Source organism: Nitrospira sp., assembly GCA_015709715.1.
Classification (GTDB): Bacteria; Nitrospirota; Nitrospiria; order Nitrospirales; family Nitrospiraceae; genus Nitrospira_A.
In genome coordinates, this window is the sequence record CP054184.1 from 2290075 (window position 1) to 2347745 (window position 57671).

The 57671-nt window shown below is 61.6% G+C and carries 56 protein-coding genes (2 of these 56 only partly in view); 27 read left to right on the forward strand and 29 right to left on the reverse strand.

The features are described from left to right. From HRU82_10975 to smpB, 7 genes are all read right to left on the reverse strand, one after another. Positions 1-1757: the 5' portion of a multidrug efflux RND transporter permease subunit gene (locus HRU82_10975; GenBank protein ID QOJ35429.1), read on the reverse strand. It extends 1468 nt beyond the left edge of the window; only the first 1757 of its 3225 coding nucleotides appear in the window; the start codon lies at positions 1755-1757; the stop codon falls past the left edge of the window. Then, positions 1754-2926 carry an efflux RND transporter periplasmic adaptor subunit gene (locus HRU82_10980; GenBank protein QOJ37182.1) on the reverse strand — a complete coding sequence of 391 codons (1173 nt, stop codon included), beginning with the start codon at positions 2924-2926 and terminating at the stop codon, positions 1754-1756. The genes HRU82_10975 and HRU82_10980 overlap by 4 nt, the downstream gene beginning before the upstream one ends. A 194-nt stretch (positions 2927-3120) precedes the next feature. Then, a complete protein-coding gene (locus HRU82_10985; GenBank protein QOJ35430.1) occupies positions 3121-4227 on the reverse strand; it encodes an NAD(P)H-dependent oxidoreductase in 1107 nt (368 codons plus the stop codon). A 30-nt stretch (positions 4228-4257) separates the two neighbouring features. After that, on the reverse strand, positions 4258-4701 hold the full coding sequence (locus HRU82_10990) for a VOC family protein (protein QOJ35431.1): 444 nt from the start codon (positions 4699-4701) through the stop codon (positions 4258-4260). 12 nt (positions 4702-4713) lie between these two features. Further along, a complete protein-coding gene (locus HRU82_10995; GenBank protein QOJ35432.1) occupies positions 4714-5355 on the reverse strand; it encodes a DsbA family oxidoreductase in 642 nt (213 codons plus the stop codon). Then, complete coding sequence (locus HRU82_11000) at positions 5352-6248, reverse strand: pirin family protein (GenBank protein ID QOJ35433.1); 897 nt, start codon at positions 6246-6248, stop codon at positions 5352-5354. The genes HRU82_10995 and HRU82_11000 overlap by 4 nt, the downstream gene beginning before the upstream one ends. Before the next feature lie 273 nt (positions 6249-6521). Further along, a complete protein-coding gene (gene smpB / locus HRU82_11005; protein ID QOJ35434.1) occupies positions 6522-7007 on the reverse strand; it encodes an SsrA-binding protein SmpB in 486 nt (161 codons plus the stop codon). 53 nt (positions 7008-7060) lie between these two features. On the opposite strand from smpB, the gene HRU82_11010 reads away from it, so the two are divergent. After that, positions 7061-7564, forward strand: a complete 504-nt coding sequence (locus HRU82_11010; protein QOJ35435.1) for a DUF721 domain-containing protein — start codon at positions 7061-7063, stop codon at positions 7562-7564. Here HRU82_11010 and HRU82_11015 read toward each other — a convergent pair. From HRU82_11015 to HRU82_11055, 9 genes are all read right to left on the reverse strand, one after another. Beyond that, entirely contained in the window at positions 7509-8114 is a 606-nt protein-coding gene (locus tag HRU82_11015; GenBank protein ID QOJ35436.1) for a hypothetical protein, read from the reverse strand. The genes HRU82_11010 and HRU82_11015 overlap by 56 nt on opposite strands. Before the next feature lie 49 nt (positions 8115-8163). Beyond that, on the reverse strand, positions 8164-10623 hold the full coding sequence (gyrA, locus tag HRU82_11020; GenBank protein QOJ35437.1) for a DNA gyrase subunit A: 2460 nt from the start codon (positions 10621-10623) through the stop codon (positions 8164-8166). 10 nt (positions 10624-10633) lie between these two features. Next, on the reverse strand, positions 10634-13108 hold the full coding sequence (gyrB, locus tag HRU82_11025; GenBank protein QOJ35438.1) for a DNA topoisomerase (ATP-hydrolyzing) subunit B: 2475 nt from the start codon (positions 13106-13108) through the stop codon (positions 10634-10636). A 7-nt stretch (positions 13109-13115) separates the two neighbouring features. Next, positions 13116-14246, reverse strand: coding sequence for a DNA polymerase III subunit beta (gene dnaN / locus HRU82_11030; GenBank protein QOJ35439.1), 1131 nt, complete (start codon positions 14244-14246; stop codon positions 13116-13118). A 20-nt stretch (positions 14247-14266) separates the two neighbouring features. Continuing rightward, positions 14267-15598, reverse strand: a complete 1332-nt coding sequence (dnaA, locus tag HRU82_11035) for a chromosomal replication initiator protein DnaA (GenBank protein QOJ35440.1) — start codon at positions 15596-15598, stop codon at positions 14267-14269. Positions 15599-15957: 359 nt separating this feature from the next. Next, positions 15958-16218: a hypothetical protein gene (locus HRU82_11040; GenBank protein QOJ35441.1), complete on the reverse strand. Its 261-nt coding sequence runs from the start codon at positions 16216-16218 to the stop codon at positions 15958-15960. 19 nt (positions 16219-16237) lie between these two features. Next, positions 16238-16582 carry a hypothetical protein gene (locus HRU82_11045; protein ID QOJ35442.1) on the reverse strand — a complete coding sequence of 115 codons (345 nt, stop codon included), beginning with the start codon at positions 16580-16582 and terminating at the stop codon, positions 16238-16240. Positions 16583-16609: 27 nt separating this feature from the next. Next, positions 16610-16930 carry a DsrE family protein gene (locus HRU82_11050; GenBank protein ID QOJ35443.1) on the reverse strand — a complete coding sequence of 107 codons (321 nt, stop codon included), beginning with the start codon at positions 16928-16930 and terminating at the stop codon, positions 16610-16612. 120 nt (positions 16931-17050) lie between these two features. Further along, a complete protein-coding gene (locus tag HRU82_11055; GenBank protein ID QOJ35444.1) occupies positions 17051-18307 on the reverse strand; it encodes a histidine--tRNA ligase in 1257 nt (418 codons plus the stop codon). A gap of 167 nt (positions 18308-18474) precedes the next feature. On the opposite strand from HRU82_11055, the gene HRU82_11060 reads away from it, so the two are divergent. From HRU82_11060 to HRU82_11075, 4 genes are all read left to right on the forward strand, one after another. Then, complete coding sequence (locus HRU82_11060; protein QOJ35445.1) at positions 18475-19956, forward strand: FAD-dependent thymidylate synthase; 1482 nt, start codon at positions 18475-18477, stop codon at positions 19954-19956. 17 nt (positions 19957-19973) lie between these two features. After that, positions 19974-21011, forward strand: coding sequence for a tetratricopeptide repeat protein (locus HRU82_11065; GenBank protein ID QOJ35446.1), 1038 nt, complete (start codon positions 19974-19976; stop codon positions 21009-21011). A gap of 87 nt (positions 21012-21098) precedes the next feature. Next, a complete protein-coding gene (locus HRU82_11070) occupies positions 21099-21497 on the forward strand; it encodes a restriction endonuclease (GenBank protein ID QOJ37183.1) in 399 nt (132 codons plus the stop codon). Between the two features lie 369 nt (positions 21498-21866). Further along, positions 21867-22268 carry a type II toxin-antitoxin system VapC family toxin gene (locus HRU82_11075; GenBank protein QOJ35447.1) on the forward strand — a complete coding sequence of 134 codons (402 nt, stop codon included), beginning with the start codon at positions 21867-21869 and terminating at the stop codon, positions 22266-22268. A gap of 118 nt (positions 22269-22386) precedes the next feature. Here HRU82_11075 and HRU82_11080 read toward each other — a convergent pair whose 3' ends face one another. From HRU82_11080 to HRU82_11100, 5 genes are all read right to left on the reverse strand, one after another. Next, a complete protein-coding gene (locus tag HRU82_11080; protein QOJ35448.1) occupies positions 22387-22656 on the reverse strand; it encodes a hypothetical protein in 270 nt (89 codons plus the stop codon). 88 nt (positions 22657-22744) lie between these two features. Next, a complete protein-coding gene (locus HRU82_11085; protein ID QOJ35449.1) occupies positions 22745-23086 on the reverse strand; it encodes a P-II family nitrogen regulator in 342 nt (113 codons plus the stop codon). 51 nt (positions 23087-23137) lie between these two features. Further along, positions 23138-26398, reverse strand: a complete 3261-nt coding sequence (locus tag HRU82_11090) for a DUF2309 domain-containing protein (GenBank protein QOJ35450.1) — start codon at positions 26396-26398, stop codon at positions 23138-23140. Then, positions 26386-27690 carry a hypothetical protein gene (locus HRU82_11095; GenBank protein QOJ35451.1) on the reverse strand — a complete coding sequence of 435 codons (1305 nt, stop codon included), beginning with the start codon at positions 27688-27690 and terminating at the stop codon, positions 26386-26388. The genes HRU82_11090 and HRU82_11095 overlap by 13 nt, the downstream gene beginning before the upstream one ends. After that, positions 27687-29381 (reverse strand): NADH-quinone oxidoreductase subunit L, encoded by a 1695-nt coding sequence (locus HRU82_11100; GenBank protein ID QOJ35452.1) that lies wholly within the window; start codon positions 29379-29381, stop codon positions 27687-27689. The genes HRU82_11095 and HRU82_11100 overlap by 4 nt, the downstream gene beginning before the upstream one ends. Before the next feature lie 340 nt (positions 29382-29721). Here HRU82_11100 and HRU82_11105 point away from each other — a divergent pair, with 340 nt between their 5' ends. Further along, on the forward strand, positions 29722-30090 hold the full coding sequence (locus tag HRU82_11105) for a DUF2294 domain-containing protein (GenBank protein ID QOJ35453.1): 369 nt from the start codon (positions 29722-29724) through the stop codon (positions 30088-30090). Next, positions 30087-31562 carry a YdiU family protein gene (locus HRU82_11110; GenBank protein ID QOJ35454.1) on the forward strand — a complete coding sequence of 492 codons (1476 nt, stop codon included), beginning with the start codon at positions 30087-30089 and terminating at the stop codon, positions 31560-31562. The genes HRU82_11105 and HRU82_11110 overlap by 4 nt, the downstream gene beginning before the upstream one ends. A 180-nt stretch (positions 31563-31742) precedes the next feature. Here the strand turns inward: HRU82_11110 and HRU82_11115 are convergent, their stop codons facing one another. After that, entirely contained in the window at positions 31743-32801 is a 1059-nt protein-coding gene (locus HRU82_11115) for an IS630 family transposase (protein QOJ35455.1), read from the reverse strand. A gap of 92 nt (positions 32802-32893) precedes the next feature. Between HRU82_11115 and HRU82_11120 the strand changes: the two genes are divergently transcribed. The 4 genes from HRU82_11120 to HRU82_11135 all read left to right on the forward strand — a co-directional run bounded on the left by HRU82_11120 (position 32894) and on the right by HRU82_11135 (position 38519). Then, positions 32894-36094, forward strand: a complete 3201-nt coding sequence (locus HRU82_11120; GenBank protein ID QOJ35456.1) for a hypothetical protein — start codon at positions 32894-32896, stop codon at positions 36092-36094. A gap of 29 nt (positions 36095-36123) precedes the next feature. Continuing rightward, on the forward strand, positions 36124-36843 hold the full coding sequence (locus tag HRU82_11125) for an esterase (protein QOJ35457.1): 720 nt from the start codon (positions 36124-36126) through the stop codon (positions 36841-36843). Positions 36844-36847: 4 nt separating this feature from the next. Then, positions 36848-37594, forward strand: coding sequence for an alpha/beta fold hydrolase (locus tag HRU82_11130; GenBank protein QOJ35458.1), 747 nt, complete (start codon positions 36848-36850; stop codon positions 37592-37594). Positions 37595-37712: 118 nt separating this feature from the next. Continuing rightward, complete coding sequence (locus HRU82_11135; GenBank protein ID QOJ35459.1) at positions 37713-38519, forward strand: DUF2470 domain-containing protein; 807 nt, start codon at positions 37713-37715, stop codon at positions 38517-38519. On the opposite strand, the gene HRU82_11140 is transcribed toward HRU82_11135, so the two are convergent. The 3 genes from HRU82_11140 to HRU82_11150 all read right to left on the reverse strand — a co-directional run bounded on the left by HRU82_11140 (position 38520) and on the right by HRU82_11150 (position 40186). Next, entirely contained in the window at positions 38520-38906 is a 387-nt protein-coding gene (locus tag HRU82_11140) for a type II toxin-antitoxin system VapC family toxin (protein QOJ35460.1), read from the reverse strand. Continuing rightward, positions 38903-39148, reverse strand: a complete 246-nt coding sequence (locus tag HRU82_11145; GenBank protein ID QOJ37184.1) for a type II toxin-antitoxin system Phd/YefM family antitoxin — start codon at positions 39146-39148, stop codon at positions 38903-38905. The genes HRU82_11140 and HRU82_11145 overlap by 4 nt, the downstream gene beginning before the upstream one ends. A gap of 381 nt (positions 39149-39529) precedes the next feature. Next, complete coding sequence (locus tag HRU82_11150) at positions 39530-40186, reverse strand: lipid-binding SYLF domain-containing protein (GenBank protein ID QOJ37185.1); 657 nt, start codon at positions 40184-40186, stop codon at positions 39530-39532. Positions 40187-40342: 156 nt separating this feature from the next. Between HRU82_11150 and ettA the strand changes: the two genes are divergently transcribed. From ettA to HRU82_11170, 4 genes are all read left to right on the forward strand, one after another. Further along, complete coding sequence (gene ettA / locus HRU82_11155; protein ID QOJ35461.1) at positions 40343-42025, forward strand: energy-dependent translational throttle protein EttA; 1683 nt, start codon at positions 40343-40345, stop codon at positions 42023-42025. Positions 42026-42149: 124 nt separating this feature from the next. Beyond that, a complete protein-coding gene (locus HRU82_11160; protein ID QOJ35462.1) occupies positions 42150-43406 on the forward strand; it encodes a patatin-like phospholipase family protein in 1257 nt (418 codons plus the stop codon). Further along, on the forward strand, positions 43403-44077 hold the full coding sequence (locus HRU82_11165; GenBank protein ID QOJ35463.1) for an NAD(P)H-binding protein: 675 nt from the start codon (positions 43403-43405) through the stop codon (positions 44075-44077). The genes HRU82_11160 and HRU82_11165 overlap by 4 nt, the downstream gene beginning before the upstream one ends. Beyond that, positions 44074-44952: an SDR family oxidoreductase gene (locus tag HRU82_11170; GenBank protein ID QOJ35464.1), complete on the forward strand. Its 879-nt coding sequence runs from the start codon at positions 44074-44076 to the stop codon at positions 44950-44952. Before HRU82_11165 ends, HRU82_11170 begins: the two co-directional genes overlap by 4 nt. A gap of 19 nt (positions 44953-44971) precedes the next feature. On the opposite strand, the gene HRU82_11175 is transcribed toward HRU82_11170, so the two are convergent. Further along, positions 44972-45331 (reverse strand): c-type cytochrome, encoded by a 360-nt coding sequence (locus HRU82_11175; GenBank protein QOJ35465.1) that lies wholly within the window; start codon positions 45329-45331, stop codon positions 44972-44974. A gap of 138 nt (positions 45332-45469) precedes the next feature. On the opposite strand from HRU82_11175, the gene HRU82_11180 reads away from it, so the two are divergent. Next, on the forward strand, positions 45470-46264 hold the full coding sequence (locus tag HRU82_11180) for a DUF1295 domain-containing protein (GenBank protein QOJ35466.1): 795 nt from the start codon (positions 45470-45472) through the stop codon (positions 46262-46264). A 7-nt stretch (positions 46265-46271) separates the two neighbouring features. Here the strand turns inward: HRU82_11180 and HRU82_11185 are convergent, their stop codons facing one another. Further along, positions 46272-46496 (reverse strand): hypothetical protein, encoded by a 225-nt coding sequence (locus tag HRU82_11185; protein ID QOJ37186.1) that lies wholly within the window; start codon positions 46494-46496, stop codon positions 46272-46274. A 2-nt stretch (positions 46497-46498) separates the two neighbouring features. Continuing rightward, a complete protein-coding gene (locus HRU82_11190; protein QOJ35467.1) occupies positions 46499-46822 on the reverse strand; it encodes a transcriptional regulator in 324 nt (107 codons plus the stop codon). Between the two features lie 114 nt (positions 46823-46936). On the opposite strand from HRU82_11190, the gene HRU82_11195 reads away from it, so the two are divergent. The 11 genes from HRU82_11195 (at position 46937) to HRU82_11245 (ending at position 57529) form a co-directional block, all read left to right on the forward strand. After that, positions 46937-48394 carry a TldD/PmbA family protein gene (locus HRU82_11195; protein ID QOJ35468.1) on the forward strand — a complete coding sequence of 486 codons (1458 nt, stop codon included), beginning with the start codon at positions 46937-46939 and terminating at the stop codon, positions 48392-48394. Between the two features lie 71 nt (positions 48395-48465). Beyond that, on the forward strand, positions 48466-49737 hold the full coding sequence (locus tag HRU82_11200; protein QOJ35469.1) for a TldD/PmbA family protein: 1272 nt from the start codon (positions 48466-48468) through the stop codon (positions 49735-49737). Positions 49738-49826: 89 nt separating this feature from the next. Further along, entirely contained in the window at positions 49827-50528 is a 702-nt protein-coding gene (locus tag HRU82_11205) for a hypothetical protein (protein ID QOJ35470.1), read from the forward strand. A gap of 246 nt (positions 50529-50774) precedes the next feature. After that, on the forward strand, positions 50775-52394 hold the full coding sequence (locus HRU82_11210; protein ID QOJ35471.1) for a hypothetical protein: 1620 nt from the start codon (positions 50775-50777) through the stop codon (positions 52392-52394). A gap of 49 nt (positions 52395-52443) precedes the next feature. Beyond that, positions 52444-53250, forward strand: a complete 807-nt coding sequence (locus HRU82_11215; protein ID QOJ35472.1) for a methyltransferase domain-containing protein — start codon at positions 52444-52446, stop codon at positions 53248-53250. A 10-nt stretch (positions 53251-53260) separates the two neighbouring features. Next, positions 53261-53794: an LOG family protein gene (locus HRU82_11220; protein QOJ35473.1), complete on the forward strand. Its 534-nt coding sequence runs from the start codon at positions 53261-53263 to the stop codon at positions 53792-53794. Positions 53795-53842: 48 nt separating this feature from the next. Next, positions 53843-54466, forward strand: coding sequence for a peptide-methionine (S)-S-oxide reductase MsrA (msrA, locus tag HRU82_11225; GenBank protein QOJ35474.1), 624 nt, complete (start codon positions 53843-53845; stop codon positions 54464-54466). A gap of 167 nt (positions 54467-54633) precedes the next feature. Next, positions 54634-55023 carry a hypothetical protein gene (locus HRU82_11230; GenBank protein ID QOJ35475.1) on the forward strand — a complete coding sequence of 130 codons (390 nt, stop codon included), beginning with the start codon at positions 54634-54636 and terminating at the stop codon, positions 55021-55023. Positions 55024-55054: 31 nt separating this feature from the next. Then, positions 55055-55600, forward strand: coding sequence for a lytic transglycosylase domain-containing protein (locus tag HRU82_11235; protein QOJ35476.1), 546 nt, complete (start codon positions 55055-55057; stop codon positions 55598-55600). 97 nt (positions 55601-55697) lie between these two features. After that, a complete protein-coding gene (locus HRU82_11240) occupies positions 55698-56855 on the forward strand; it encodes a pyridoxal phosphate-dependent aminotransferase (protein QOJ35477.1) in 1158 nt (385 codons plus the stop codon). 182 nt (positions 56856-57037) lie between these two features. Continuing rightward, positions 57038-57529, forward strand: a complete 492-nt coding sequence (locus HRU82_11245; GenBank protein ID QOJ35478.1) for a hypothetical protein — start codon at positions 57038-57040, stop codon at positions 57527-57529. Positions 57530-57534: 5 nt separating this feature from the next. Here HRU82_11245 and HRU82_11250 read toward each other — a convergent pair whose 3' ends face one another. After that, positions 57535-57671, reverse strand: the end of a protein-coding gene (locus tag HRU82_11250; GenBank protein QOJ35479.1) for an NAD(P)-dependent oxidoreductase. 733 nt of this gene lie beyond the right edge of the window; 137 of the gene's 870 nt are visible here — the last part of the coding sequence; its start codon lies off the right edge, out of view; the stop codon is at positions 57535-57537.

The following is a 57671-nucleotide window of genomic DNA, read 5'->3' on the forward strand; positions in this document are numbered from 1 at the left end:
ACTGCATCGGTCCGTTTTTTGGATGCGCCGTCAGGAAGTTGGACCACCGTAATGAAGTACCCCTGGTCTTCCTCCGGCAAGAAAGCCGTGGGAATGGTCCGGAGCAGATGAGCCGCAACCCCGATCACCACCCCGAAGACGGCCAGCGAGAGCAGGCTGTGCCTGAGCGTGAGCCCCACCACCTTTCCGTAGCGCAGTTGAACCCAATCGAAGGCCCGGTTGAAGAATTCGAAGAAACCACGATGCTGACCGTGGCTCGGCTTGAGCACCAACGCGCAGAGGGCCGGACTGAGCGTCAGGGCGACGAATCCGGAGATTGTCACGGATACCGCGATCGTAATGGCGAATTGTTTGTACAATTGACCGGTGATGCCGCCGAGGAATCCCACCGGCACGAACACGGCGCACAACACCAGCACAATCGCGATCACCGGTCCTGTCACTTCGCCCATGGCTTTCTTCGCCGCCTCTTTCGGCAAGAGCCCGCCGGCCATGTGGCGCTCCACGTTCTCAACGACCACGATGGCGTCGTCCACGACGATACCGATGGCCAACACCAATCCGAATAGGGTCAGGGTGTTGATCGAAAATCCGAGCGCCTCCATGCCAGCGAACGTGCCGATGAGCGACACCGGCACCGCCACGGCCGGGATCAAGGTCGCGCGCCAGCTTTGGAGAAAGAGGTACACCACCAACAGCACCAGAATCATGGCATCCCGCAATGTCGCGACGACTTCCTTGATGGAAACCTCGACGAACCGCGTGGTGTCGTAAGGGATATCGTAGGTGACGCCGGGCGGGAAGACTTTGGCCAGGCTGGTCATTTCCTGGCGCATCCGCTTTACCGTGTCGAGGGCGTTGGCGCCGGGAGAAAGAAACGTGATGAGCAAGGCGGTCGGTTTGTGGTTGTACCGACCTTCGAGGACATAGGATTGGGCCCCGAGTTCGATCCGCGCCACGTCTTTGAGGCGAACCATCGATCCGTTCGGCATGGCTCGCACGATCATGTCCTCGAATTCTCGGACCTCCGACATTCGCCCCTCCGTGATGAGCGGCAGCGTCAATTCGGTTCCCTGCGGCGTCGGCTCCCGACCGATCGTCCCGGCGGGAAAGTCTCGATTTTGCTCTCGCACCACCGTGGCGATGTCCGTCGGCGTCAGGCCTAACTGAGCCATGTGCACCGGGTTCAGGATCACCCGCATACTGTAGTTCTGCTGTCCGAAGACCATCGCATCGCCCACACCAGGCAGCCGCTTGATATTATCGATGATGCGCAGGATGGCGAAGTTGGAAAGGAAGAAGGCGTCGTGCTGCGGATCGGTGGACTGCAGCACCATGACGGCGAGCAGATCCGGAGACATTTTCTTGACCGTAATCCCTTGCCGGATGACTTCCGGCGGCAGTTGCGGCTCCGCCAGCTTCTGCCGGTTCTGTGTCTGAACTTGCGCGATATCGATGTTGGTGCCGATTTCGAAGGTGAGCCGGATGGTCAGGTGACCATCGTTGGTGCTCGTCGAATCGAAGTAGAGCAGATTATCGATGCCGGGAAGCTGCAATTCGATCGGACGCGCCACAGATTCCCCGACCACCTCCGCACTGGCTCCGGGATAGTCGGCTTCGATTTGCACCATGGGGGGCGTGATCGGAGGAAACTGTGCGATGGGCAGGGCCTGCATCGCCACTAACCCGACCACGACGATGATGATCGACAGCACCGAGGCGAAGATCGGCCGATCGATAAAGAAGGTCGGGCTCATTTGGTTTCCTCGGAGGAAGCGGGGATCGGCGACGCCACAGTCACAGGCTTGACTTGCCCACCCGGCATCGCTCGTTGGAACCCGTCGACCACGACCCGCTCGCCCGCCCGCAATCCCTCTTCAATGATCCATTCATCGCCTTGCCACAAAGTCGCCTTGACGTCACGGAGTTCCACCTTGTCGCCCTCGCCGATCACGTAGACGACCGAGCCCTTGGGTCCCTGTTGGACGGCTCGCTGCGGTACCAGAATGGCGTGTGGTTTGGAGACCCCGCGAAACTTGACCGTGACGAATTGGCCCGGCATCAGCACGCGATCGACGTTGGGGAAGACCACACGCGCCCGTCGCGATCCGGTCTCGGCGCGCAGGCCGACATCGGCAAAGTCCAAGACACCTTCGTGCGGATAGGTCGTTCCGTCCACGAAGGTGATGACGCCGGTCAGTTTGTAGATTCCCGGATGCGCGATGCGCTTGGTGATGATGTCCCGTCGGCGCTTGAGCAAGAAACTCTCCGGAGCGCTGACGATGACGTACATCGGATCCATCTGATGGATGACGGTCAGCAGGTCCGTCTGGGCCGTGATCAGGCGCCCTTCGTAGTAGCGGGTCCGTTCGATCAATCCATCGATGGGCGCGACGATGAGGGTATTATCGAGATCGAACTTCGCCTTGACCACGTCCCCTCTTGCCGCCCCCAATGCTGCCTTGGCCGCGAGTTCTTCAGCCACCGCGTCGTCCATGTCCTTTTGACTGACCGCCTGTTCTGCCAAGAGCGGCTTCACCCGGGCGAGATCTTGACGGGCTTGGACGAGCCTGGCTTCGGCTTGGGACGCTCTGGCCTTGGCACTGACGTAGGCCGCCTGAAAAGGCACCGGATCGATGCGATAGAGGGGATCTCCTTTATGGACATCGCGTCCCTCAAGGAAGAGCCGCTCCTTCATGATCCCCGTCACCTGCGAACGGATCTCGACGATACGGGACGCTTCCGCCTGCCCGATGAATTCCGGTTCGTCTGTGACGGTTTGGTGGGTCACTTCAACGACCTGAACATCCGGCACGGGTGGGGGGGGAGAAGGTCCTGCCTCTTGTTTGCAACCGAAGAGACCGGCACCTGCCATCAGGAACATACAGGTCATCCAAAATTTTATAGTGGAGGAGCACGCAGGCATCACGGTGTTGACATCCCCCCTGCCACCCGCTTTGGACGAACTTCGATTGGCGGCTCCACCTTACAATTGAAGGGTGATCCAGTACAACCCTCGGCCCGACCAATCGGCTTGCGACCACTTAGATGGTTTCAATCGGCGACTGCGTCGGCAGGATACTTGTCGGATGGCTGAGGCGACGGTCCGACCTGTGGTCGCTACCCCGTCGGTTCACTGTCGAGCTGATAGGCTTTGCGGCCGCCGCGAACGAGGGCTTGAGGGGCCAACTGTCCGCCGATCATCAGCCGAGCCATCTCGGTCGCCCGTTCGACCAGCGCCTGCGCCCCTTCGCGCAATTCGCGACTCTGCTGCACTTCGCTGTTGTTCCGCTCCATGTCCTCCGCGCTCCAGCCGCGGGAATGGGCGATAAATGGAAACTGCGGAAACTGACACCCGACTTCGGCAAAGAATGTCATCAGTTGTCCCGCCACGCCCTGCACGTTGTCCTGCCCGCCCATGATGATGAAGGCCGCGACCTTGTTCTTGAGCAAATGGCGGTTGGCGATGGTCTCCTGATTCTGGATGCAGTTCATCCGCTCCACCATCTTGTAGTACAGGCTGCTGGCGCCGCCCCACCGGATGGGCGTGGAGACCAGGATCACGTCGGCCCAATGGACGACGGCTTCGTACACTCGGTCCATCTGGTCGGTGGGGTCCATCAGTGTGATCGAGCAGGGCCAGGTGCAGGCCTCAGCCGCCTTGGAATAAAACCCTTCGCAGGGCCGGAAGGACAGATCGCGCAGCTTGATGAGCCGGCTGTCGAGACCCAGCTGTTCGCGCGCATGAGCCAACGCCACCTCCAGTAACGCATCCGAGGCGCTGTAACGCGGCTCGCCAGGAGTCATCGCCGTGGTGGCCAGGCCGAGCACGCGCACGGGGCCGTCCTGCCGAACGATCGGTCGAGCCAGGGGATGGGGGGTGTGCGGCGCTTTTCGACGCGCGGTAGCCGGGGTCAGGTCTACGTACAACCGGCCGTTCTCCTCCTTGAGGGCATAGGTCGCAACCTGATCCTGTTCGTGGCCGGGCTCGCCCTGGCCGGTATGCCGGTGAAATTTCCAATAGTGCCAGGGGCAGACGACGTAGTCGCCGTCGAGCCGCCCCTCGCCCAACGGCCCGCCGATGTGGTTGCAGACTCCCGAGATCGCCGCAAACCGCCCGTCTTTGTAGCTGAGCGCCACCTTCGTGTGGCCGAACTGCAAGGGCTGGAGCGAGTGTTGCCGAAGCTCCTCGATCGGGCCGATCTCTGTCCATCTCCTCTCGGGCATCGACTGGCTCCTTCGTAACGGTGGATCGGCTCAACCGGCTTTCTTGCGTGATCGCACGCGGGGCGGCTTCCCAAAGGTGATTCCGGCCTTCTGCACCTCTTGGTAGGGGAGGAGCCACACGAGCGACTCATCGCTCAGGTCGCCCACTTGAATCCGGTTGCCCCAGGGGTCGTGGAAATCGCAGCGAAACCCGGGGCGCAGGAGGAGTTTATATTTCTTCGTTAGCTTGCGACGGACCTCCTCAAGCTGGTCGGCGTCGCGGACCATCAGGCCGAAATGTTTCGTCCGATCCGGCTGCAGGCGCTCGACCTCGAAGATCGCCATGAATTGATGCTCCCCCAGTTTGCACCAGGCGGCGCCTTCTCCACCCTGCAACATCTGGAGACCGAAGACGTCCGCATAAAACGCGACGGCCTTCTTGGCATCCGTCACTTCGATGGCAATGTGATTGCAGCCATAGACCTGCACGGCCATCTCTCACCCTCCTTAGGCGGCGAAGTGGGTAATCGCCGCCACAAACGTCTCGACCGGTTGCGCGCCCGACAACGCGGGCTTCCCATTGACCAAAAAATAGGGCACCCCGCGGATGCCCAGCCGGCGGCCGCGTTCCTCTTCGTCCCGAACCGCCTCCGCGCCGTCGTCGCTCTCTAAGAACGTCCGCACGCGATCACCGTCCAGGCCCGCCCGCCGGGCCAGCGTGACCAACGTCTCGGGCTGCCCCACGTTCATCCCTTCCGTGAAGCAGCCGTGAAACAGTTCCTCGACCACGTCATTCTGGTACCCTTCTCGATCGGCGAAGCAAATCAGCCGGTGCGCATCGAAGGTGTTGGGCGTTCGCTCCATTCGCCCAAAGGCGAAGTCGATGCCCACGGTCCGCCCGACCGTCGCCAGCCGTTCCTGTATGGCCGTCACTTCCCGCGCGCTCCCGAACTTCGCTTCAAGGTAGACGCGGCGATCCATCCCGGCCTTCGGCATGGTCGGGTTGAGTTGGAACGGGCGCCAGACGACGCGGGCATCGTTCTGCCTGCCGAGCGCCTCCAGCGCCTGTTCCAGCCGCCGCTTCCCGACGTAGCACCAGGGGCAGACCACATCGGAATACACCTCGATCGTCAGGGGCTGGTCGGTCATGCCAGATGCCCCATCTTGCCGGCCTGGTAATCCTGCACCGCCTGGACGATCTCATCGCGGGTGTTCATCACGAAGGGACCGTACCGCGCGATCGGCTCGTTGATCGGCGCTCCGGCCATGATCAGCACCGTCCCGTCGCCGCCCACCGCCTGCAATCGGACCCGGTCGCCGTTGTGCCCCAACAGGGCGAGTTCCGCCTCGCCGACTGTGGCCGTCCCATTGACCGTCACCTCGCCGCCTAGCACGAAGACCGCCGCCTGGTGACCGCTGGGGATGGCCACCTCCGTCTCCCGACCGGCCTTGAGCCGGACATCGTACAACTCGACGGGAGTGAAGGTCTTGGCCGACCCTCTTACTGTTCCGACCTGCCCCGCAATCACCCGCGCGACTCCGCCGTCTTTCGGCAACGGCACGGCCGGGATCTCGCCGTCCACGATCGTCTGGTACCGCGGGGGCGACATCTTGTCCTTGGCCGGCAGGTTCACCCACAATTGGACGGCCTGGAGGGTGCCTCCTTCCTTGGCCCAGGCGCGCTCATGCAATTCCTCATGCACGACGCCGGAGGCCGCCGTCATCCATTGAACATCACCAGGGCCAATCACCCCGGCATTCCCGCCGGAATCCCGATGGGCCAGGCGCCCCTGATAGACGATCGTGACCGTCTCAAACCCCCGATGTGGATGCTCGCCGACCCCACGAGGATGGTCGGTCGGCGGGAAGTAGGTCGGGCCCGCATAGTCCAGCATCAAAAATGGGCTGAGCGCCTGATCCAAATCATTACTAGGGAAGAGGTTCCGCACGGGGAACCCATCACCGACCATGTGGGCTGACCCCGGCCGGAAGACCTCGGCGACCTCTCGGACACCAGTAGTTTCGAGCGATGTCTTCGTCATCGGCGGCCTCCTTTCTTGGTTTCTCGTCATGCCTGGGTCGCGAGCAGCCCCACACCTACTCCGGCGGCCATGCCACCTGATTGGGACTGTAACCCTCCGGCCCAGCCAGTTCCACCACTTCTTGCCCTGTCCTCTGACACCTCACGCCGGCACCCCAGTATAATAGTTCTAGCTAGAACAAAGTCAAGGGGCGAATGTGGAGAGGCACTCGTGACCAGAAGAGTTCGGCGTGACAGGAGACGCGTATGCGCCAGAAACGAGGAGGGAGTTGCGTTACTCGGCCTTTCGGCCCTTGATCGCCCGTTCCACTTCGCGGCCTGCTTCTCTGGCCTTGATGGACTCCCGGCGATCGTACTGCTTTTTGCCCTTCGCCAGCGCGAGTTCCACCTTGGCGTGGCCGCGCTTGGAAAAATAGATCCGTAGGGGCACCAGCGTCAGCCCCTTCAGCTGTGTCTTGCCGATCAGCTTACCGATCTCTTTCCGATGCAGGAGCAGTTTCCGCTTCCTGAGGGGATCGTGGTTCATGACATTGCCGTGGGAGTAGGGGCTGATGTGGCAGTGGTGGAGATAAACCTCGCCGTCGTCCACCGAGGCGTAACTGTCCTGCAGATTGACCCGGCCCTCGCGTAACGACTTCACTTCGGTACCGCGCAAAATGACGCCGGCTTCGAATTTTTCTTCGATGAAGTAGTCGTGGTAGGCCTTCCGGTTCGTGGCCACCACCTTGTACTGATCGTCTTTATCGTGCGTCTTGGTCATAGTCCGTCGGCGACGACTGGTCCGGCCGCCCCGCACTTTGTTATCATGCACCCATGCGTGGACAGAGCCGTTTCGACTCCTTCAGCAGCATCCTGGCCGGCGTCGCCCACCGGCTGGGGCTGGAGAGCAAACTATTCGAGGCGCGGCTTCGCCGGGAATGGCCCCAGATCGTCGGAGCCTCGCTGGCGGACCACACCAGGCCCGACCAGATCCGGTTCAAAAAACTCTACGTCTTCGTACGCAGCTCCGTTTGGCTGCAGCAACTCAGCTTTCTCAAGCCGGTCTTGCTGCAACGGGTGAACGCCTTGGCCGAACAGCCGTTGGTGACGGAGATCGTGTTGCGGATCGGGGACTTCTCCGCGATCCAACCACCCGCTCCACAACCGACCGAGGCAGAATCGCGGGCTACGCCGACCGATCCGCGCCTCCTGGAGGAAGCTGCCGGCCATGCCCAGAGCATTCATGACGAGGCGCTCCGCCGACACCTCACCGAGGTGATGGTCAAGGCCTTGAGCCGGCCTGACTCTCCGCCGACCCGGCCACGGCCGGCCCCTTGAAGAGTTGGCGGGAATAGGCGGCAGTGGCGGCGCTGTCCTTGCCCTGCGGCACCGGCCCCATGCGCCCCTCTTCTTCCCGGCCCTCCAATCGATAGAATCCGCGCACCGAACTCTCGAACCCCTTCCGCACCGTGGCATCGTCGCCCGCCACATACTTGTGCAACATGTCCGGCTCGGTCCAGCCTTCATCCGTAAACACGTAGATCGCGATCCGTTGGTAGCGCCCCTGCGGATCATCCGGCGTGGTCGGTCGAATCTTCATGGGACCGAAGTTGCGCGTCTCGCGGCCGACTTTCCGGAAGCGTTCGATGAGCGTCTCGATCTCCGTATCGCTGGTCCAAGGCGGTACGTGCACGGCGACGATCGTCTCTTCCTGCGAGCCGATGCTGTAGGGGGGGATCGACCGATCAGGCCGGCTGAGAAACATGCCGCCCCAGATCAACGCGAACGAACCGAACAGCACGCCCAGCGCCATCTTGACGACGGTGTCCAGCGGCCGTTTGGCGGGAGGTGAAGTCGGCGCTCCGGCCGGCGGCGTCGGGTGGTTCATAGCCATGGTGAGGAGAGCCGGGGGAATACCGGTATGGCTCGTGCGGCGCTTACTCGCCCTCTTCGGGCGCTCCTTCTTCGCGTTCGACCAACCGCGCCACTGCCACAACGCGGTCGTCGTCGCCGTCCAGGTCGAGGAGCCGTACCCCCTGGGTATTGCGGCCGATTTCCCGGATGTCGTCGACCTTGCACCGCAGGACCTTGCCCTGCGCGGCCATCAGCATGATCTCATCCTCGTCCCGGACCTGGAGGAAGCCCACCGCAAGCCCGTTGCGTTCGGTCGTCTTCACACTGATGATGCCCTTCCCCCCGCGGCCCTGGACGCGATATTCGTTCACGGGCGTCCGCTTGCCGTACCCGCCTTCCGTCACGGTCAGGATCGCCGTGGTCGAATCGGGAGTGATCGTCTCCATACCGATGACTTCGTCGCCGGCTTCCAGCGTGATGCCCCGGACGCCGTGCGCCGTGCGCCCCATGGGGCGCACATCCTCTTCCTTGAATCGAATCGTAATGCCTCGTTTCGTGCCGAGCAAGATCTCCCGTTGGCCGTCGGTGATTTCCACCGCGATCAGCTTATCGCCCGCATCCAGCGTGATCGCGATGATGCCACCCTGGCGGGGATTGCCGTAGGCCGACAATTCGGTTTTCTTCACGACCCCCAACTTGGTGGCCATGACGATATAGCGGTCGGCGGGGAAATCCTTGACCGGCAAGGTCGCCGTGACCTTTTCGTCTTTCGAAAGGGCCAGCAGGTTGACCAGGGCCTTGCCCTTGGCCGCGCGGCTGGCTTCGGGAATTTCGTGCACTTTCAGCCAATAGACCTTACCCGCATCCGTGAAGAACAGGAGCGAGTCATGGGTGGAGGCCGTGAAGAGCGTCTCGACGAAATCTTCCTCCTTGATGCCCATCGCGATCTTGCCCTTGCCGCCGCGCCGCTGCGCTCGATAGAGGGTGACGGCATTGCGCTTGATGTAGCCGGCGTGGGAAATCGTGACGACGACTTCTTCTTCGGCAATCAGATCTTCCACCGTCAGCTCGGCTTCTTCCTTCACGATCTGGGTGCGCCGCTGGTCCTGATACTTCTCCTTGATCTCGCCCAACTCGTCGCGGATGATCTGGCGCACAAGCGCCTCGCTGCCCAACACGGAGCGCAAGTACTCGATCTGCTTCAACACCTCGCGATATTCCTCGATGAGCTTGTCGCGCTCGAGTTGAGTCAGGCGCTGCAGCCGCATGTCGAGAATGGCGTTGGCCTGGATTTCCGACAGTTGGAACTGCTGCATCAAGCCGGTGCGCGCCACATCCGGCGAGGGCGAGCGGCGGATCAACGCGATGACCGCGTCGAGATTGTCCAGGGCGATCTTGAGGCCTTCCAGAATATGGGCGCGTTCTTCCGCCTTGCGCAACTCATAGGCGGTGCGGCGGACGACGACTTCACGCCGATGCTCGATGAACGCGCTCAGGATCCGCTTGAGGTTCAACACCTCCGGCCGATTGTTCACCAACGCCAGCATGTTCACGCCGAACGTGGTCTGCAACTGACTGTGCTTGTAGAGGTTGTTCAGGACCACGAGCGGGATTTCGTTCCGCTTGAGTTCGATGACGATCCGCACGCCTTCACGGTCCGATTCGTCCCGAATGTCGGAGATGCCCGTCACGCGATCCTGTTGCGCCAACTCGGCGATCTTCTCGATGAGCTTGGCCTTGTTCACCTGGTACGGAATCTCGGTGACGATGAGGCGCTCGCGATCGGTCCGTTCATCCGTCTCGATGGCGACCTTCGCGCGGATCGTCAAGAGGCCGCGTCCCGTCTCGTAGGCGTCCTTGATCCCGGCGGTGCCATAGATGAAGCCGGCGGTCGGAAAATCCGGGCCGGGGATCTTCTTCATCAGCTGCGCGATCGTAACCTCCGGATGCTCCAGCAAGAGCAGGAGTCCCTCGATCACCTCGCCCAGGTTGTGCGTGGGAATGTTCGTGGCGTACCCGACCGCAATGCCGCCCGCGCCGTTGATCAGGAGGTTCGGCACCTTGGAGGGGAGCACCAGCGGCTCGACCCTGGACTCGTCATAGTTCGGACCGAAATCGACCGTCTCCTTGTCGATGTCCGCCAACAACTCCTCGGCCAGCTTGGTCAGCCGGGCCTCGGTGTACCGCATGGCCGCCGCCGCGTCGCCGTCCATGGAGCCATAGTTGCCCTGGCCGTCCACCAGCATGTAGCGCATGTTGAAGTCCTGCGCCATGCGGACGAGGGTGTCGTAGATCGCGCTGTCGCCATGGGGATGGTAGTTACCCATGATCTCGCCGACGATCTTGGCCGACTTGCGATAGGGCCGGTTGGCGGCGAGTCCCATCTCGTTCATGCCGTGCAGAATGCGCCGATGCACCGGCTTGAGCCCGTCGCGCACGTCCGGCAACGCGCGCCCGACGATCACGCTCATGGCGTAGTCGAGATACGACGAGCGCATCTCGTCTTCGATCGCAATCTGTCCTAAGCGTTCATCCGGCGGCATCGATCCTCCACTACACGTCCAAATTCCGGACTTCCAGCGCGTGCTGTTGAATGAAATTGCGCCGGGGTTCCACTTCGTCGCCCATCAAAATCGTGAAGATCTCGTCGACCCCCGTCATGTCTTCCAGCTTGACGCGGAGCAGGGTCCGTTTCTCCGGGTCCATGGTGGTTTCCCACAACTGGTCGGGGTTCATTTCGCCGAGGCCTTTGTAGCGCTGGATGTTCAGTCCCTGTTTGCCCTCTTCCAAAATCGTCTGCACCAGCTCGGCCGTGCCGAACTTTTGCTGCTCCGTTCCCTTCACCCTGATCCGGTAGGGCGGCTTGCCCAAGCCGATCGCCGAAGGCGCTTGTTTCTGCAATTCACGGAAGTCGGCGGATCCGACCAACTCATGGGTGATCTCCAGTTGATGAGTCATCCCGCCCGCCGCCACCTTGCAGACCAGTTTGCGTGACTGATGTTCTTCGTCTTCCAGGATGTCGATCGTCGGTTCGCCCTTCGGATAGAGCTGGGCGAGGGCGGCCTTCACGTTGGCCACGATCGGTCGGAGCACCGCTTCATCCTTCAACGCCTCCCTCGTCAAGGCCGGCTCATCCACGAAGAGGCGCAGCATGGTGGCTTCGTGCGTCCGCTTGTTGACCTTGTGCAGCAGGCTTTCGAACGCGATCAATTTCTTCAGGATCGGCAAGAGGCGGCGACCAGTGACGAAGTCCTGCCCGCTCTCGGCATAGACGTCCACTTCCTCCACGGCCAAGTCCGCGAGGTAGTCGTTCATCGCGGGCTCGTCCTTGAGGTATCGCTCGGTCTTGCCCTTCTTGACCTTGAAGAGGGGAGGCTGGGCGATATAGATGTAGCCCCGCTCCAGCAGTTCCGGCATCTGGCGGAAGAAGAAGGTCAGCAGCAACGTCCGGATGTGGCTGCCGTCCACGTCCGCGTCCGTCATGAGCACGATCTTGTGGTATCTCGTCCGCGCGATGTCGAAGGCTTCCTTGTCGGGCTTGTCTGAGTCTTCCTTCTTGCGGCCGATCCCCGTGCCGAGCGCCATGATGAGCGTCCGAATTTCATCGCTCGTCAGCATCTTGTCGAAGCGCGCCTTCTCGACGTTGAGGATCTTGCCCTTCAACGGCAGGATGGCTTGGAATTTCCGGTCGCGGCCCTGCTTGGCGGAGCCGCCGGCCGAATCGCCCTCGACGATGAACAATTCGCTCAGGGCCGGGTCCTTCTCCGAGCAGTCCGCGAGTTTCCCCGGGAGGCTGCCGCCGTCCAAGGCGCTTTTGCGCCGTATGAGTTCCTTGGCCTTGCGAGCCGCTTCGCGCGCGCGCGCCGCATCGATGGCCTTGCCGATGATTTTCCGCGCCACCGTCGGGTTCTCTTCGAAGTACGTACCCAGGGCCTCGTTCACCGCGGCCTCGACGATGCCCTTCACTTCGCTGTTGCCGAGTTTCGCCTTCGTCTGCCCTTCGAACTGCGGGTTGCGCACCTTCACGCTGACGACCCCGGTCAGGCCCTCTCGGACGTCGTCGCCGGAGAGCGACTCCACTTCCTTTTTCAGGAGGTCGTTGGCCCCGGCGTAGGAGTTGATCGTGCGGGTGAGCGCGGCCTTGAAGCCCACCAGATGGGTGCCGCCTTCCTTCGTGTTGATGTTGTTGGCAAACGAGAAGAGGTTTTCGGCGTAGCCGTCGTTGTACTGCAGAGCCACTTCCAGAATCAGATCGGGTTTCTCCACCCGAACATAGATCGGCTTGTGCAGCGGGGTCTTGGCCTCGTTGAGGTGATCGACGAACGAGACGATGCCGCCCTTGTAATGGAAGACCTGTTCCTTTTCCTTGCGGTCGTCCTTGAGCGTGATCGCCAGGCCCTTGTTAAGAAAGGCCAGTTCGCGGAGCCGCTGTGCCAGGACATCGAAACTGAACTCCAACGTTTCAAAAATCTGGCCGTCCGGCTTGAAACGGACCTTGGTGCCGCGGCGTTTGGTCTTGCCGGTGACGGCCAAAGGCGCCTGGGGTTTCCCCCGTTCGTACCGTTGCTCGAAGACCTGACCATCCTGCCAAATTTCCAGCTCCAACCACTCGGAGAGCGCGTTGACGACGGAGATGCCCACGCCATGGAGTCCGCCCGACACCGTGTACGCGCCCTGCTCGAACTTGCCGCCCGCGTGCAGCACGGTCAGCGCCACTTCGGCCGCCGACTTTTTCTGTGTGGGGTGCATGCCGGTGGGAATGCCGCGTCCGTTGTCCACCACGGTGACGCTGCCGTCGATGTGGATCGTCACCTCGATGGTTTCGCCGAACCCGGCCATGTGTTCGTCGACGCTGTTATCGACGACTTCGTAGACGAGGTGATGCAACCCGTCCACGCCGGTGCTGCCGATATACATGGCCGGCCGCTTCCGGACGGCATCGAGCCCTTCGAGAACTTTGATCTGATCCGCGCTGTAACTATCGGATTTGGGTTTGGGGGAGTTGTCCTGCTGGTCGTCCTTGGCCATTCAGCTCCTAAATTTTGATGGGCATCACCACGCACCTGAATCCGGGGCTTTCGGGCTCCTGGATCAAACAGGGGCTGAGCGCCGTGTCCATCTGCAACGACACCGATTGCCCGTCCATGACGCTGAGCGCATCCAAGAGATACCGGGCGTTGAAGCCGGTGTTGAGCGTCTCGCCTTCATAACGCGCCGCGAGTTCCTCCGTCGCCTCACCGTAGTCGGGATTGCTGGAGAAGAGCGTCATGCCGCCCGGCGCAAAGGAGACCTTCACGGCATTGGCCTTGTCTTTCGACAGGACCGATACTCGGCGCAGGGCGCTTTCGAGGAGGACGCGGTCCACCACGATGCGTTTGCCGCTCTCCTTCGGCACCACCTGCTGGTAGTTCGGGTAGTTCCCTTCCATCAGCCGCGAGGTCAGGAGCAGGCCGCTCTTTCTGAAAATCATGAGGTTTTTCGTGAACCCGATCAACGGCTCGCCATCGTCGCCCTCTTCCAACAGCCGACGCATCTCGTGGGCAGCTTTCTTCGGGATGATCGCCTTGATCTCCTGCGACGCCTGTTTTGCCCCCGCCGGTCCCACCTCCCGCTCCGCCACGGCCAACCGGTGGCCGTCGGTGCCGACCAGTCGCAGGAGCGTGGTCTTCTTGTCGGTCGTGGTCAAGGTGACGAGCAGGCCGTTGAGGATATAGCGGGCATCGTTGTCTCCGGCGGCGAAGAGCGTCTTGCGGATCAGTTCCAGCAACCCGGCCCCGGCCAAGGGGGTGAGCCCTTCGCGTTCGATGGACGGCAACGCGGGGTAATCGCTGCTGGGAAGCCCCACGACTTTGAATTGGCTCTTGCCGGACTGGATCGTCGTCCAGTTATTGTCCCCTGAGGTCAGCTCGATCTCGCCGCTTGGGAGCTCTTTGATGATCTCGTACAACTTGCGAGCAGAGATGGTCACACCACCGGCCTCTAGGACCGTCGCCTTGTACAGGCCGCGCATGCCGATCTCCAAGTCCGTGGCGACGATCTCAGCCCCGTCATGTTTGGCTTCCAACAGGATGTTCGAGAGGATCGGCATGGTGTTGCGTTTCTCGACCACGCCCTGTACCCGCTGCAGGCCGGTCAACAGTTCCTCTCGTCCGATGCGTACCTTCATGGTTCTCTCCCTCAGGAGGGCTAGGCCCTCAAAATCTGTTCCTTCAGGCCCTCGAGCGTCGACTGCAGGGTCTGGTCGGATTCTTTCGCCTTGGCGATCTGCCGACAGGCATGCATGATCGTGGTGTGGTCCTTCCCGCCGAACTGGCGCCCGATCTCCGGGAACGAGGCGTCGGTGAGCTCCCGACAGAGATACATGGCGATCTGCCGCGGGTGGACCAACGTCTTACTGCGTCGGCGAGACTTCAGGTCCCCGATCTTGAGATGGTATTTCGTGCCGACGACCTCTTGAATGTCTTCGATCGAGACGATCTTCTTCTTCTCGCCGATCAGGTCGCGCAACACGTTCTTCGCCATATCGAGGGTGATCGTTCGCCCGGTCAAGGACGCATAGGCGCCCAGCCGCACCAGCGAACCTTCCAGCTCCCGAATGTTGTTCTTCATCGTGGTGGCGAGGAAATGGATGACGTCCTCGGGCAACGCAATCTTCTCGTCTTCGGACTTCTTGCGCAGGATCGCGATGCGCGTCTCTACGTCGGGCGGCTGCAGATCGGCGATGAGCCCCCACTCGAAGCGTGAGCGCAGGCGCTCCTCGATATCCGGCATATCCTTCGGAAACCGATCACTCGAGAGTACGATCTGCTTGTGCGCTTCATAGAGCGTATTGAACGTATGAAAGAATTCTTCCTGTGTACGTTCCTTCCCGGCGAGAAATTGGATGTCATCGATCATCAGCATGTCGACGTTGCGGTAGCGCTTCCGCAAGTCGATCATCTTGTCGTACCGGATCGAATTGATGACCTCGTTCGTAAACTGTTCGGTCGTGAGATAGGCGATCCGCAGCTCGCTCCGCTCCGCCAGATAGTTCCCGATGGCGTTCAACAGATGCGTTTTCCCTAGGCCCACGCCGCCGTAGAGGAAGAGGGGATTGTAGGCCTTGGCCGGCTGCTCCGCCACGGCCATGCAGGCGGCATGGGCGAACTGGTTCCCCGCGCCGACCACGAAACTTTGGAAGGTATATTTCGGATTCAACTGGATCCCGCGCTTCGACCGCGACGGGATGACCCCGCGTCCTCCCCCATCCGTACCGGCCACATCCTGCGCAGGCGCGGAGGGACCCTTCCGGTTGATCACAAAGGCGATATCCAGCGCATCACCGCCGTGGGCTGCCGAGACTGCTTCCGCCAAGAGCTCGCGATAGTGCTCACTCAGCCAGTCGCCGAAAAACTTGTTTGGCACCGCCAGATAGGCGGTCGCATCTTCGACCCGGTCGAGTACCACCGGAGTGAACCAGGTCTCGAACACCTGCTTCGGAACCTTTTCTTGGATGTAGGACAACACATCATTCCACATCTGATAGACCTTATGATTTCAATAACTTACAACTGTTCACAGCTTTATCAACAGGTGTGGATAAACAACGTCGCACGATGCGGTTTTCCGCCAAATCTGCTGTCCTACGCAGGTGCCGCCTGTGGACAACTTTCTCTCCCTCATGACTGTCCGGCCATCCTCTCCACAGCCGCTCCCACCCTATCCCTCAATATCCCCTGCCTTATACACCATCTCATCAACATGGGGTAGGGCCTTTGATCCCCAACAACCATCGCGTCATTCTCATTCATCCACATCACTCACATGGCTTATTACTACTCCTGCGACGACTGATCTTTTCTCTTCTTTAAGAAGATACATAAGAGAAGAGGAGCAGGTCACAGCACGATCGTCTTATCATGTTCCTCGATCAGGGTTACCAGCTCGCGATACGAAATTGGCTTAGCCGATGACGGCCACCCCTGACTCCCCTCTTCCGTCTGCAACACGTACAGCGGCCCAGGGAATGTAATCGGGGAAGACAGGGCCCCTTCCAGCAACACTAAGGACGCATTAGCTTTGGGATCGGTCGTCAACAAGGATGGCGTGGCATCCCCAACCGGGCGACGGAGCAAATACAAGGTCTTGTGTGGTGTCATGATGTCTGACTGCAAATCCTTAAAAAACCAAGACTCGATCAGCTTGGGTGATCGCAGCCTGTACCTGCTCGACCGATCCAAACGTTACCTGGAATCCCTCTTGGAGATCCGGAGTCTCCCCTTCCGGTAGAACCAGGAGAAAGGGGATTTCGAGCTGCTCAAAGGACGGCAGATATTTTTCGAGAATCTCCACGTCGACGATGTCGTCCGTTTCTTCGGCCAGGAGCTGCCCCGCCGCCCCCAGGAGCACAACCGTGATGGGATTCTCGCCTGCTGCTAGACCCAGGGCGATGCGAAGCGCCTCGACCGGCCGGTGGGTCGTGCGAGGATCCTCACGAATGACGAGAACAATGGACGTGGCCACAGTAGATGGAACTCCCTCGTCGAAGAATCAGGTGAATGCGAGAAAGCGGTCGCAGCCGTTCACGATATTCGAGAGCACCACGAGGCCGCAGAGGGAGATGCGACGATCCAGCCCTTCAGTCGGGACCCCATGTTGCTGGCAACCATAAGCGCAGACGAACAGTTTCATGCCTCGCCCCACCAATTCGCCGTACTGGGGGTCGCGCAGGTTCTTGACCCCCTCGTCGATGAAGTAGACATAGAGGTCGATGCCCTTGGCCAGGGCCTCAGAAGCGAGATTCGCCACGGTTTCGACGCTAGGGTGAGAAGGGGCTGTGGACAAGAGGATGCCGAACTTCATGGCTGCCATCCGAACGTGCCTGTGGACAATGATTAAGAGTGCTGAAGAATCAAAGGTTTGTAGAACAAGAGCCGAATGCGGAGCCTACGGAGTTTGTATAGGAAAGTCAACTGGAAAAAGGGCGAAAGGTTAGGGCGTGAGCAGCCTTGTCTGGAGGGTGGAAGAGACCTCGGAAAGTGTGATCTCTTCCTGGGCTTTGGTCTGCATGTTCCGGATCGTCACACGACCCTGTGCCACCTCATCGTCCCCTAGGATGACGGCATAGAGGGATCTGAGGCGATCGGCTTGGCGGAGGTGAGCCTTCAGGGATGCAGCGCGAAAATCCATGTCTGCCGGAACCCCGGTGCGGCGCAACTCGTCCAACAGGGTGAAACCGACAGCGGCGGCCGCCGTCCCGAACGCGGCCACATAGACGCGGGGAGTAGCCCCGATAGCCGACTCTTCGGGCAACATCAGCGCGATACGCTCGAGGCCGACCGCAAACCCCACGGCGGGCACCGCCGGCCCACCGAGTTGTTCGACCAACCCGTCGTAACGGCCGCCGGCCCCCACGGCGTTTTGAGCCCCCAGATGCGAGCAGGTCACTTCGAAGGCCGTCAGGCAATAATAGTCCAAGCCGCGCACGAGCCGATGGTTGAGATGGAACGGAATACCCAGCGCCTGTAATCCCGATGTCACGCGATCGAAGTGGGCGCGCGCTTCCGGAGAGAGGGCATCGACAAGGCGCGGCGCCCCGTCCGTGGCCGTCCGGCATTCAGGAACTTTGCAATCCAGCACCCGCAAGGGGTTCGCGTCGATACGCCGGCGGCAATTGCTGCAAAGTTGAGCCTCGACGCCCTTGAGATAGGTCACGAGCGTCGGTTTGTACCGTGCCCGATCCTCGGCAGAGCCAAGGTTATTGAGCTCGAGCGTCAACCCTGGAAGCGACAAGTCGGAGAGCATACGCCACAAGAGGGAGAGCACCTCCACATCGGCTCGCGGATCGGACATGCCGAACGATTCGACGCCGAATTGATGAAACTGGCGCAATCGCCCGGCTTGAGGTCGTTCATGGCGAAACATCGGGCCGAGGTAACAAAACTTTTGTGGTCGCGGATCCGCCGCACGGTTGTGTTCGATGAAGGCTCGGACCGCGCCGGCCGTGCCTTCCGGCCGCAACGTCAACGAGGAGCCGTCGCGATCGGGAAAGGTATACATTTCTTTCTCGACGATGTCCGTCGTGGCCCCGATGCTGCGCGCAAAGAGGGTCGTCGTTTCGAAGATGGGCACCCGGATTTCCTGAAAACCATAACGTAAGGCCCAGCGGCGAGCTGTCTCTTCGATCAGCCGCCAACGAGGAGTCTCCTCGGGCAAGAGGTCCTTGACGCCTTTGATGGCTTTGATCATTGCGGCCGGTGGGTCCTTCGGTTCGTGCGGGACTATAGCGGCGGCTTCGGCGGCAAGTCAACGCGCGACCGCGCATCAGCCGAGAGACCTCGGAGAGTTGCGCGACATGGCGCAGGCGGGTATAGTGCCGAGCCTAAAACCGTAACCCCTGACCACGCTCGACGACGATGACCACACAAGGCCGCCGCGTACTCGCCCTGGCTCCGATGCCGCCGGAGAAATCCGCCTATGCGTTGGCGCGTTATAGCCGTTCTCCCGATAGCATCGAGAACAGCCTCACGTGGGTCCACGGCCATTCGTCGGAGAAATTTTGGGAGCAGTTTTATTTCGACTATGGACATGCCTCGATTGCGGACCTGGGGCACGTCATCATTTGCTTCGAACAGATTTCCGAATTGGCCGCGATCCGGTTGGAGGATGAGCCGCTGTGGGACGGGCAGGCCAAATCCAGTCGGTATCAGAACTTCGCCTCCAATAACTGGTTCGTCCCCGACGCCATTCGCGGGCAGGATGCGGAAGGGTCGTATCTCGGTATCCTCCGCAGCCTCGGGACGGTCTATCGAGCCCTGCATGAACCGCTCTGCGAATTCCTGACCGAGAGGGAACCTCGGCCGGACGACATGACACCGGCGGCCTACCAGCGGGCGATCGCCGCCCGAGCCTTTGATGTGACGCGCTACCTGCTGCCGCTCGCGGCCCAGACCAATGTCGGCCAAGTGGTGAGCATCCGCACCCTGGAGAAGCAGATCTCCCGTCTGTTGTCTTCGCAACTGCCCGAACTGCGGATGATCGGCGAAGAATTGAAGGAGGCCTGTCAGCGCAAGCCGGTCAACCTCTGGGGAGAACTCTCCGGGCAGGCGGCCGGATTGGGAGAACCCCTCGCGCCGACGTTGGCGCGCCATGCGAAAGCCAGTCCCTACCAAGCGTCGGTCTACAGCGACCTCGCGCGTTATGCGAAGGAGGCGCTACGGAACACGGGCCTCGACCAGCCGACGAACTGGGGTGAAACCAAACCGGTCGACTTGATCGAGACCCACCATCCGCTCGACGAGGTGGTGACCACGCTGCTCTACCGCGCCAGCCAAGCCCCCTATCGAAAAATCCTGGCCGTGGTGCAGAACTGGACCGACAAAGACAAGCAGGCCGCCATCGAAGTCGCCCTGCAGCGCCGCGGACCCTACGATGAGTTGATCAAGGAATTCCGGAGCGGGTACGCCTTCATCTTCGACGTCACCATGGATATCGGCGGATGGCGGGACATGCATCGTCACCGACGTTGCCAGCAGATCCAACAGAATTTCACGACCGCGTTGGGGTTCGAGACGCCGCCCATGCTTGCCGAGGCCGGTCTCGAACGCGAATACCAGGACGCCATGATGCATGTGAAGGCCGACGTCGAGCAGCTCCGGAAGATCAGTCAGGAAGCAGCGCTCTATGCCATTCCCTTCGGGTTCTCCGTACGTTGTCTCTTCAAGATGGACTTTGCCGAGGCCGAATACATTGCGAAGCTGCGATCCGGCGTGAAGGGACACTGGTCCTATCGCACCATCGCCTGGCTGATGAAACAACAACTCACTGAACGGTATCCGATCCTGGGCGCCCGCATGGAGGCGACGCCGCCCGATGTGCAGGATGTCCTTACCCGCTGACCGGCCGGCCCCGTACCATGACCACCTTCCAAGACCAGATTGAATCGGCCTTCGTGGCAGGAGAGTGGGAGCGTCTCGGGCGCGAGGCTGCAGCCTGGGCCCAGGCGGTGGAGGCCGCCGCCGAACGCAATCCCCGGCCCTATTTCGCCCTCAATGTCACGCATCTGTTGCGGGGCCAATTCGCGGAGGCCTGGCGGGTGCACGCCAAGGCCCTGCAAGAGGCCGAGGACATCGAGACCGTCCGGCAGTGGGTGGAGTCGCTCGCGGCGCGGCATCCGGCCAATGCCCATCTGCATCTCGTGCAGGGGTTGTTCCTGGCGCAGTCGGGCCAGTCGGAGCAATCGGTGATCTATTATAAAGAGGCGGCCAAGCTCGATCCGCAGTCTGCCTATCCCCATTACTTCTTAGCGCAGATCCACGAGCGCGCCGCGCATGTCGAGATGGCGATCAAGGAGTATCGCGAAGCGGTCCGGCTCGACCCGACCTTTGCCCCCGCCCGCACCAATCTCGGCGTGGCCTATCAGGAACAGGGCCGACTCGAAATGGCGATTCCGCAATATCGCGAAGTCATCAAACTGAACCCCTATGATGCCATTGCGCACGCCAACCTGGCCTGTGCCTTGGCGGAGCAGGGCAAGTTCGAACCGGCCCTACAGGCCTATAAAGAAGCGCTCAGGCTGAATCCGCAGGATGCGGAGGTCCACCTCGCCTTGGGGGGCCTGTACGAAACGAAGGGGCGGACGGATCTGGCCATGAAGGAATATCGGGACGCCGTGGAGGCCAACCCGGCCCTGGCGTCCGCCCACACCGCGTTGGGCTGGCTCTTGATGGAAAAGTCGCGGCCTACGGAAGCCATGGAGTGTTTCAATCGAGCGGTGAAAGCCAATCCGGAAGATGCGCAGGCCTACTACGGCATCGGCCGCATCTACGCCGCTCGAGGCAAACGCGAATCCGCCGCCGAAAACTTCTCCAAAGCCATCCGCCTGGAAAAAGATCCCGCCAAGAAAAACGACATCATGAACGCCCTCTTCGCGAGCGGCCAGACCGGGGATTGAGCAGGCCAGAAAGCGTACGTTCTTATTAGCGCGCGGATCGACCGTTCGAAGCGAGATCGCGTGGCTCCAGGTAGGGCACTCTTCTCACTGAGAACATCCCCGGCAAGCGGTTCCCTCAAGGATGCCGGTCAAGCGATTGGTAAGAGCAAGGAGGGTGGAATCGACGGCGTAATTCGTCAGGACAAGTTGGGCTTGGATAATATTTATGTCCAAGCGAAACGGTGGAATGATAAGCCGGTGAGTAGCCCGGACATCGACCAATTCGCAGGCGCGCTTTCCAAGATGAAAGCGAACAAAGGCATTTTTATCACAACCTCCACATTCACTAAAGACGCGCGCGCATCCGTGTATTCCTCACGAATTATCCTCATCGATGGTGCGCAATTAGCGGGGTATATGATTGATCACGATGTGGGGGTGTCGATTGCTTCAACCTATGAAATCAAGAGAGTCGACTCGGATTTCTTCGAGGAGGACATCGAATAAATTCCCTTGTTCCATCCGAACCGTCAGTGGCTTTCAGCACCCTGTGCATGGACTCCGGCTTGACCCTTCCATAGGCCTCGGTTAGTATCCACAATGGTGCCATTACGGAACCATCTGAGAGGAGATTGCCGTGGCAACCTTGACCATCAAAAACATTCCCGAGCCCTTAGTCAAATGTCTCAAACAGCGAGCAGCTGCGCATCGGCGCAGTTTGAACTTTGAGGTCATTTCTTGCCTTGAACAGATGACCCACAGCGTCCCCGTTGATGCGGATGCCTTACTGGCAAGGGCGCGGGCGGTACGCTGTGTTCCTAAAGGCGTTCGACTCAACGATCGTCTGCTTCAGGATCTCAAAACGGCCGGTCGACCATGATTGTGGCGGATACGAATCTGTTGATCTATCTCTATGTCCAAGGCCAGCGGACTCAAGAGAGCGAGGCTGTACTGAGGCAGGATGCGGTGTGGACGGTACCACTGCTGTGGCGCTCAGAGTTTCGGAATGCCTTGGTCGGGCTGATCCGTACAGGCGCGCTTCAGTTGAATGATGCGCTCGCCATGAGCGAGGAAGCAGAACGATGGCTGAACGGATATGAATACAGCGTGCTCTCGCCACATGTGCTGACATTAGCCACTCGGTCTAGTTGTTCCGCCTATGATTGTGAATTCGTGGCTCTTGCCCAGGATTTGGAAGTGCCGTTGGTCACGAGTGATCGTCAGGTTCTGAACGCATTTCCAACGATTGCCGTTTCTCCGTCCGACTTTACGGCCTGATGGGAAAACGGTAGGCGGGGACAAATTCTCTGATGCCGTCTTTTCCAAGGGAAGATTGAGACGCAAACGATAGCGAAGCAGTGACGGAGTCGGTATCAGGATTGCGACGCGTCCCGCGTTACAGCTCTCGAATCGCGCCTTGGAGGACGGTGATCTGGGTGACGGGGTCGCCGGCGGCTTGCAGCTCCACGCGCATCTGTTCCTTGAGGTAGGACGAGTAGCCGATCTTGTCGATGAGGAGTTCGAGAAACCGCTCGGACGGCAGGAGACTCTGGGCCTTGAGTTCTTCGATGGTCTCATCGCTCACCGGCACGTAGCTGCTGCCGATGTGGAAGATGATGTTGTAGTGGCGATCGCGCCCCAACCGCTCGAACCGTAGTCCCTTCACGTGCCGTCCTTCCTGCTACAGGCCAACGGGGGCCCATTGTAGACAATCACCGGTGAGAAGACAAGGTCGCGGCATTCCACGCGTTTTGTCAGGACCGCCCGGGTTTTTTCCCGAAGTACTCGACCCGGCTGACGGTGACGTCGGACACGAACATGACGCCCGAGTACCGATCGAAGAGCGGCCGCAAGCCGGCCAGGATCGGCTCCACCTTTTCCTCCGGCACCACGGTCATGATCATGACCAAGCTCTCCTGTTCGCTGAACATGAAGTGGGCTTCGCGCAGGCCGTGATGTCCCTTGCCTGAAATGTTGCCGATGATTGTATAGCCGGTGGCCTGCACCTTGTCCAGCAACTCGGTGACGAACGGTCGATTCTCCCCCGACACGATGACGCGAATTTCTTTCATCGCATGCAGCGTCAACTCGCCCATGGTTCCACTCCTTTTCCAGTGTCGCGCAACGCGCTCGACGGCTTGTCGCCGTTATAAGTCCGACAGGAGGCCGACCCGACGCCAGGCCCCGGACGGCATATAGCGGTACCACGTGCCGTCGGCAGGGTCCAAAGCGGCCAGATGCACCCATTCATTCTGATAAAAATGTTGAAGCACCTCGTGCCGCGCGATGAGTTTTTCGATGCGAGCGCGCGGAGCTTCCACCAGCGTCAGCAGGCGCATGGGTTCGTGATAGGGCATGTCGCCGTTCATGACCGTCTGCCAGGCCAGGCCGAGGCGAAGGTCGCTCCAGGGGCCGGACATGATACCGGCGCGGGCGACCACGTTGTGGTAAATCTTACTGCCGCTGCCGTACACGTCGTTGTCCACGGCGGAAAAGTAATGCTCCATGTTGATCCATTGTGCCACCACTTGGGCAGCGGTCAGGAGCACTTCCAACAGCCGGTCGGTCGGGTCTTCGCGATGGTCGTACGAATGGAGAAACACGCGACCGGCGAGATTGAGGCCCTTGGTCAACTCGCGTCGGCCGATGACGAAGGCGGTATTGCCGGAGAGTCCCCATTCCGGCCGCACTTGGCTCCAATCCGCGCTTCGCTGGGCGGCCTGCGCGGCGGCTTCGTCGAGCGGGAGCACGGCGCCCACCTCGGGAAACCGGCTGCAGCGCTCCTGACTGGTCAAGGCGGCGGCTTCCCGTAAATCGTCCGAGAGCCGGGCCACGTCCTTGCGATGCGTCGGCGGCACGTCTTCGAGGTCGAAGAGCTGCACCTCATCGGTCGTGGTGTTGACCTGACCGGCCAGGAAGTGCGTATCGGGCGGAATCTCGATGCCCCGTCGCGCCAAGCGGTCGCGAACCGGAGGGCGGTTGGCCATGGCGGCCAGCGTCCGGGCGTTGGGGTGGCCCTCGTTGCCGCCGCAGGCGCCGCAATCCAACGCCGATTCAAACGGATTGTTCTCGGTCGTGCTGCCGTGCGCGCAGAAGAGTACGAGCCGAGCGAAGTTCCGCACCAGCCCCATCATGCGCAGGGCGGTTTCCACGGTGATGACCTGCTCTTCGAGGGTGAAGCCGGTCCGCGTGATGCGCTCTTTCTGGCGCGAGGCCGCGCGGCGATTGATCCGATAGGGTCCCCGTAATTCCTCGACAAAGGCCGTCAGTTGCTCGGGTGAAAGGTCGGCCGCCTCGCTCAGGAAGGGCTCCACCGGCGCATCTTCGTCCAAGGCGCGACGCCGCAAGGCCTCTACGAATTCCGGATCGACCCGCGCGCCGTGAAGTCCCAGCCGATCTCGCAAGGCTTTCCAGATCAACGCACGCTGTTCGGACATCACCATTTCTTCCGTCTCGGCTGGGGCCAATTTGTCCACGGTGAGGATCGTGGCGATGGGTGGCACGAACAGCCGGCGGAGCCAGCTCGTGAGGCGCTTGTAGAGGGAAGGAAAGAGCGTCTTACCCACGATCGGAAGCCCGTAGAACCAGCCGAGAGACTCCACCATGACATAGGGGGTGACGACGTTTTCCTTCAAGTCGTGCAAGAGCGTATGGCCGGCATGGACCAGCTTGGCGCGCGACTGATGTTTCGACACGTAATGGTCGAGGTAGCTGCGCGGGATCTCCCGCACTTCGTTCTTCGCGCGCATGATGACAGGGAACTGCTCGGTCTCATGCTCCTTGCCCCAGGCGCGGTAGCGGATGAAAACGGCGAAAAATCCGGCAAAACCGTAGGTGTCGTTGGCGCCGGTGGATTCCAGGTGGCGGCGGAACGGTTCGGACCGCACGTCGATGCAGAAGACCGACTGTGACTGAGGCCGCACGGGCGGTTGATGTTCCGGTGTGGGCGGCTGGGGTTTGGCTTGGGCTCGTTGGAGCATGGCGAACAGCTGCTCCTGGTACCCTGCCTCGAACGCCTTGAGCCAGACGGGACCATGGGCGGATTCCGGGAAGGCATCCATCCAGTCCACCAGGCTGCGAAGGTCGGCGGGCGCCCCTTCCATCAAAAGGGTGGGCACCAGTTCCAAGGCCTGCGCAAGGCTCAGCAGACGACGGGCCATGCTCCGATGGGCGGCCCGCTCGCGGCGCGGCCCATACTCGACCTGATAGTGATGAGCCAGGCGTTCCCATTCCACGGCGACGACGCCGGCTCCGGGAGGCATGGTTCTCATCCGCGCATGGAGCCGATCCACCCGTTCGGCATAGGCTGCCGGTAACAAGCCGGCCGTGCGCTTCGTGCGCAGAAAGTACGCGTGCGGTTGCCGTTCCATGAACGAGGCGATGGCCGGATAATTCCCATCGATCCCCAATTCCACGCGGCAGGCTTGTGCGACCAGCTCGCGCACGTACCAGAGGCGCACGGCTAGGAATTTGACCAAGCCGACAGGATAGGCCTGTTGCCAGGCGTAGCCGGTTTCCTCCGCCCGCCACTTGATGAATCCGGCCCAGCCGGGCAGGGCGGCGAGCTGCAACGCGAGGTAATCCTGTCGGAGCTCCATCGGGATGCCCAAGGCTTCCAGGCACTCGATCACGGTGTCTTCGGGATGCTCCGACAGGGCGGCGATTTTTCGCCCCGCGTCCGCGATGCCGCAGGTCATCCACTCCTTGGATGCGAGCGCCTTCCAGGCGGCATAAAACCCCTGCTCCCGGCCGGGCATCGCCCACGTGGCATGGCCCTCGTCCAGGAAGGCCTCGCACCACTTGATGAGTTCGCCATTGATCTGTTGGCCGATCTGGGTCCCCAGCGTGCGGTCGCACCAACTGGAGAGCGTGAGTTCCTTGCCCAAGGCGGCCAGCTCCTCGCGCACCATGTCGGCCATGCGGTCTTGGAAGGACGAGGTCGGTAGGGTCGCCAGGTGCTCGGCCAGGCCCTCGATCTGTTCCTCGTGCGGTTCGCGCTCCATGAGGCGGTCGAGCGGTTCCTCCACCGGCGCGGAAAGGCCGTGAGTCAGGCAGGCACGCAGGACCTCGCGATGGGCGATCACGCAAGGGCCGAGCGTGACCTGTTCGTCACGCGCCAGGGGAGCCAGCGCGCCCTCGATGTGGCGGACGAGGATGCGCCCGCTCTTCACATACTGCCGATAGACGTCTCCGGACAGGTACCCCTTGCCGCCCAGGAATCGCTCGCCACGGCGCACCGTTTCCGCGAAGGGCAGGTATTCCAGGCTGTGCAAGGGGTTATGGTGCACGAACGTCCGCATGGGCCAGTACTGCGCGATCACCTCGCTGGCGAGGCGGATCATGCCGCGCAGCTCCATGCGGCGAGCTTCGAGGTCGGCAGGATGGAGGCCGGCGGTTATGGAGTCCATCCGCTTCCCTCCATTGCGACCGAAAGCGGCACGACAGCCTCGCTCGATTCGAACCAGCGGGCAGGCGCCGTGCCGAGCACCAAAAGGAATAGGAGCACCAGCAACAACGACGCCCACTCCGTCCCGCGTAGATCCTCGTAGCGCAGGCCAGGCTTGGTTCGACCGAACACCAACTGTTGCGGGAGGTCGATGGCGTACCAGGAGGCGCTGAGCCAGGCGATCACAATGAGAGCCAGCGACGCCGAGGGCGTGAAGGAGGGATTCAACAACAGGCCCAGGAATCCGGCGTAGACGCCGAACGGCGGCATGCCCAGTGCCGCGAGCGCCAGCAACATCAGCACCGTGCTGAAACGAGGCATGGGGTAGGCCATGCCGCCGAGGGACCGCAGGTCCATATCTCCATAACGGGCGCGGATGCTGTACCAGGCCGACACCAGCCCGCTCGTGGCGAGGCCCACGGCGCCGACAAACACCAGGGCTTGAACCGGGGCGGCCCCGGTCTCTCCCACGTACCACCAGAGCATGCAGAAGAAGGCGACGGCGCCATAGGCGAAGCGCGGCAACGGTCGGCTTTGAATTAGCGCGCGGAGCGAACCGTAGGCGGCTCCCGCCAGGGCCAGAATCGACAGGGTGCGCAAGATCGTCGGCGACAGGCTCGGCAGCAGCAGATACAACTCGTGGAAGCCGAGCACGGGCAGGAGGAATGCCAAGAAGGCGGGCAGATTGCCCGGCAACCCGGTGAGCACCGCGATGTACCCTCCGTGCAGAGGCAAGAGCGGGAACAACGTCGCACAGGCGATCAATGCGGCCACCGTGGAGGCGGGCTCCGGAAGGAATAGGCTCGCCAGGGTCGTGACCACACCGAGTCCATAGGAAGCGAGACCTCTCCAGGCGGTCAGGCCGCCTTCCTGGTGCTGCGCAATCAACGCGCAGAGCAATCCGAACAGCAGCAACAGGAACAGGTGATGCGTCGAGTCCAGCGCGGTGAGCGTGCCGAGGCCCAATCCCAAGAAGAGCAGGGTCATGGCCCAAGGCCGCTGATGGCTCGGATGCAGGGGTTGGCCCAGCAGGGACAGGAAGGCCGCGATCGGCAGCCAATAGAGGAACGGCAGGCCTCCCATCCCTTCTCCAAGACTCCACGAGAGGCCGAGGGTCAGGAGCAGGGTAGCCACCGTGGCCGACAGGGCCCAGCGCTTCAGCCGATCCAGCGGGGAGCGCAGGAGCAGGGCGACGACCGCACCAAGGGCGGGCAGGGCCACCAGCAACCAATGCGCCAGCCAGGCCCGCATCATGACAGCCGTTTCTCCAAGCGATGCGCCACTGACAACAAGAGCCGTCCGCCTTTCAGGTAGAGCTGATCCAGGTAGAGTCGGTTCATGAAGAGGACATACAGCTGTTGCAAGAAGGTTTCGACCCATCCGGGAATGCGGATGGTGCGGCCATGCGCCCGCGCATACAGATAAAACCAGCCGAGAATCGTGAGCAGGGTGGTGCCGACCACCAGACTATCGAAGAGACGACGGGGCAAGGCGGCGGCGCGGAAGTATGAGGCCACCTCTTCGGGATCGGGATAGAGGAAATGGGTGAAGGTTTCGACCGCGAACAGGTAGGTGAAGACGACGAGCATCAGGGTCACCAGCATCGCGGCGGATACCTTCCAGGAAGCCACGGCGCGCAGGTGGGTCAACGAGAGGATCGCCTGTGACGATGTCACCCAAATGAAAAAGAGCAGGATCAGGGTGCCCTGCGATTCAAGCAGGGGAATGTGAAGCACGCCGTGGGTGACCAGCAGGATCACGAGCGGCAACAACAGCGTCGTGAGAAACCCCGTGGACCAGGTCAGGGTGGAGAGTTCGCTCTCCTCGGCGTCATGGTCCGTGCGCGGAAAGATCGGTTCCTGCCGCGCCTTGTGGATCACGTTGCCGCAATTCAAGAAAACGGTCGCCTTGAACAGCCCGTGCGCAATGAGATGGAACACCGCGAGGGAAAAGGCGCCGAGGCCGCATTCCATGATCATGTAGCCCATTTGGCCGATGGTCGAGAAGCCGAGCGTCTTCTTGATGTCGTTTTGGGTCAACATCATCGTGGCGCCGAGAATGGCCGTGAGGGTGCCGATGACGAATACTGTGTGCAGCGTGGCGGGGCTGAGGCCGTATAGCGGGGCCAAACGATTCAACAGGAAGCCGCCGGCATTGATGATCCCCGCATGCAACAACGCATGGACCGGTGTCGGCGCATAGAGCGAACGCGGCAACCAGGTGTGGATCGGGAACTGCGCCGACTTGCCCATCGCGCCGCCGAAGATCAGGAGCGTCACCGCCGTCACCCCGTCGATCTCCCAGCCCAGCGACGGCCAGAGCGCGAGCGTCACGGGGGACTCCGCCGCACGTGCGAAGAGGGGCTGGAATTCCAGCGTCCCATAGAGCGAATAGGCCAGCACAATACCGCCTAGGAAGGCCGCATCGCTGAGCCGCAAGAGGGTGAAGGTATTGGTGGCGCCGGCCAAGGTGGGCTGGTGCGCGTGGTTGTGCGCGAGGACGAACAGTAGATAGGACAGCATCTGCCAGAATAGGAACAGCATCGCCAGATTGGCACTGGTGACCATGCAGAGCAACACGGTGGTGGTGAGGGCCAGCATGCCCAGGTACCGGCGATAGCCGCGATCTTGGTACATGTAGCCGATGGAATAGCGATAGATGAGCGTCGTGACACCGGTAATGAGCACCATCATGACCGCGCTCAGCCGATCGATGTAGAAGCCCACCGGAACCGCCGGGTTTGAGATGGCCGCCGGGTCATAGAGCTGGACGGTGATGGGACCTTCCGACGTCACCACTATCAGCGTGGCGAGGGAGCCGAGAAATGAAGCGACGATGGGCAGCAGTCCGGTGCGGGCATGGCGCTCCTGCTCCTTGCGGTCGCCGGTCATCACGATGAAGGCCGTCAACAGCGGCACGAGTGCGACCAGCACGAGCAACGACATCACGACCCCGTGTGTGGACAAAGAAAAAGGCCAGCCGAGGGTCCTGGCGGCGAGGACCCCACGACTGGCCTGTACTGTCTCCGGCCTTTCCCCGCGGGGAACCACCGGACGGACCCTACTGCCGGTCTCAAGCGCATCACTGCGGTGGGTGCAAGCCGCGCAAGGCTGTCGGCCTCTCGACGGGACCACCCGAAAACTGGGCTACATGTAGCCGCGCCGTCCGGCAATTGCAAGCGAAAAGTCCGGGAGCCATAGGCTGTGCCGACGGGACTGGAGTCCGGCTGCGGCGATGACTATAATCCGCTGCTCGCGCCGCATCCAGCGAAAGGATTCGTGCCCTATGGCCAGCAAAGGAGAAACCGAAGCCGCCGTGCGGACGGCGATCATCAAGTTCGAGCAGGAGTTTCTCGGGCGCGGCCCGGATGAAGTGCGCGTGTTCATCGTGCGCGACATGCTCGTCGTGCGGTTGAGGGGCGTGCTGACACCCGCGGAACGGCAGTTGGCCAAGACCTCCGAAGGGATCGACATGGTGAAGCGGCTGCGGCAGACCCTGATCGCCCAAGGGCGCGAGCGTCTCTGCGAACAGGTCACGGAACTCATCGGGGCTAAGGTCACGGCCCTGTTCACGGACATCGACACCCTGGTCGGCGAACGCGTGTTCGTGTTTACATTGGAATCGGACTTGGAAGCGACCTTCCGCCCATCATGAGCCGGCATCGCCTCGAAACCCTCACGTTCGACAACAGCTACGCGCGGTTACCCGACGCCTTCTATGCCAAGGTGAACCCGACACCCTTCTCCTCGCCGCCGCACCTCATCAGTGTGAATCCGGCTGCCGCCGCCCTCATCGACCTGGATCCTGCCGAAGCCGCTCGTCCGGAGTTCGCCGGCGTCTTCGGGGGCAGTTTGCTGGTGCCGGGCATGGAGCCGCTGGCGATGCTCTATTCCGGCCACCAATTCGGCGTGTATGTGCCGCAGCTCGGCGATGGGCGGGCCATTCTGCTGGGGGAGGTCGTCAACGCACGGGGTGAACGCTGGGATCTGCATTTGAAAGGGGCGGGAATGACACCCTTTTCACGCGACGGCGACGGGCGGTCCGTGTTGCGCTCCGCAATCCGTGAATACCTCTGTTGCGAAGCCATGCATGGCCTTGGCATCCCGACGACGCGCGCCCTCTGCCTGGTCGGGAGCGACGACAAGGTCTACCGCGAGCAGATCGAAACCGGCGCGACGGTCGTGCGGATGGCACCCTCGCACGTGCGCTTCGGTTCATTCGAAGTGTTTTACTATCGCAAGCAGCATGAACAGTTGACGCGCCTGGCCGACTATGTGATCGACGGCCACTTTCCCCACCTGCGCGAGGCGCCGGAGACATACGCGCGGTTCTTTGATGAGGTGGTGGAGCGCACGGCGAAGTTGGTCGCCCAGTGGCAGGCGGTCGGTTGGGCCCACGGCGTGTTGAACACCGACAACATGTCGATCCTGGGGCTCACGCTCGACTATGGTCCGTACGGCTTCATGGACGACTACGATCCCGGCTTTATCTGTAACCACTCGGACCACAACGGGCGTTATGCCTTCAATCAACAGCCCTACATCGGCCTGTGGAACCTGGGTTGTCTGGCGCAGACCCTCTTGCCGCTGGCGCCTCGTGAAGAGCTGAAGGCGGCGCTCGATCGTTATCACGAGCGCTTCGACGCGCACTATCGAGGCTTGATGCGGGCCAAGCTGGGCCTGCTGCAGGAGCAACCGGAGGACGAGGCGCTCCTCGCGGAGCTCCAATCGCTGATGGCCGAAAGTCGGGTCGACTATACGATTGTCTGGCGGGAGCTGGGTACGTTCTCCACCGAGGCGGGTGCGACCAACGACCGGCTGCGGGACCACTTCCTGGATCGGAATCGATTCGACGGCTGGGCCGTCCGATACCGTGAGCGACTGGCGCGCGAGCAGAGTCGCGACGAGGAGCGACGGCAACGGATGGATCGTGTCAACCCCAAGTACGTGCTGCGAAACTATCTGGCTCAGCTCGCGATCGAGAAGGCGCAACAAAAAGATTACACCGAAATCGACCGGCTGCTGACCCTCCTACAGAACCCTTTCGTGGACCAGCCCGGCATGGAATCCTACGCGGCTCCTCCGCCGAATTGGGGCAAACATATCAGCGTGAGCTGCTCGTCCTAATGCTCTCTTCCCGTCCGCTCCTCTCTTGACCGACCCGCCTCACGGTATCCAATTGGATACGGCGTTGTATCTGAGCCGATACAACCAGTCAGCCTGCTATCTCTCAACCGACAGGCGGAACGTTCCGATTCTCCTGCGGTTTATACGCTACGTAGTTGGCACAGGAGATGCTGACTGTACCTAGTGGCCTGTAACAGGTAATTGTGTACCGATACGCCGAGACGGATCACAGTATTTCCACTTCACGATCTTGGGGGCCTTATTATAGTGACGGATGTAGTGCATCAGTTTCTTATCGAGGTCTTTGACCGACGTGAAGACGCCCCGCGCGATGACATCGCGCTCGATCTTGGCGAACCAGAGCTCGACCTGGTTCAGCCACGACGAGTACGTCGGCGTGAAATGCAGGTGCGCCGTCGAATGGGTCTGCAGAAACTCGGTGACCCGCGTGGTCTTGTGCGCCGAGAGGTTGTCCGCAATCACATGGATCTCCACGCCCTTGGGTTGATTGGCCACGAGGTCTGTCAGGAACGCGATGAATTGCTCGGAGGTGTGTCGGTCGGCCGTCTTGCCCAGCACCTCGCCCGTCTTGGTATTGAACGCGGCGTAGAGGGAGAGCGTGCCGTGGCGGTAATATTCGAAGCCATGCCGTTCGGCCCGCCCCGGCGACAAGGGCAGCACCGGATCCTTGCGGTCCAAGGCCTGGATCGCGGTTTTCTCGTCCACACAAAACACGGCCGCATGCTGAGGCGGGTTCAGATAGAGGCCGATGATGTCCGCGGCCTTTTTCTCGAAGTCCGGGTCGTTGGACGCCATATAGCGCTCCAGCCGATGGGGCTTGATCCCATGTTTCGCCCAGACTCGCGCCACCCTCATATGGCTGACCCCGAGCTGGGCCGCCAGCTTGCGGGTGCTCCAGTGCGTCGCGCCGTCGGCCGGCGCCCGCCGCGTGGCCTCCAGGATGCGGGCTTCCGTCTGAGGGGTGTGCCGCAGGGGGGCTTGCCCGCGATGACGGCTGTACAGCCCGGCCAACCGCTCAGCGGCAAACCGCTGGCTCCAGTTCGCCACAAAGCCGCGGCTGCACCCCACGGCCTGACACACGGCATCCCAGGTCGCCCCCTCAGCCAGGAGCAGAATCACGCGGGCCCGTCGAGCGGTTTCGGCACGCCCGGTCCGGCTCCGCGCTCGTCTGATGAGTTCCAGTCGTTCACGTTTCGTCAGGACAATCGTGTGTTCCATGAACACGATTATAGTCTACAAATGGGTGTTACAGTCCACTAGTGTGAAAGGGGTAGTCCAGCGCCTTGAGCCGTTGAAGCAAAGGATTGCACATGGCCTTCAAGGGAGACGATTCCACCTTTTCCTTGGCCACGACGGTCACCCTTGCCCTCGCCGTGGCCGCCATGGTGCTCGTGAAGAACCCGCTGCAGAGTTCGCGACCGCCGGGCATCGGCACGGGACTTCAGCAAGCGGCGGACGAGTTATCGGTTCGCGCCAGGCTGTGGGAAGACCCCTTCGCGGCAGTCGAGAAGGAGGTTAACGCTCAGAAACCCACCGCCCTCCAGGTGGTCACCGACGGCAAGCAGATCGGGCAGGTTACCGTCACAGTCAGTCTGCGATCGTCGGACGCTCACAACAATGGGCTGAAGCGCCTATCCGGTAAGATCGAAGAGGCTGGAAACGAACGAGTCCTGACGCTGGTCGTCATGACCGGAGGTGGAACGTCGGTCGAAGCGGTCGAGGAGCGTATCCGGGATCGTTACGCCGTCGGGGCCGCGCTGGAGGTGGGCTGTTTCGCCCCGGACAAGGCTGAGTCGCTGTCCTACTTCACCTGGAATTATCGGATTCCCTCACAGGCCCAATCTAAGGAAGAAAAACTTCTATCACAATACACGCCCTACGAATGGTACAGCCGGGATACGGTCAGGGCCTGTCCTTACTCAGGCCTGAGCCAAACCATCGAAAAGGTGTTGGTGCTCTGGGTGAAGACGTGGGAGGGCGAGGAGAGGATTCTGGCTCGTATCGATGCCTTGCTCTCTGTGCTCGCCTCGCGCTTGTCTAGCGACAAGAGAACAGCGAGTGCGCTTCCTTTTCAGGTGAAGCTCGTCGGCCCTCGTACGTCGTCTGAGTTTCGGAGCATTCTCCAGGAGATCGAGAAGCACAATCCGAAAGAGGAGTATCGCTGGCAGCAGACGAAGAAGAACCTCCAAGTGTACTCCCCTTGGGCTACGGCCATGCCAGACCTCCTCTTACGCGGGCTGAAAGAGGAAAAAAACGAGAACGGGCAGGTCTGCCAACCCTACGCTGAGTGCGAGGTACTCAAGCAACTGCTGGAGAGGGCCGGTCTCGATCTCTCTTACCGCGTCACCAGCGACGACGTGCTCTTCGACTCCCTCCTGAGGGAACTGGAGCGGCGGCGGGTGACGATTGGACAAGACAGGATCGTGTTGATCGGAGAATGGGATTCCCTTTATGCCCGTGCGCTTCCGTTTGCCTTCATGGCAGCCGTCTGCCGCCACGGGACCTTGCGCGATGACGTTCGATGCAAGGCAAGCGAGCCCTCGTTACGGGATTTCAAGATCGGGCAGTACAGCTACCTGAGCGGCTTGGATGGAGAGGCGTCGGACGATCAAGCTAAGCGCACCAAGTCCAAAGAGGACAATAAGGAGAAGGATAAAGACAAGGCGGAGGGCAAGGGACGGCTCCGGGACATCGACTCCTACGAGCGGCCGGAAGGCCCGTCCCAGCTTGATTATGTGCGACGGTTGGTGGCGCGTATCGAGGCTGAGTCCAAAGATCCGGCTGCGGGTCAACCTGGTGGAAAGGAAGTGGGAAAGGTGAGGGCCATCGGGATCCTGGGGCGAGACCCCTACGATGCGCTTCTGATTCTCCAAGCATTGCGGGAGCAGTTCCCGAACGCCCTGTTCTTTGCGACCGATCTGGATGCACGGTATTTCCATGAGGACGAGCAGAAATGGACGCGCAACCTCATCATAGCCTCCCAATTCGGTTTGCAGCTGGAACCCTCGCTGCAACAGAGCATCCCGCCGTTTCGCAGCTCGCTCCAAACCTCTGCGTTCTTTGCAGTAATGCGCGCGATTGATCGCGTCGGATGTCAGTCATCGGAAAAAGGGCGCCAATTTTTCATCTCAAGTCATGGTGTCGAACATGCGTATGCGACGGAGATCCCGCCCCGCCTTTTCGAAATCGGGCGCCATGGCGCGGTTGATCTGAGTGCGGATATTCCACGCAATGGGGACAAGAGCATCCATCTCACGAGGGTCGATCTTGCCGATGATCAGAGGTCTCTCAACCTCCCGCCGAGAATCGGATCACTCTGGATCGTCGGGCTACTCCTAGGCTTCCTGGTCCTGTGGGGCTATGGGCGGCTTTGGAATTGGTTGACGGCATGGAACGAACCGGATTCGACCAAACAGCCCTTCTTGTGGATCCTGCGTCGTGTCTGGGTCTTCATTCCCGTCATCCTGGCCCTGTGGTTTTGGTGCCAGATTGCCCATTTTTCCTATGCCGAAGAAGAACCGTTTTCCTGGTCCGACGGCGTGAGCATCTGGCCCACGGAAGGCCTGCGACTATTCGCCATCTGCCTCTGCCTGTTCTTCCTGATCAAGGCCTGCGCCGATTCCGGTCGCAGTGTGGACGAGCTGACGCAGTCCTTTTTCCCAGATGTCGCCTGTCAGCAGAAGCCCGACGGATGGCGAAAGGCCTTGAAGGGATTTTGGGGTGACCTCAATTGGATGTTTCACGGGTCTAAGCAAGGCGATCCTGGCCTAGCGAGCGCCTTGTGGATGCGCTACTGCCGTGCCCATCGGTGTCCGCCGCGCATAGGACGAGTTGTCGTGGGACTGGTGGCCTATCTCTTTCTGGTCGTACCCCTGTGGTGGTTCATGAACGACGGTGAGTTCCAGCTCTCTGTGCCCTGCCGTGGCACGTTCACCTGCGCCGTAGACCTGTATCTGACCAGGGGAAGCGTGCTGCTGCTACTCCTCCTCAATCTGGCCGTGTTGGACGCGGTGATCCTCTGCACCAGATGGGTGCAGGAGATGCCGGCGGGCACGAAGATGAGCGAGATGCAGCAGATCCGGCTCATCGTCGAGCGGACCAAGATCGTGAACCGCCGGATTCTCCATCCCTTCCTGGCCCTCTTCCTGCTGATCGCCGCCCGGAACCACTACTTCGACAATTGGGACTTCCCTCCCGTGCTGATCCTGGTCTTGACGGTAAACAGCCTGGTGGCCATCGCCAGTGCCAGCATGTTATATCTGGCGGCCGTGCAGGCGAAGCGGCGGATTCTTGCGCCCCTTCAACAGCGTCTCGACCGCCTTGCGCAGTCTGCGCGTGATGCCCGTTCAGCCAAGGATCAGGACGGCATGGCCGAAGGGCTCCGTCAGGTCATCAGCGACATCGATGCTGTGCAGCAGGGAGCCTTCGTGCCCTTCTATCAGCAGCCGATGGTACAGGCGACATTGGTTGCCGCGCTGGCCTTCCTGCAATATTGGTATCTGGGTCAATAGTCCCAACTCCTTGGGGGAGCAGCAGCCACATGCGTCTCGACAGGCTCGGCGGCCTCACGGTTCGCCTGACCGGAGGTACCGACGGCAAGGGTGGAGGCAGCGGCCCCGTCCTCGTCTTGCTTCACGGTTTCGGCGCCCCGGGTGACGACCTGGTTCCGCTCGGCGAGTACCTCGATGTGCCCGCCGGTACGCGCTTCGTCTTCCCTGAGGCGCCGCTGCCGATCCCAATGGGTTTCGGCGAGTCACGCGCCTGGTGGATGATCGACATGGCCCGTCTCCAGGCGGATCGGGCGGCAGGGAAGATCCGAGACCTGTCCGGCGAAATCCCGCGCGGGCTCCCGGAGGCGCGTGCGCGTGTGAGCAGCCTGTTGGACGATCTGCACAAGACCTTCGGCGCTGATCCGGCGCGTACGTTCCTGGGCGGCTTCTCGCAGGGGGCGATGCTCTCCTGTGATGCACTGCTGCAGAGCGCGCGGTCCTATGCCGGATTGATCCAACTCTCCGGCACCCTGGTCGCGAAACAGGAATGGGGTCCGCTGTTGGCCAAGCGCAAGGGCCTCCCCCTCTTTCAAAGCCACGGGACACAAGACCCGATCTTGACCTACGCCATGGCGGAGCGGCTGCGCGATGAGTTTCTGCAGGCCGGACTTAAGGTGGAGTGGCACCCGTTCCGTGGCGGGCATGAACTTCCGGAGCCGGTGCTGCGCCAGCTGGGCCTGTTCGTCACCAACGTCCTGCGGCGGGGGTAACCGGATGGAGCTGTTTCAACTCACGGCGGCGGACGGCAAGGTCGTGCGAGGAGACCGCCTCCCCGGCGTGGAACGGACGATCCTCTTTATCACCGGCTTTCTCTCCAAGCGCTGGGGGAACAAAAGCAAGGCGCTGGCGCAATGGTGCGAGGCGAGGGGTTGGGGTTTTTGTTGTTTCGACTTTCGTGGCTGGGGCGATGCGGACGGGACCTGGGGGGACTATCGTCTGTTGCAATGGTTGGAGGACGCGGAGGCGGTGACCGAGCAATTGGCGGCAGGTCCCTCGATCACGATCGTGGGCAATTCGCTGGGCGGCTGGCTCGCTTGGTTGGTGGCGCAGGAGCAACCTGCGGTGGAAGAACTCATCCTGATTGCGCCGGCCTTCAACATGATGGGGGTGCGGGCCGCCGATATCCCCGCCGAACGCCGCGCCCGCTGGCAGGCGACCGGCTCCATGCCCTGGGACGACGAGCCGATGCATTGCGAGGCGCCGATTCCCTGGACCTGGGTCGAGGACAGCGAAGAGCTGTGGCAGCGCCGCTTGGCGCCACCGCGCCGTGTGAAGACGACCATCCTGCATGGGCTACAGGACAGCGTGATCAAGCCAGAAGGGAGCTGGGCCTTCGTCCAACACGTCCTGTCGCAAGATCCGCAGTTCCCGATCGAACTGTTGCTGAAAACCGGCGATCATCGGCTGAGCAGCCCAGAGCATCTGGGCATCTTCCGCAGACTGGTCTGTCGGGAAATCTAAGGAATGACGATGCCGATCTTGATCCATAGAGAATGCGGCGATTCCGTTTCCCTGCTTCACCTGTCTGGACGAAATGGTGAGATTTGGGCCTTTGAAATGACCCAGAAGGAGAGATGTCGTGACATCATCGCGTCAGCACAGCAGCGGGCCGGATTCGGAAGGTCCTGACGTTCCCGAACCCTCCCATGCCGAAAAAGCCAGGACGCTGGTGTATCTGCAGCAGACGGGCGGGCTCTCGACCCTGTCGCGGAAGCAACCAGGCTGGCCGTTCGGGTCGGTGATGCCCTACGGCTTGGACGATCAAGGCCAGCCGAGTTTTCTCATCAGCTCCATGGCGATGCACACGCAGAACCTGCTCGGCGATCCGCGGGCCAGCCTGCTGGTCACCCCGCCGGAAAGTCAGCGTGATCCGCTGGGCGCAGCTAGAGTGACTTTGATGGGGTCGATCACGAAGGTGCCGAAAGACGAGGTCGCATCGGTGCGTGAACGGTATTTGGCTCGTCATGCGAACGCGGCCTATTGGGTCGACTTCGACGACTTTCACTTTTTCCATATGGCCTTGGCGGATATCTATTTTGTCGGCGGGTTCGGGTCGATGGGCTGGGTGGCACCGGCTGACTACATGGCAGCGGCAGTGGATCCGCTCGCAGAGACCGCTGCGGACCTTATTCGTGAGATCAATACGAAGCAACAGGAGACACTGCTCCAGCTTGCCCGCTTGTGCGGCAAGCTGGACGCGCAGCAAGCTAGCATCACGACCATGGACCGGCTGGGATTTCATCTGCGGGTCAAGACACCCGATCGGATGCAGGGTGGGAGATTTGCCTTTACGGACCCGGTGCGCAATGCTGAGGAGGCCCGCGCCGGTCTCGCCGATCTGGCCACGAAGGCGAAGGCAGGCGGCCAGGTGCTGCACTCGTTGTAGCTACCAGCGAGTGCGAACTGGATATTGGCTTATCAATGGGTCAGGCGTGAGCAACAGGCAATCATGTTCAATCGCTTGGCAGATCAACATGCGGTCAAAGGGATCTCGATGTAATTGGGGAAGCTTATGCAGATGCAAGACCGCGCCCTCATGAAGCGGCAGCACCGCGATTCCATGTCGCTCCCGTTGCTCAACCAGAAACTGATCGAGCGGACTCGGCAGCGACAACCTTCCAAGCCCATGCTTCACAGAAATTTCCCAGACCGACACGACGCTCAGCAACATCTCGTTGGCTGGGTCGGTGAAGAGCTCTCGCGCGGTTCCTGACAGCTCCTTAGCCCCCGAGATAATCCACAGAAAGGTACAGCTATCGAGGAGGCACTTCACTCGTGCGTTCCCTCGAACGCCTCAAGGAGGACATCCGGGAGTGGTGCGAAGAAACTACCTGGGACGGTAAAGCGGCCTTTCGCCAGCCCAATGGGGCGAGGGTGGGTGGGTGGTTCCGGCAACGCCGTGATCTCGGCAATTGGGTGATTGCGTTTGCACAACAGAATTCGCTCGCCGGCCTTGAGCTTGGCCAAGTATTTGGAGAGGTGTGTCTTGGCTTCATGAACATTGAGCTTAATCATGACCACATAGTAGACTAACTTCTCAACTACGTCAAGCCACTCTCCCTCTCGTAACCGTCTCTCCACCAACTCTCGCGCAAGCAACCAGGCTGGCCCTTCGGGTCGGTGCTGCCCTTTTAGTTTTTTCCGCATGGCCTTGGCAGATATTTATTTTGTCGGAGGGTTTGGGTCGATGGGCTGGGTCGCACCGGCCGAGTACATGGCGGTGGCGTGGATCCGTTGGCAGAGACCGCTTCGGACCTCATCCATGAGGTCAATACGGCGCAACAGGAGACCCTCTTGCTGCTCGCCCGGTCTTCGGCAACTTGGATGCGCAGCAGGCGAGTATCGCGACGATGGACCGACTGGGATTTCATCTGCGCGTGAAAACGCCCGACCGGATTACTTCCCTTCGATCGCTCGCTTGATCTCCGCGCGTAACGTCTCCGAGTGCGGATTCTTCACCTCGTGACGAATCACGATGTCGGTCGGGGTGACGGCCTTGCCGTAGTAGGCACGACTCCATTCGTCCCGTGCGATCAGCGCGGCTCCCTCCAGCGAGACCCCCGCGAAGAGCCCCTTGGCTCGCACGAACGACAAGAGGTCTGCGCTGAGATTCGGGGTGGTCGCACCTGAGACGCCGGCCCCGATTGGTCCCACGGCGACCGATCCATCCGCTCCCAGTTTGAAATTACCCAGTAACAGCGAATCGACTCCGCGTTGCGTCAGGACCAGCAGCACGACTTCCGACATCTGCGCGCCGAATTGAAAGCCGAAACTCGCGGCCCCCATCGTGAAGAACGCCGGTTCGCTCCATTCGCCCGTTTTCTCGTCCCTGGCCACGAACACGCCGCTGCCGCCGGCTGCGCCGTAGAGGAGCGCGCCCTTCATATATTGCGGGACGATGAACAGCCCCTTGGCGTCTTGGACGTGATCGCGGAACCAGGTCATGTTGGGATCGGCGAGAAAGTTCGAGAGCGTCATGCGAGCTTGGTCGACGAGGTCCCGCTGCTCGCGGTCGTCCGCCGCGGACGCGGGCCGGACCACGCTCGGGATCAGGAGGACAGCCAGGATGAGATAGGTGATCGGCAGAGAATGGAGATGACGAATCATGGTCGACGCAGGCTCCTTGCGCGGTTGTGAATCATGCCGCGCTTTGTTATGGTGGCCGATTGCACGAACGAACAGACAGCTCACACTCTACTGAGGATGGCTATGGCGACGAACGATAAGCAAGTCATTTTTTCACTGGTCGGCGTGGGCAAGGTGTATCCGCCGAAGAAACAGGTGCTGCGCGATATCTACTTGGGCTTTTATTACGGCGCCAAGATCGGCGTCCTCGGGTTGAACGGGTCCGGCAAGAGCTCGCTGCTGAAGATCATCGGGGGGGTGGATTCCAATTACGTCGGAGAGATCACGCGCTCGAAGGGTTACAGCATCGGCCTGCTCGAACAGGAACCGCAGCTCGACCCCAATAAGACGGTCAAGGAGGTCGTGGAGGAGGGCAAGAAGGAACTGGTCGCTCTGCTCCATGAATACGAAGAGGTCAGCAACAAGATCGGGGAAGCGGATCCTGATGAGATGGAAAAGCTGATCGACAAGCAGGCGCAGCTGCAGGAGAAGATCGAGGCGGCCAACGGCTGGGAGTTGGAGAACGAGCTTGAGGTCGCCATGGATGCGTTGCGTTGTCCCCCGGCGGACCAAAAGGTGAGCGTGTTGTCCGGAGGCGAAAAACGGCGGGTGGCGCTCTGCCGGCTCATGATCCAAGAGCCGGACATCTTGTTGCTCGACGAGCCGACCAACCATCTCGATGCCGAATCCGTGCAGTGGTTAGAGCAGCATCTGCAACAGTACAAGGGGACGGTCATTGCCGTGACCCACGACCGGTACTTCCTCGACAACGTCGCGGGCTGGATCCTGGAACTGGATCGCGGCCACGGCATTCCCTTCCAAGGCAACTACACTTCCTGGCTGGAACAGAAGCAAGAGCGGCTGGAGAAGGAAGAGAAGGCCGAATCGAAGCGCAAGAAGACGTTGGAGCACGAGTTGGAATGGATCCGGATGTCGCCGAAGGCCCGCCAATCGAAGGGTAAGGCGCGCCTGAATCGCTATGAAGAACTGGTCAACCAAAAGCAGGAACAGTTGGCGGAAGACCTGGAAATTTACATTCCCCCAGGGCCTCGATTGGGCGACCTCGTTGTCGAGGCGAAGGGCGTCAGCAAAGCCTACGGCGACAAGGTGCTGTACGAGAACGTGGAGTTCAGCCTGCCGAAGGGCGGCATCGTCGGGGTGATCGGCCCGAACGGTGCAGGCAAGACGACCATGTTCCGCATGATCATCGGCAAGGAAAAGCCGGACAGCGGCACGATCCGGATCGGCGAGACGGTCAAGCTCGGCTATGTCGATCAGGACCGCAGCCTCGATCCGAACAAGACCGTGTATGAAATCATTTCGGACGGCCAGGATACGGTCAAGCTGGGGAAGGCCGAGGTGAACGCGCGCGGCTATTGCGCTCGCTTCAACTTTGCCGGGACTGATCAGCAAAAGAAGGTCAAGGACCTGTCGGGCGGCGAACGCAACCGGGTGCACCTGGCGCGCATGCTCAAGGAAGGCGCCAACCTCATCATCCTCGACGAGCCGACCAACGATCTGGACGTGAACACCCTGCGCGCCTTGGAAGAGGGGTTGGAAGGGTTTGCCGGCTGTGCCGTCATCAGCAGCCACGACCGCTGGTTCCTGGACCGCATCGCGACACACATTATGGCCTTTGAGGGCGACAGCAAAGTGGTGTGGTACGAAGGGAACTACAGCGAATATGAAGCCGATCGCAAGCGACGGCTCGGCAAAGAAGCCGACCAGCCGCATCGGATCCGGTATCGGAAGCTGACGAGAAATTAACAGGCTGTTGAAAACCGGATAACCGGCTGCGTGCTCAGTCCCTGCACGCCTCGCCAGGAGCGCCCGTCTTTTCATCCGAGGAGACATCCGTTCGATCGATCCCTTCGTAGAGGGAAACATGGGAATGCCGAACGGTCGTCGGAAAAGCTCCTGGGTGCTGCTGGCCTTGGCGTTGGCCTCGGTGTCCTGCATGACGCTGGAGCCTCATCCAAGCAGCCCGGCTCCATCCCAGCCGCAGACTGCCACCAGAGCGACCCTGCAATTGAGCGCGACGGAACTCGCCGATGGTCGCTTCGTCGGCCTGGCCTTTTCCGGCGGGGGCAGCCGCGCCGCCCTGTTCGGTGCGGCGGTCATGAAGGAACTCGATCGCGTCGGACTCCTGTCGCAGGTCGATGTGCTGTCGGCGGTATCTGGCGGAGCCTTGCCTGCTGCGTCCTATGCGCTCGATGGGTATCGAGACCTCAGTTTCCAGAACGGCTTTCTGGAACAGATCGGGCGGGACTTCCAGGCCGCGGTCCTCGGGCCCTGGTACATGGCTCCGCCGAATGCGTTTCGGCTGCTCCTGACCAAGACCATCGCCGCCGACCGGGTGATCCGCGCCTTGGATGACGGTCTTTTCCATGGCGCCACCTATCGGGACCTGAACCCTTCCCGGCCGATCCTTCTGCTCAACTCCACCGACGCCCTGACGGGCGATCCGCTGGTGATCTCGCAAGAACGGTTCGCGGAGCTTGGGCAGCCGCTCGCTCCGTTCAGTATCGCCCGCGCCGTGTACATGTCCGCCGCCTATCCCGATGTCCTGGAACCGCTTGCGCTGGATCGTGGCGGGCCTGGCCTCAATGGATCGGCTCCGCCTCCGTTACTCGCCTACGATGGTGGGGCGGCCGACAATCTCGGCATCCGCACCCTGATGCAAGTGTTGGACGTGGCCTCGACGCAGCGGCCGTGGCAGGAACTATTCCCCCGCGGCTGTTTGGTGCTCTCCATCGATGCGACCGGTCGAAAACAGAACGAAGCGCGACGTCCTCTCTCGGCCGCTGCGGTGTTGCTCAAGAGCCATCGGCGCGATCTGCTGGAACTGGCAGGAATCCCCGCGTCAGACCAGGATGTCGCTCGGTTCGGGCGGTTTCCCGTCGGCAGAAACGGCGACGGCGGCTCCTGCGATTTTTGGCACCTGGCGCTGCGGCAACTTCCGGACAGCGATCCGCTGGGGAAGCAGGTGACGCAGATCAAGACCAATCTCGGCCTGTCGGCGGAGGAGCAGGCGGCGTTGACCGAGGCGGCTGCGCGTCTTGTCGCCAACGGCCTCGCGGAACTCCGGACGAGGAACGGCTTGGCGAAATTTCTCGAAGGGCGCCCCATGGTTCAGTCGCAGCCATGACCTTACCCCCGCGCAAGCGGCAGGTGTTCGTCACGGGCGCCACCGGGTACCTCGGGGCGCGGCTGATCCCGTTGCTGCTCGAGCGGGGCCACCGGCTGACGGCTCTGGCGAGGCAGGAATCGATCGGCAAGGTTCCACACGGCTGTGACATCGTCATCGGCAATCCCCTTGATGCAGGCAGTTTCACGGACTCCTTACGGGGGGCCGATACGCTGGTGCAGTTGGTTGGTGTGCCCAAGCCGGCGCCTTGGAAGGGGCCGCAGTTTCGCGCGGTCGACGGCCCAGCCGCGCTGGCGGCGGTTCAAGCGGCTAGAACGGTCGGCCTTCCCCACGTTCTGTACGTCAGCGTGGCCCATCCCGCGCCGATCATGCGTGACTACATTGCGGTGCGCCGGGCCTGCGAGGCGGCCATAGAAGAGGCCGGTTTGGTCGCGACCATCATGCGGCCCTGGTATATTCTCGGGCCGGGCCATTGGTGGCCGTTGGTGTTGCAGCCTTGGTATCGGCTACTGGAACGGATACCAAATACCAGGATGGCGGCGACCAGGCTGGGATTGGTGACCATGCGGGAGATGCTGACAGCGATGGTGTGGGCGATTGAGCAGCCGCCGGACCGGTGGCGCGTCATGGACGTGTCGGAAATCCGGCGGCGGGGTGTGGGTGAGTCGTGAAGCCGGTCGCTTGGATTACGGGGGCGGCCGGCCTGATCGGAGGCTATCTGGTGCGGAGTGCCACCCGATGGGCTCCAGGGTGGGAGGTGCGTGGACTCACCAGGAGTGACGCGGATCTGACCGACCCCGCGCAGATAACGCGTCTCTGGCGGGCTCGGCCGCCGCAGCTCGTGATCCACGGCGCCGCGCTGAGTCGAACCGGCGCCTGCGAACTGGATCCGGTGCGGGCCAGGACCATCAACGTGGAGGCAACCAGGGTCCTGGCCGACCTTGCCCAAGCCATTCCGTTCATTTTTCTCTCCAGCGATCAGGTGTTCGACGGCGCGAAGGGAAACTATGTCGAAGAAGATCACATCAATCCGCTGAACGTGTATGGACGGACCAAGGCGGAAGCCGAACAGGTTGTGATGCAGAATCCAGCCCATGCGGTCGTGCGCATCGCCCTCACGGCCGGGACCTCATCCTCGCACGACCGCAGTTTCGTCGAAGATATGCTGCGCGCCGTGGGCAAGGGGACGACGCTCACGCTATTCACCGATGAGTTCCGTTGCCCGGTTGCAGCGGGCCCCTTGGCGCGGGCCCTGTGGGAATTCGCTGCGCAGTCGACTCCGGGTCTGTACCATCTGGGCGGCAGCGAGCGGCTGTCGCGCTGGGAAATCGGAGAGCTGCTCTCATGGATCTATCCCGCGCTTCGCGCCCACATTCAGCCGGGCTCCGTGGCCGACTATCAGGGACCGCCTCGCCCGCCGGACCTCTCGATGTCGAGCGCGAAGCTGCAGGCCCTACTGTCGTTCCCTCTGCCGGGTTTTCGCCGGTGGATTCAAGCGGGCCGAGGCAGCAAGGAAGACCCCTGGGACGACCAATCCGCCGGATGAGGCCTGAGATAGCCTTCCGTCACTTCGAGAGCGAGCGAACATACGCCAAGACGTTGTGGATGTCCTGCTCCGAGAGGATCCCTTTCCACGAAGGCATGTTCGGTTTGCCCTCGTGAATCGTGGCCAGCAGGGCGGAGTCGGGTTTTTTGGTGGTCGAGGGAGCGGTCAGGTTGGCCGGATCAGCGCCCAGCAGCTTGTACCCGTCACCCTGCCCCTGCGGGCCATGGCAACCGGCGCAATGCCGACTGAAGAGGAGTTTGCCCCTCGCGGCATTGTGGGCTTCGGACGGAGCCTTGTCCTCGGCATGGGATGGGAAGGGCATCACCCACGCTGTGAATACCGCTACGATCGCCAGTCCGCTCAACGCACCTTTTATCATCTCACCGTACCTCCCGGGTTTCCGTTGTGCTCTCTTCCTTTCGACCTCCCATCTTAACCACCCGCCGGTCACTGTTCCACGAAATGTTTCGACCATCTGCTTGCGGTAGAATCCGACGACCGATCACGGAGGACCCCGATGGATCCGCTGACCCTGCTCCTCCAGGCCTGGATGGCTTCAGCAGCGCTCATGGCTCTGCTGTGGCTGGTGGAGCGACGTCGTCGCAACGCAGCCGTGGCCGACGTCGGCTGGTGTTACGGACTGGCCGTGGCCGTCTGGTGGTATGCGGTCAACGTATCCGGTGAACCGGCCAGACGGCTCTTGGTGGCGCTGATGGTCTGTCTCTATGCGGTGCGCTTGGGCACACACGTGCTGCTCGACCGAGTCTGGGGAAAATCGGAAGACGGTCGTTATCGACGGTTGCGGGAACAGTGGGGTGGCCAGGCCACGGTACGGCTGTTCTGGTACTTCCAATTACAGGCGGCGGCCCTCGCGCTGCTCTCCCTGCCGCCCTTGATCGTGATGCAGAACCCGCATCCGCCGTTCCACCTGTGGGACTTGGTGGGTGTGCTGCTGTGGGCGGTGGCGCTGGTCGGAGAAACGATGGCCGATTGGCAGTTGGCCTCCTTTCGAAACCAGCCGTGGAACAGGGGCCGGGTGTGCCGTGTCGGCCTCTGGCGCTATTCCCGTCACCCGAATTATTTCTTCGAGTGGGTGCAGTGGTGGAGTTATGTGGTGATGGGCTGGGCCATTCCGACGGGGGGCTGGGGCTTGACCGTGATCGGTCCCCTCGTGATGGGGGCGGCGCTCTGGAAGGTCACGGGTATTCCCTGGACGGAAACGCAGGCCATGACCACACGCGGTGAGGAGTATGCGCTGTATCGCCGTACGACGAATGCGTTCTTTCCCTGGTTCCCCCGCCGGCCCGGGTGACAGGGGGTCAGGGTTTCTCGGCCAGTTGCGCGAGGCGCGTCTTGGCGGTCTGCGCGGCGGGGCTCGCGGGGTATCGGCTCAGGATCTCTTTGTAGATCTCGACGGCGTGGGCCTCGTTATGTTGCCGTTCCTCGAATTGCGCGGTCTCCAAGAGTTCCGCTGCTTGGTCGGAACTGCAGGCTGTTCCTGCGAGGAGGAAGACGGACAGGATGCCGAAGGCCGATCTAGTCATGGTCATAGGACAGCTCCTTGGTTCGATTCGTCGCGGATGCCGTACCGCGGGGCGGTAATGGATTCGCTGCGGCAACGTGGGCAGCGGCTGGGGCGGGTCAGTTTCGTGCGATCACGAAAGGTAAAGCCGCAGTCCTGGCACGTTGAAGGTTCGAGAATGAAAGTGCGCGTGCGGTCGCGGGCGAGTGTTTTGACCACATGCGACAGGTGGTCTTCCACCTGCCGTTCCGGCATCCCCAGCAGTTGTGCCAGTTGATGCGACGAGAGCAGCGTGCCGGTGAGCAACTCGATGAGGCGGCGGCGTGGCGTTTGCGCGGGCGGTAACATCCGCTCACCATCATAAGCAAACGAGGCCGTGATGAAAAGGCAGAACAGGCCGCCGGGATCTTGTTATACTACCGCAGAGATTTCCGGTACTTTTCTTGTGACGAAAGAGGCGCAATGAGCGGATCATCGTGGGACGAGTTGGCCGAACTGGCATTGACTCGTGTGCGCGCCGCCGGGGTCGAGTATGCCGATATCCGGTTGCTCGACACCACGACCCGCACGATCGGCGGCGCGGATCGCCGCATTGCCCAGATTCGAGAATCATCCGATCGCGGCTTCGGCATTCGGGTGTTGCATCGGGGGGCGTGGGGTTTCGCGGCCAGCTGTATCCTCTCATTGGAAGAGGTGCCGCGCATCGCGGACCTCGCCGTCGAGATCGCCAAGGGTTCGGCCTCACTGGCGATCGAAAAGGTCCGTCTGGTTCCCGAACCGGTCCATCGCGACCGCGTCACCACAGCCTGTCGCCTGGATCCCTTCAGCGTGCCCTTGGAAGAACAGACCGCGCTCCTGCTGAATGCGATGGAGGTGATTCAGCAGCACCCCGGCGTGGTGCGCAGTTCCGCCGGTCTCTGGGCGCAACGCGACCGCAAGCTCTTAGTGTCTACGGAAGGGACGCATCTCGAGTTCTCCCTCTTGGCAGTGCAAGGAGAATGCACCGCCACCGCTCTTCATGACGGCCGGTTTGCCTGCCGTTCCTTCAACACCCCCCATTTGCGTACCGGGTATGAATTGATTCGAGACGCAGATTTTCTGCGCGAAGGGGCGAGGATTGCAGAGCAGGCCGTGGAGAAGGTGCGGGCTCCGGCCGTGCATGCCGGGCGTTATGATCTTGTGCTGGACCCGGAGCACCTCTCGCTGACGATGCATGAATCCTGCGGCCATCCCAGCGAATTGGATCGGGCGCTGGGCTATGAGGCTAATTATGCCGGCACCAGTTTCCTGACGCCGGACAAGCGCGGCACGTACCGATATGGATCGGCGGTCGTCACCCTGGTGGCTGATAACACGGAGGCGGAAACCCTGGCCGCCACGGGGTACGACGACGACGGGGTGACCTGTCAGCGGTGGGACATCGTGCGGGACGGGATTTTCGTCGGCTACTGTACGAATCGCGAGGTGGCCGGGAAAATCCATGAGGAACGGTCACGTGGATCGAACCGGGCCGATAGCTGGGGCAGCGTCCCGATGGTGCGGATCGCCAACATCGGGCTTGAGCCGGGGACGGCCACGCTCGACGATTTGATCGCCGACGTGAAGTGCGGCATCTATATCGAAGGCCATGGGTCCTATAGCATCGATCAGCGGCGGTACAATTTTCAGTTCGGCGGCGATGCGTTCTGGCTCATCGAGAACGGTCGCCGCACCCACATGCTGCGCGACGTCGTGTACCACGGCATGACGCCGGAATTTTGGGGCAAGTGCGACGGCGTGGCCGATCGGAGCCACCGCCGCCGCTATGGTTTCATCACCTGCGGCAAGGGGCAGCCGGGACAATCCGGCTGGATGACTCACGCCGCGTCCCACGCCCGCTTCCGACGTATCGATGTAATGACCGGACAGGCCAAGGCATGACGTCGCCCATCACTGCATCATGGCCCAAGTTAACGAGCCGGCAGGAGTTCGAGTTCCTTACGGAACTCGTCATGAAGCACTCGGCCGGCGACCATACCGTCCTCTCGATCCGGGATGTCCACGGCGGCACGACCCGCTTTGCGAACAACCAGGTCATCCAGAATGTCCATCAGCGACGCGGCACCCTCTCCATTACGGTGGCGTTCGGTCGGCAACAAGGCAGCGCCTCCACGACGGACTTCACGGCCGGCGCGGTGCGAGAGACCCTCAAACAGGCGGAACGGATCGCACGGGTCTCGCCCGAGGATCCGGAGTATTTGCCGCCGGTCGGGGCCCAGGCCTATCTGGGGCTCCCCACCTCTCGGCCGGAAACGGCTGCGGCCGGGCCCGCGCGTCGGCTCGACTATGCGCGGGAGGCGATCGGCCAATGCAAGATGGAGAACCTGAATGCGGCCGGCACGGTCTCGTCCAGTCTGGCGGTCGTGGGTCTGGCAGCCGACACCGGCCTGACGGCGTATGAAGAACGGACCGAGGCGCGCTTCAGCCTCACGGTGCAAGCCGGCGACGCCACCGGTTGGGCCGCGGCTGCCCACCGCTCACTCGATCGGCTCCACATACAGGAGCGGACCTTGACGGCAATCAGCAAGGCGAAGCGCGGGGACGACGATCCGCAGGAATTGCCGCCCGGCCGTTATACGGTCATCCTGGAGCCGGCCGCCGTGTCCGGCCTGCTGAGCGGGATGCTCTGGACCCTGGACGCCAAATCGTTCGACAAGGGGACAAGTCCCTTCAGCGGGAAACTCGGCGCGCGGATCATCGATCGGCGACTGTCGCTGGTCAATCAGCCGGACCATGTCGATCTGCTGGGCTATAGCTTTACATCGGAGGGGCTACCCGTATTCGGGTCATGCTGGATTGAGGCGGGCGTCCTGAAGCAGCTCCTCCATGATCGGTATACGGCGCAGCAACACCAGGTCGACCGGATCGCCACCCTGGAGTCACCCGTGTTTTCGGGGGAACGCCCGATCGGCACGCGGGTGGAGGACCTGATTCGGACGACGCAGCGCGGCATTCTCGTCACAAACTTCTGGTATATCCGTCTCGTCAATCCGTCGGACCTGACCTTGACCGGCATGACGAGGGACGGCACGTTCTTGGTCGAAAACGGCGAGATCGTGTCGGCCGTGAGGAATTTTCGCTTTCACGACAGTCCGTTACGTGTGTTCAACCACCTCGATGCCTATACGGCCCCTGCGGAGGCCGTGACCTCGGAAACCGGCAAGGCGTTGGTGCCCGCCATGCGCATCGACGACTTCAACTTCTCCAGCGTGACCCGCTTCTGAGTGAAAAAACCCTCCTGCAGCCATTGACTCAGACTATGGGAAAGAGTAATGAAAGAAGTTGGTTCAGCCGATAAGATGGGTATTTGTCCATGAACCGGAAGCAGCAACGCTTGGCGGAAAAGCCGATCAACCTGCTGACCTTTGTCCCCGACAAGGATCAGAAAGCAGCGGTCCATCCCTTCGCCCCCTCACCGTTGCGCGCTGCGATCGGCAAGGTTTTCGTGAAGCTGGAAGACCTCACCGAGCGGTTTGAAGACTGGTGCGAATACGGCAGTTCCGAGGGGCGCGGGGTGCAACCCCTGGGACAACGGGTGTCCAAATGGTTGGGAGCCCCTGTGGCCCGACACATCGAGCACCAGGTTCAAGCGGAGCATGGGCTGGTTCCCTCTCGGCGGTGGGATGGTGCGGTCGGAGATTTGATCTTCCGCATTCGCGACCGCGCAGGGTACGTGCAGCGGGCGCTCACGGCCCAGGCGCGCGAAATCAAGGAATGGGTCATTCAGCAGACCCAGAATACCCAGGCGGAGCTGAAGGATCTGCGCGAGCAGGTCGCGACCCAACAGGCGCAGATGGAGGACCTGACCAGCCAGATCCAGGATCTCCGCGCGCTGGTCACCTCCCAGCAGCAGGTCCTGATGTACATGGGGAAAGATATGGACATGGCCCAGCCGCCTGTGCTGGGCCTGACGCTCGGGCCCTCACGCTCCTTGCCCTACCGCGAAAAGCCCGTTTCGAGAGACCGGCGCGACAACTCGCCCGAACCCGCCGAGACTCCGTACCTCAACGCCTGAGCGCGTCCGGTCCGCCGCCCGGAACCCGTCGACGACGCAACCTTCGCCTGTGGGCTCCATCCATACACCGCTTACGTGGCTCCACGCAGAGTGAACGGGTCTGCCCTCACGCGGTGCGTGACTAGCATCTTGCTGACGGGGCTGCTAATTTGTGCTCGGCAAGCTGTCCGGGAGGCCTCCGTGCTTTTACGTTGTTTGCCTGCAAGAATGGTAAGGGCCGTGAAGGGGCGACCAAGGGTGGAACCGATGGGACCAGCTCGTTGGGCGTGGAGGGTTGTGTGCGGGGTGATGGCTGCCGGCCTCTCATGGGGGGTGCCTCAGGGAACGGCTCAGGCTGAGGTCACCTTGTACGACAACCTCGGCACCTGGCACTTCGAGATCACCACGACTTCGGCACGGGCGCAGGAGTTTTTCGATCAGGGGCTTCGCCTGATCTATGCCTTCAACCATGACGAGGCCATCGCGGCCTTCAGCGAAGCGTCGCGGCTGGATCCTGAAGCGGCCATGCCTTACTGGGGTGTGGCGTTGGCGCTGGGGCCGAACATCAATTCGGCCATGGATGCCAAGGCGGAAGCCCGGGCGGTGGAGGCGCTGAAACAGGCGAGCCAGCAGGCTGCCCAGGCGTCGCCCCGTGAGCGCGCCTACGTCGAAACACTGGCGACTCGGTACTCGCTCAAGAAAACGGGGAGCAGGCGAGCGAAGGATGAAGCCTATGCGAAGGCCATACGCCGGCTCGCGCAGCAGTATCCGGACGACGTCGATGCGGCGACCTTGGCGGCGGAAGCCTTGATGGTGCTGAGGCCGTGGGACTATTGGCGAGCCGATGGCAAGCCGCAGCCGGGGACGGAGGAAATCGTCGCCACCTTGGAGGCGGTGCTCCGGCGAACGCCTGACCATCCCGGCGCCTGCCATCACTACATCCATGCGGTCGAAGCCTCCCTTGAACCCCAACGGGCGCTTGAGTGCGCCGCGCGATTGCCCGCGCTCATGCCCGGTGCCGGCCACCTGGTGCATATGCCGGCGCACATCTATATGCGGCTCGGACGGTATGAACAGGCGTCGGAGCAGAATGCGGTCGCTGCGAAGGTCGATCAGGATTACCTGGCCGGGCAGCACCATTCTGAGGGTTTCTATGCGTCGGGATACTATGCACACAACCTGCATTTTCTGAATGCGTCTCTGATGATGGAGGGGCGGAGCGCCGAGGCGCTGCAAGCCGCTCGTGAACTGCTGGCCAAGGAGCCGATGCAGGATCTCTTTGCCCCGACCCTGCTGTTGACCATGGCGCGGTTCGGTCAGTGGCCCGACTTGATTCGCCAGCCGCCGCCTCCCAAGACGCTGCGGCTCACCACGGGGCTCTGGCACTATGTACGTGGCCTCGCGTTTGCCGCCACGACCCGGTGGGGCAGCGTGGAGGGGGAGTTGGCGAATCTCCGCAAGGCCCTCAAGCAATTCGCGCGGGCGAAGACGAGTGAAGCAAAAACGAGCCACGCGATCCTTCAGGTGGCGGAACGGGTCTTGGCCGGTGAGCTGGCCGCGCGGCGCGGTGACTACGATGATGGCATTCGCGCCTTGCAGGAGGCCTTGCGACTGGAAGCCGCCTTGCCCTACAGCGAGCCGCCGTTTTGGCTGCAACCGGTTCGACACAACCTGGGGGCGGTCCTGCTCCTGGCGGGGCGTCCGGCCGACGCGGAAGCGGTCTATCGGGAAGACCTGCGGCTCAATCCCAACAACGGCTGGGCCCTCCAGGGACTCGTCCAAAGTTTGCGGGCCCAGAACAAGGCTGGTGAAGCGGAAGAGGAAGAGCGCCGCTTTCAAGCCGCGTGGGCCAAGGCGGATGTGACCTTGCTGAGCTCCCGATTCTAGCCATGCGGCGCGGAGGAGCGGATCGAACAAGAAACGGGAGAACGTCGGGATGGAATATGTGTTTCAGACGGTTGAGGAACGGCGTGAGTTGGAACGGTTGCACCTGATCGAACGGATGTTCGATCCCGGCACCCAGCGCCGGATGCTGGCGACCGGTCTCACGACGGGATGGCATTGCCTGGAGGTCGGGGCAGGCGCCGGGTCCATCGTCCGGTGGTTGCAGCAGCGGGTAGGGCCTTCGGGGCGAGTGGTGGCGGTGGACACGAACCCGCGGTTTTTGCGGGGCGGCGTCGATTCGGCCGTGGAGATTGTATCGGGGGACATCTGTGAGGTCGATCTCCAACCGGCCGCGTTCGACCTCGTGCATGCCCGTTATGTGCTGATCCACGTCGCGGACTACCAAAAGGCCTTCGAACGGATGTTGCGCTGCGTCAAGCCCGGAGGGTGGGTCATGGTCGAGGAGCCGGATTTTCAGGCCGCCCGGGCGGTGACGGGGTCCGACGAGGCTCGGGGCAGCTTCGCGCGGGTGAGCGCCGCCATCGAACAGATGTTTCTCACGCTCGGTATGGACCATGCGCTGGGAGCCAAGCTGCCGGTCCTATTTCAGCGGCATGATCTGAGCCAGCTGACGGTGGAGCATGAGGGGCACCTGTCGTCAGGCGGCCAACCGGTCGCCCAGGTCATGAAGTTGTCGGCCGAACAATTGCGGGACAAGTACCTGGCGACGGGACGGGTCACGGGAGAGGACATCGACCGGTATTGCCGCTGTGCGGACGATCCGGAGGTCTGGTCCATCTATTACGCGACCGTGGCGGTTACCGGGTGGTGGCAGCCGCAATGCGGCGGAATGTCGTGAGGAAGCGGCCATGCGCTATGTGGTAGGGGTGATGGGGCCGGCCAAGGCCAGGAAAAAGGATATCGAGAACGCCCGCGTTCTCGGTGAATTGATTGCGCGGCGGGAGTGGGTGGTGCTCACTGGCGGCCGCGACGTGGGGGTCATGGATGCAGCTTGCCAGGGGGCCAAGCGAGTGCCAGGCAGCCTGACGATCGGCGTGTTGCCGTCGGCGCGGGAGCGCGTCTCCAAGTACGTCGATTTAGCCATCATTACGGACATGGGCAACGCGCGGAATAATGTGAACGTCATGTCGAGCCACGTGGTGGTGGCCTGCGGACTGATGGGCGCCGGCACCGTGTCGGAAGTGGCGCTGGCCCTCAAGGCGGGCAAACCGGTGATTGTGGTCGGCGCCACGCCGGTGGAAGAGAAGTTCTTCAAGAAGTTGGGACGGCGGTTGATTGCCGCCGTGGAGACTCCGGAAGAGGCGATCACCCTCATGATGAGACAGTTCGAGCAACAGCAGCCCGATCTCGTGCAGGGGGCGCGGGCTTGGGGCGGCGTGTAGATCCGGCGATTTCGCGGTAGGATGATTCTACGCGTGGAGGATGGCGTGATGGACAACCTACAACGAACCGTCAGGAATCTACTGCTGGTCCTGGCGCTCTTAGTGACCGGAGGATTGCTCGTCCAGGGACAGGCAGCCGAGCCGTCCGGCCTTGCCAAGGCCTATTTCGCCGGGGGCTGCTTCTGGTGCATGGAGGAAGTGTTTGAAAATGTGGCCGGCGTCACAGCTGTGACCAGTGGGTTCATGGGAGGGAAGGTCGAACGCCCCACCTACGAGGAGGTGTCGACAGGCGGCACCGGCCATGCCGAATCGGTCGAGGTGCTCTACGATCCGGCCAAAGTCAGCTACGCCACGCTCCTGGGCGCCTTCTGGCGCAACGTGGACCCCGTGACCCCGAATGCCCAGTTCTGCGACCGGGGCAACCAGTATCGCGCGGCCATTTTTTACCTCACCGATGAGCAGCAACGGTTGGCGGAGGATTCCAAGCGTGTGTTGGAGGACTCGCACCGTTTCACGAAACCGATCGTGACGGAGATCGTGAAAGCGACCCAGTTTTATCCGGCTGAAGAGCATCATCAGGATTTTTATAAAAAGAACCCGATCCGATACAAATTCTACAAATACAACTGCGGACGAGCCGATCGGTTGGAGGAGCTGTGGGGTGCACCATAGAATGAGAGAATCCTCCGGCTGAATGGTGAGCGCTTCCAGTCAGGCTCGTCCGCCCGTTCGTTTCCCCCATTTTCTTGTCGAATCCTCCCTGCCGTGAAATAGTGGCTTGGTGTCGTCTTCCCTGTCGTGCGCCGCTGTTCTCATCGGCCCAACCGGAGGTTCAGACCATGAGGCGTTTCTGCGCCCTTCGTGCTCACTGGCTCCTCGCCCTCTCCGCCCTCTCTTTCACTGCCGGTTGTTCGCAGGCTCCATCGATGCAGGGGCGTTCCCAGGAGGATCTCGGACGAGGCATCTTGTCCGGAACGTTGGGGATATATCGCCATTCGGTCGAGCCTGCCCCCGCTCCGCAGGTGTCCAGAGTGTTAGTGGGGCAGGTCCAGGTCCTCGAAGGAGGCGCGTACCTGGTGCGCGATCAACGAGGATACGAACATCGCATTCCTCACGACGAAAACACCCGGATTGATCGTCCGGCCCATGTGGGCGACCGTATCCAGGGCTGGCTCGACCGGCAGGGCCGAGCCATCCTCATCAAAACGGTCAACGAGCCGGAACGGTAACTCAAACCGCAGCTCGCTGTCTCCACCCCTCATGGCACACCCCGACTGGAACGTCCGCTGGACTCCGCTGGCCCGTGCACTCTGTCCGATCCTGGTGGTGGGGAGCCTGCTCCTCGTCATGTCGCCTGAGCAGGGCTGGACGCCGGGCCTCAGCCATGATGAAGACGAAGCGCCCGATAGGCAGCCCTCCATCGCCGCGCTCATTGCACTCCATGCGACGCACTATGCGTTGGATCCGGCCCTTTTGAAGGCAATCATCCAGGTCGAATCGAATTTCAATCCGCAGGCCGTGTCCCCGAAAGGCGCGATCGGCTTGATGCAACTCATGCCGCTGACGGCCTCGGCGCTGGACGTGTTGGACCCGTTCGATCCCAACGACAACATTCGCGCCGGTGCCGCGCTGTTGCGACGGTTGCTCGATCGATTCGGCGGGGATCTTTCGCTGGCATTGGCGGCCTACCATGTCGGAGAAGCGCGGGTCAGCCGGGCCGTCGGTCTCTCTTCCCTGTCCAGTACCAGGCTGTACGTCGAGCGGGTGCTCACCCATTACCATCGATTCGTCGCCGATGCTCGGTGACGGATCCGGGTGGAGTTTCGGGTTGTGTCCCGGTCGGAAGTTCCGGTATACAGGCTCACAGTGACGCCGACCAGAATCCATCGACAACGAGGACCCTATGCGGACCGGTAACCAGCGCATGGAGCAGATGGCCCAATCCGAGATTCGTGCGATGACGCAGGCTTGCGCACGGGTCAACGGCATTAACATGGCGCAGGGGGTCTGTGATACGGGGGTGCCGTCGCCGGTGGCCCAAGCCGCGCAACGAGCCATCGACCTGGGGGTCAATATTTATACTCGATACGACGGGTTGCCGGAGTTGCGGCAGGCCATCGCGAAGAAGCTGGCTTCTTACAATCAACTCACGGTCGACCCCGAGCAGGAGGTGACCGTCAGCGCCGGCGCCACGGGGTCCTTTCACTGTGCCTGCCTGGCCTTGCTGAGCCCCGGCGATGAAGTCATCGTGTTTGAACCGTACTACGCCTACCACATCAGCGCGCTCGTAGCGGTGGAGGCTGTGCCGCGAGTCGTCCGGATGCATCCTCCGGACTGGAGCGTGTCGCGTGACGAGCTGCAGCAGGCGATCACGGGGCGCACCAAGGCGATCATCCTCAATTCGCCCGGCAATCCGTCCGGTAAGGTCTTCACGCGCGAGGAACTCGAATGGGTGGCCGCCCTCGCCCGCCGGCACGATCTCTTCGTCTTCACCGACGAGATCTACGAGTACTTCTTGTTCGATGCACGACGGCACATCAGCATCGCCACGTTGCCGGATATGGCGGAGCGGACCATCACCATCGGCGGCTATTCGAAGACCTTCAGCATCACAGGCTGGCGAATCGGCTACAGCGCCGCCCATGCCAAATGGGCGCAGCTTATCGGGGCCATGAACGACCTGTTGTATGTCTGCGCGCCGGCGCCGTTGCAGTATGGGGTGGCGCGAGGGATCGAAGAGTTGCCGACCTCCTTTTACCTCGAGCTTGCGCGTGAGTATCAGCAGAAGCGGGATCGTTTCTGCGGGGCTTTGGCAAAGGCGGGCCTCACGCCGTCGGTGCCGGAGGGGGCCTATTATGTACTGGCGGATATTTCCCGTCTGCCTGGCTCGACCGGCAAGGAACGGGCAATGTACCTGTTGGAGCAGACGGGGGTAGCAGGCGTGCCTGGAGAAGCCTTCTTCAGCAGCTCGGACGGGCACCGCTTCATGCGATTCTGTTTCGCCAAGACCGACGGCGATCTTGCCGAGGCCTGTGAGCGGCTCACTCGTCTTGCCTTGTGACAGCCTTTCATAACCAATACCGTGGGTCGTATCAGGCTGAGACGGCCGACTGACTCAGCCCGTGTCAGGTCCGGTCAGTCCCATGTGAAAGCAGGCGCCCTGCTTGTGATGGGCTCCTGGTGGTGTTATGAGTTTATGTCTGAGGTCGCTCGAAACAAAGGAACAGGTGAGGTAGATACACAATGAGCGTGAAACATTCGCCTGGATCGTTGATGGTGGTCGGTGTCATGGGGCTGTTGGTACAGGCCTGCAGCCATGCTCCTCTGACCTTGCAGGAGTCGTCCGTGTCTCCGGTTGTTGCGGAGAAGAGTTCAGCCGCGCAGGAGAACGCTGTCTTGGCCGGTGAGTGGGAGTATGAAGAGGGTGGAATGGTCGTGACGCTGCGGTTGGACCGGTTCGGCAATGGCACCTATGAGTTCAAGGACGGCCGCTTCCGAACCGATCTCTTGGCCGACCATCGCTGGAGCGGCAAGTGGGCACAGCAGGAGAATGACCGGGAAGGCGGGTTCGAGATCGCTCTGTCGCCTGACTATTCCGAAGGCGACGGACGTTGGTGGTATACCCGCATTGAAGGTGATACGGCTCCGACCAAACCAGGCGGCCGTTTCCATGTGATGAAAGTCCAGTCGACGGTGCAGAATCAGGCCCTGCCGGCGGAGCGTTCGTCGCAATAGGCGCGTTACGCCTGCCCGGCGGGATCGATCCTCTCATAGACCGCCGAGTAGTCCATTTCCCCCAACCCCAGATCGATCGTGTCCTGGAGCAGGCTGCGGATCTCCTCGAGCCCCCCCGCTGCCAGGCCGGCCTGTGTTGCGG

Coding starts and splice junctions, on each gene's coding strand:
- HRU82_10980 (QOJ37182.1), bottom strand. CDS start 2,926: ATGCCTGCGTGCTCCTCCACTATAAAATTTTGGATGACCTGTATGTTC.
- HRU82_10985 (QOJ35430.1), bottom strand. CDS start 4,227: ATGCCCGAGAGGAGATGGACAGAGATCGGCCCGATCGAGGAGCTTCGG.
- HRU82_10990 (QOJ35431.1), bottom strand. CDS start 4,701: ATGGCCGTGCAGGTCTATGGCTGCAATCACATTGCCATCGAAGTGACG.
- HRU82_10995 (QOJ35432.1), bottom strand. CDS start 5,355: ATGACCGACCAGCCCCTGACGATCGAGGTGTATTCCGATGTGGTCTGC.
- HRU82_11000 (QOJ35433.1), bottom strand. CDS start 6,248: ATGACGAAGACATCGCTCGAAACTACTGGTGTCCGAGAGGTCGCCGAG.
- smpB (QOJ35434.1), bottom strand. CDS start 7,007: ATGACCAAGACGCACGATAAAGACGATCAGTACAAGGTGGTGGCCACG.
- HRU82_11010 (QOJ35435.1), top strand. CDS start 7,061: ATGCGTGGACAGAGCCGTTTCGACTCCTTCAGCAGCATCCTGGCCGGC.
- HRU82_11015 (QOJ35436.1), bottom strand. CDS start 8,114: ATGAACCACCCGACGCCGCCGGCCGGAGCGCCGACTTCACCTCCCGCC.
- gyrA (QOJ35437.1), bottom strand. CDS start 10,623: ATGCCGCCGGATGAACGCTTAGGACAGATTGCGATCGAAGACGAGATG.
- gyrB (QOJ35438.1), bottom strand. CDS start 13,108: ATGGCCAAGGACGACCAGCAGGACAACTCCCCCAAACCCAAATCCGAT.
- dnaN (QOJ35439.1), bottom strand. CDS start 14,246: ATGAAGGTACGCATCGGACGAGAGGAACTGTTGACCGGCCTGCAGCGG.
- dnaA (QOJ35440.1), bottom strand. CDS start 15,598: ATGTGGAATGATGTGTTGTCCTACATCCAAGAAAAGGTTCCGAAGCAG.
- HRU82_11040 (QOJ35441.1), bottom strand. CDS start 16,218: ATGACACCACACAAGACCTTGTATTTGCTCCGTCGCCCGGTTGGGGAT.
- HRU82_11050 (QOJ35443.1), bottom strand. CDS start 16,930: ATGGCAGCCATGAAGTTCGGCATCCTCTTGTCCACAGCCCCTTCTCAC.
- HRU82_11055 (QOJ35444.1), bottom strand. CDS start 18,307: ATGATCAAAGCCATCAAAGGCGTCAAGGACCTCTTGCCCGAGGAGACT.
- HRU82_11060 (QOJ35445.1), top strand. CDS start 18,475: ATGACCACACAAGGCCGCCGCGTACTCGCCCTGGCTCCGATGCCGCCG.
- HRU82_11065 (QOJ35446.1), top strand. CDS start 19,974: ATGACCACCTTCCAAGACCAGATTGAATCGGCCTTCGTGGCAGGAGAG.
- HRU82_11075 (QOJ35447.1), top strand. CDS start 21,867: ATGATTGTGGCGGATACGAATCTGTTGATCTATCTCTATGTCCAAGGC.
- HRU82_11085 (QOJ35449.1), bottom strand. CDS start 23,086: ATGGGCGAGTTGACGCTGCATGCGATGAAAGAAATTCGCGTCATCGTG.
- HRU82_11090 (QOJ35450.1), bottom strand. CDS start 26,398: ATGGACTCCATAACCGCCGGCCTCCATCCTGCCGACCTCGAAGCTCGC.
- HRU82_11095 (QOJ35451.1), bottom strand. CDS start 27,690: ATGATGCGGGCCTGGCTGGCGCATTGGTTGCTGGTGGCCCTGCCCGCC.
- HRU82_11100 (QOJ35452.1), bottom strand. CDS start 29,381: ATGTCGTTGCTCGTGCTGGTCGCACTCGTGCCGCTGTTGACGGCCTTC.
- HRU82_11105 (QOJ35453.1), top strand. CDS start 29,722: ATGGCCAGCAAAGGAGAAACCGAAGCCGCCGTGCGGACGGCGATCATC.
- HRU82_11110 (QOJ35454.1), top strand. CDS start 30,087: ATGAGCCGGCATCGCCTCGAAACCCTCACGTTCGACAACAGCTACGCG.
- HRU82_11115 (QOJ35455.1), bottom strand. CDS start 32,801: ATGGAACACACGATTGTCCTGACGAAACGTGAACGACTGGAACTCATC.
- HRU82_11120 (QOJ35456.1), top strand. CDS start 32,894: ATGGCCTTCAAGGGAGACGATTCCACCTTTTCCTTGGCCACGACGGTC.
- HRU82_11125 (QOJ35457.1), top strand. CDS start 36,124: ATGCGTCTCGACAGGCTCGGCGGCCTCACGGTTCGCCTGACCGGAGGT.
- HRU82_11130 (QOJ35458.1), top strand. CDS start 36,848: ATGGAGCTGTTTCAACTCACGGCGGCGGACGGCAAGGTCGTGCGAGGA.
- HRU82_11145 (QOJ37184.1), bottom strand. CDS start 39,148: ATGATTAAGCTCAATGTTCATGAAGCCAAGACACACCTCTCCAAATAC.
- ettA (QOJ35461.1), top strand. CDS start 40,343: ATGGCGACGAACGATAAGCAAGTCATTTTTTCACTGGTCGGCGTGGGC.
- HRU82_11160 (QOJ35462.1), top strand. CDS start 42,150: ATGCCGAACGGTCGTCGGAAAAGCTCCTGGGTGCTGCTGGCCTTGGCG.
- HRU82_11165 (QOJ35463.1), top strand. CDS start 43,403: ATGACCTTACCCCCGCGCAAGCGGCAGGTGTTCGTCACGGGCGCCACC.
- HRU82_11175 (QOJ35465.1), bottom strand. CDS start 45,331: ATGATAAAAGGTGCGTTGAGCGGACTGGCGATCGTAGCGGTATTCACA.
- HRU82_11180 (QOJ35466.1), top strand. CDS start 45,470: ATGGATCCGCTGACCCTGCTCCTCCAGGCCTGGATGGCTTCAGCAGCG.
- HRU82_11185 (QOJ37186.1), bottom strand. CDS start 46,496: ATGACTAGATCGGCCTTCGGCATCCTGTCCGTCTTCCTCCTCGCAGGA.
- HRU82_11190 (QOJ35467.1), bottom strand. CDS start 46,822: ATGTTACCGCCCGCGCAAACGCCACGCCGCCGCCTCATCGAGTTGCTC.
- HRU82_11195 (QOJ35468.1), top strand. CDS start 46,937: ATGAGCGGATCATCGTGGGACGAGTTGGCCGAACTGGCATTGACTCGT.
- HRU82_11200 (QOJ35469.1), top strand. CDS start 48,466: ATGAAGCACTCGGCCGGCGACCATACCGTCCTCTCGATCCGGGATGTC.
- HRU82_11205 (QOJ35470.1), top strand. CDS start 49,827: ATGAACCGGAAGCAGCAACGCTTGGCGGAAAAGCCGATCAACCTGCTG.
- HRU82_11210 (QOJ35471.1), top strand. CDS start 50,775: ATGGGACCAGCTCGTTGGGCGTGGAGGGTTGTGTGCGGGGTGATGGCT.
- HRU82_11215 (QOJ35472.1), top strand. CDS start 52,444: ATGGAATATGTGTTTCAGACGGTTGAGGAACGGCGTGAGTTGGAACGG.
- HRU82_11220 (QOJ35473.1), top strand. CDS start 53,261: ATGCGCTATGTGGTAGGGGTGATGGGGCCGGCCAAGGCCAGGAAAAAG.
- msrA (QOJ35474.1), top strand. CDS start 53,843: ATGGACAACCTACAACGAACCGTCAGGAATCTACTGCTGGTCCTGGCG.
- HRU82_11230 (QOJ35475.1), top strand. CDS start 54,634: ATGAGGCGTTTCTGCGCCCTTCGTGCTCACTGGCTCCTCGCCCTCTCC.
- HRU82_11235 (QOJ35476.1), top strand. CDS start 55,055: ATGGCACACCCCGACTGGAACGTCCGCTGGACTCCGCTGGCCCGTGCA.
- HRU82_11240 (QOJ35477.1), top strand. CDS start 55,698: ATGCGGACCGGTAACCAGCGCATGGAGCAGATGGCCCAATCCGAGATT.
- HRU82_11245 (QOJ35478.1), top strand. CDS start 57,038: ATGAGCGTGAAACATTCGCCTGGATCGTTGATGGTGGTCGGTGTCATG.